The organism is Rhodococcus sp. FG69, from assembly GCF_057808915.1.
The window spans coordinates 1-56,917 of record NZ_JBMDIX010000013.1 but is presented as its reverse complement, the minus strand read 5'-3'; the positions used below and the strand labels follow the sequence as shown (position 1 = coordinate 56,917).

Annotated in this window: 56 protein-coding genes (1 of these 56 cut by a window edge); 34 read left to right on the top strand and 22 right to left on the bottom strand. The window is 64.1% G+C overall.

Annotated features, from left to right (window positions below; genetic code table 11):
- Both ACODSO_RS12495 and ACODSO_RS12490 read left to right on the top strand, forming a co-directional pair.
- Positions 1-469 carry the 3' portion of a hypothetical protein gene (locus ACODSO_RS12495; RefSeq protein ID WP_489037220.1) on the top strand. It extends 494 nt beyond the left edge of the window, so the window shows 469 of its 963 coding nt (coding positions 495-963); its start codon lies off the left edge, out of view; its stop codon occupies positions 467-469.
- A 2-nt stretch (positions 470-471) separates the two neighbouring features.
- Complete coding sequence (locus tag ACODSO_RS12490; protein ID WP_489037219.1) at positions 472-1,272, top strand: crotonase/enoyl-CoA hydratase family protein; 801 nt, start codon at positions 472-474, stop codon at positions 1,270-1,272.
- 81 nt (positions 1,273-1,353) lie between these two features.
- Here the strand turns inward: ACODSO_RS12490 and ACODSO_RS12485 are convergent, their stop codons facing one another.
- From ACODSO_RS12485 to shbA, 4 genes are all read right to left on the bottom strand, one after another.
- Positions 1,354-3,003 (bottom strand): purine-cytosine permease family protein, encoded by a 1,650-nt coding sequence (locus ACODSO_RS12485; protein ID WP_489037218.1) that lies wholly within the window; start codon positions 3,001-3,003, stop codon positions 1,354-1,356.
- A gap of 77 nt (positions 3,004-3,080) precedes the next feature.
- Positions 3,081-4,352 (bottom strand): hypothetical protein, encoded by a 1,272-nt coding sequence (locus tag ACODSO_RS12480; protein WP_489037217.1) that lies wholly within the window; start codon positions 4,350-4,352, stop codon positions 3,081-3,083.
- Complete coding sequence (locus ACODSO_RS12475) at positions 4,349-5,317, bottom strand: hypothetical protein (protein WP_489037216.1); 969 nt, start codon at positions 5,315-5,317, stop codon at positions 4,349-4,351. Before ACODSO_RS12475 ends, ACODSO_RS12480 begins: the two co-directional genes overlap by 4 nt.
- 66 nt (positions 5,318-5,383) lie before the next feature.
- Positions 5,384-5,959 (bottom strand): RNA polymerase sigma factor ShbA, encoded by a 576-nt coding sequence (shbA, locus tag ACODSO_RS12470; protein ID WP_489037215.1) that lies wholly within the window; start codon positions 5,957-5,959, stop codon positions 5,384-5,386.
- Between the two features lie 231 nt (positions 5,960-6,190).
- On the opposite strand from shbA, the gene ACODSO_RS12465 reads away from it, so the two are divergent.
- The gene (locus ACODSO_RS12465) at positions 6,191-7,129 is read left to right on the top strand and encodes an alpha/beta fold hydrolase (RefSeq protein WP_489037214.1); all 939 of its coding nucleotides are present in this window, start codon (positions 6,191-6,193) and stop codon (positions 7,127-7,129) included.
- On the opposite strand, the gene ACODSO_RS12460 is transcribed toward ACODSO_RS12465, so the two are convergent.
- The 3 genes from ACODSO_RS12460 to ACODSO_RS12450 form a co-directional block, all read right to left on the bottom strand.
- Positions 7,112-7,738 (bottom strand): FHA domain-containing protein, encoded by a 627-nt coding sequence (locus ACODSO_RS12460; RefSeq protein ID WP_489037213.1) that lies wholly within the window; start codon positions 7,736-7,738, stop codon positions 7,112-7,114. The two genes, ACODSO_RS12465 and ACODSO_RS12460, sit on opposite strands and share 18 nt — an antisense overlap.
- 46 nt (positions 7,739-7,784) lie before the next feature.
- Positions 7,785-8,453, bottom strand: coding sequence for a DUF8020 domain-containing protein (locus ACODSO_RS12455; RefSeq protein ID WP_489037212.1), 669 nt, complete (start codon positions 8,451-8,453; stop codon positions 7,785-7,787).
- 206 nt (positions 8,454-8,659) lie between these two features.
- On the bottom strand, positions 8,660-9,391 hold the full coding sequence (locus ACODSO_RS12450; RefSeq protein ID WP_489037211.1) for an enoyl-CoA hydratase: 732 nt from the start codon (positions 9,389-9,391) through the stop codon (positions 8,660-8,662).
- A 17-nt stretch (positions 9,392-9,408) separates the two neighbouring features.
- On the opposite strand from ACODSO_RS12450, the gene ACODSO_RS12445 reads away from it, so the two are divergent.
- The 5 genes from ACODSO_RS12445 (at position 9,409) to ACODSO_RS12425 (ending at position 14,322) form a co-directional block, all read left to right on the top strand.
- Positions 9,409-10,527, top strand: a complete 1,119-nt coding sequence (locus ACODSO_RS12445) for an NAD(P)-binding domain-containing protein (protein ID WP_489037210.1) — start codon at positions 9,409-9,411, stop codon at positions 10,525-10,527.
- Positions 10,528-10,736: 209 nt separating this feature from the next.
- Positions 10,737-11,567 carry a mycofactocin-coupled SDR family oxidoreductase gene (locus tag ACODSO_RS12440; RefSeq protein WP_068377617.1) on the top strand — a complete coding sequence of 277 codons (831 nt, stop codon included), beginning with the start codon at positions 10,737-10,739 and terminating at the stop codon, positions 11,565-11,567.
- On the top strand, positions 11,564-12,400 hold the full coding sequence (locus ACODSO_RS12435) for a mycofactocin-coupled SDR family oxidoreductase (protein ID WP_489037209.1): 837 nt from the start codon (positions 11,564-11,566) through the stop codon (positions 12,398-12,400). The genes ACODSO_RS12440 and ACODSO_RS12435 overlap by 4 nt, the downstream gene beginning before the upstream one ends.
- Complete coding sequence (locus ACODSO_RS12430; RefSeq protein ID WP_489037208.1) at positions 12,397-13,332, top strand: AAA family ATPase; 936 nt, start codon at positions 12,397-12,399, stop codon at positions 13,330-13,332. The genes ACODSO_RS12435 and ACODSO_RS12430 overlap by 4 nt, the downstream gene beginning before the upstream one ends.
- A gap of 69 nt (positions 13,333-13,401) precedes the next feature.
- Positions 13,402-14,322, top strand: a complete 921-nt coding sequence (locus ACODSO_RS12425; protein WP_489037207.1) for a vWA domain-containing protein — start codon at positions 13,402-13,404, stop codon at positions 14,320-14,322.
- Here ACODSO_RS12425 and ACODSO_RS12420 read toward each other — a convergent pair.
- Positions 14,277-14,963 carry a hemerythrin domain-containing protein gene (locus tag ACODSO_RS12420; protein ID WP_489037206.1) on the bottom strand — a complete coding sequence of 229 codons (687 nt, stop codon included), beginning with the start codon at positions 14,961-14,963 and terminating at the stop codon, positions 14,277-14,279. The two genes, ACODSO_RS12425 and ACODSO_RS12420, sit on opposite strands and share 46 nt — an antisense overlap.
- 67 nt (positions 14,964-15,030) lie before the next feature.
- Here ACODSO_RS12420 and ACODSO_RS12415 point away from each other — a divergent pair, with 67 nt between their 5' ends.
- Complete coding sequence (locus tag ACODSO_RS12415; RefSeq protein WP_489037205.1) at positions 15,031-18,291, top strand: ATP-binding protein; 3,261 nt, start codon at positions 15,031-15,033, stop codon at positions 18,289-18,291.
- 42 nt (positions 18,292-18,333) lie between these two features.
- Positions 18,334-20,424: an MMPL family transporter gene (locus ACODSO_RS12410; RefSeq protein ID WP_489037204.1), complete on the top strand. Its 2,091-nt coding sequence runs from the start codon at positions 18,334-18,336 to the stop codon at positions 20,422-20,424.
- On the opposite strand, the gene ACODSO_RS12405 is transcribed toward ACODSO_RS12410, so the two are convergent.
- Together ACODSO_RS12405 and ACODSO_RS12400 are read right to left on the bottom strand one after the other, a co-directional pair.
- Positions 20,354-21,175, bottom strand: coding sequence for a uroporphyrinogen-III synthase (locus ACODSO_RS12405; RefSeq protein ID WP_489037203.1), 822 nt, complete (start codon positions 21,173-21,175; stop codon positions 20,354-20,356). The two genes, ACODSO_RS12410 and ACODSO_RS12405, sit on opposite strands and share 71 nt — an antisense overlap.
- Positions 21,176-21,319: 144 nt before the next feature.
- Positions 21,320-22,168 carry an aldo/keto reductase gene (locus ACODSO_RS12400; protein WP_489037202.1) on the bottom strand — a complete coding sequence of 283 codons (849 nt, stop codon included), beginning with the start codon at positions 22,166-22,168 and terminating at the stop codon, positions 21,320-21,322.
- Between the two features lie 59 nt (positions 22,169-22,227).
- Between ACODSO_RS12400 and ACODSO_RS12395 the strand changes: the two genes are divergently transcribed.
- The 6 genes from ACODSO_RS12395 (at position 22,228) to ACODSO_RS12370 (ending at position 28,432) form a co-directional block, all read left to right on the top strand.
- A complete protein-coding gene (locus ACODSO_RS12395; RefSeq protein ID WP_489037201.1) occupies positions 22,228-23,862 on the top strand; it encodes an ABC-F family ATP-binding cassette domain-containing protein in 1,635 nt (544 codons plus the stop codon).
- A gap of 159 nt (positions 23,863-24,021) precedes the next feature.
- The gene (locus tag ACODSO_RS12390; RefSeq protein ID WP_068377637.1) at positions 24,022-24,288 is read left to right on the top strand and encodes a helix-turn-helix transcriptional regulator; all 267 of its coding nucleotides are present in this window, start codon (positions 24,022-24,024) and stop codon (positions 24,286-24,288) included.
- Positions 24,285-24,836: a hypothetical protein gene (locus ACODSO_RS12385; protein ID WP_489037200.1), complete on the top strand. Its 552-nt coding sequence runs from the start codon at positions 24,285-24,287 to the stop codon at positions 24,834-24,836. The genes ACODSO_RS12390 and ACODSO_RS12385 overlap by 4 nt, the downstream gene beginning before the upstream one ends.
- Complete coding sequence (locus ACODSO_RS12380; RefSeq protein ID WP_489037199.1) at positions 24,833-25,723, top strand: ABC transporter ATP-binding protein; 891 nt, start codon at positions 24,833-24,835, stop codon at positions 25,721-25,723. Before ACODSO_RS12385 ends, ACODSO_RS12380 begins: the two co-directional genes overlap by 4 nt.
- Complete coding sequence (locus ACODSO_RS12375) at positions 25,720-26,916, top strand: ABC transporter permease (protein ID WP_489037198.1); 1,197 nt, start codon at positions 25,720-25,722, stop codon at positions 26,914-26,916. Before ACODSO_RS12380 ends, ACODSO_RS12375 begins: the two co-directional genes overlap by 4 nt.
- Positions 26,917-26,926: 10 nt before the next feature.
- Positions 26,927-28,432 (top strand): carboxyl transferase domain-containing protein, encoded by a 1,506-nt coding sequence (locus ACODSO_RS12370; RefSeq protein ID WP_489037197.1) that lies wholly within the window; start codon positions 26,927-26,929, stop codon positions 28,430-28,432.
- Here the strand turns inward: ACODSO_RS12370 and ACODSO_RS12365 are convergent.
- Entirely contained in the window at positions 28,409-28,774 is a 366-nt protein-coding gene (locus tag ACODSO_RS12365; protein WP_489037196.1) for a hypothetical protein, read from the bottom strand. The genes ACODSO_RS12370 and ACODSO_RS12365 overlap by 24 nt on opposite strands.
- A 135-nt stretch (positions 28,775-28,909) precedes the next feature.
- Between ACODSO_RS12365 and ACODSO_RS12360 the strand changes: the two genes are divergently transcribed.
- The 4 genes from ACODSO_RS12360 to ACODSO_RS12345 all read left to right on the top strand — a co-directional run bounded on the left by ACODSO_RS12360 (position 28,910) and on the right by ACODSO_RS12345 (position 32,419).
- Positions 28,910-29,689, top strand: coding sequence for an ABC transporter ATP-binding protein (locus ACODSO_RS12360; RefSeq protein WP_068377654.1), 780 nt, complete (start codon positions 28,910-28,912; stop codon positions 29,687-29,689).
- A complete protein-coding gene (locus ACODSO_RS12355; RefSeq protein WP_489037195.1) occupies positions 29,686-30,507 on the top strand; it encodes an ABC transporter permease in 822 nt (273 codons plus the stop codon). Before ACODSO_RS12360 ends, ACODSO_RS12355 begins: the two co-directional genes overlap by 4 nt.
- The gene (locus tag ACODSO_RS12350) at positions 30,504-31,283 is read left to right on the top strand and encodes an ABC transporter permease (protein ID WP_489037194.1); all 780 of its coding nucleotides are present in this window, start codon (positions 30,504-30,506) and stop codon (positions 31,281-31,283) included. Before ACODSO_RS12355 ends, ACODSO_RS12350 begins: the two co-directional genes overlap by 4 nt.
- A gap of 65 nt (positions 31,284-31,348) precedes the next feature.
- Positions 31,349-32,419, top strand: a complete 1,071-nt coding sequence (locus ACODSO_RS12345; RefSeq protein WP_489037193.1) for an ABC transporter substrate-binding protein — start codon at positions 31,349-31,351, stop codon at positions 32,417-32,419.
- Positions 32,420-32,484: 65 nt separating this feature from the next.
- On the opposite strand, the gene ACODSO_RS12340 is transcribed toward ACODSO_RS12345, so the two are convergent.
- The gene (locus ACODSO_RS12340; protein ID WP_489037192.1) at positions 32,485-33,348 is read right to left on the bottom strand and encodes a DUF559 domain-containing protein; all 864 of its coding nucleotides are present in this window, start codon (positions 33,346-33,348) and stop codon (positions 32,485-32,487) included.
- 194 nt (positions 33,349-33,542) lie between these two features.
- Here ACODSO_RS12340 and ACODSO_RS12335 point away from each other — a divergent pair, with 194 nt between their 5' ends.
- Positions 33,543-35,399 (top strand): AMP-binding protein, encoded by a 1,857-nt coding sequence (locus ACODSO_RS12335; protein ID WP_489037191.1) that lies wholly within the window; start codon positions 33,543-33,545, stop codon positions 35,397-35,399.
- Between the two features lie 87 nt (positions 35,400-35,486).
- Positions 35,487-36,389 carry a DMT family transporter gene (locus ACODSO_RS12330; protein ID WP_489037190.1) on the top strand — a complete coding sequence of 301 codons (903 nt, stop codon included), beginning with the start codon at positions 35,487-35,489 and terminating at the stop codon, positions 36,387-36,389.
- On the opposite strand, the gene ACODSO_RS12325 is transcribed toward ACODSO_RS12330, so the two are convergent.
- Entirely contained in the window at positions 36,386-37,717 is a 1,332-nt protein-coding gene (locus ACODSO_RS12325; protein ID WP_489037189.1) for a cryptochrome/photolyase family protein, read from the bottom strand. The genes ACODSO_RS12330 and ACODSO_RS12325 overlap by 4 nt on opposite strands.
- Positions 37,718-37,828: 111 nt before the next feature.
- Here ACODSO_RS12325 and ACODSO_RS12320 point away from each other — a divergent pair, with 111 nt between their 5' ends.
- From ACODSO_RS12320 to ACODSO_RS12305, 4 genes are all read left to right on the top strand, one after another.
- Entirely contained in the window at positions 37,829-38,041 is a 213-nt protein-coding gene (locus ACODSO_RS12320; protein WP_068377670.1) for a hypothetical protein, read from the top strand.
- 12 nt (positions 38,042-38,053) lie between these two features.
- The gene (locus ACODSO_RS12315; protein WP_068377672.1) at positions 38,054-38,755 is read left to right on the top strand and encodes a response regulator transcription factor; all 702 of its coding nucleotides are present in this window, start codon (positions 38,054-38,056) and stop codon (positions 38,753-38,755) included.
- The gene (locus tag ACODSO_RS12310; RefSeq protein ID WP_489037188.1) at positions 38,752-40,062 is read left to right on the top strand and encodes a sensor histidine kinase; all 1,311 of its coding nucleotides are present in this window, start codon (positions 38,752-38,754) and stop codon (positions 40,060-40,062) included. The genes ACODSO_RS12315 and ACODSO_RS12310 overlap by 4 nt, the downstream gene beginning before the upstream one ends.
- A gap of 85 nt (positions 40,063-40,147) precedes the next feature.
- Positions 40,148-41,167 (top strand): isopenicillin N synthase family dioxygenase, encoded by a 1,020-nt coding sequence (locus tag ACODSO_RS12305; protein ID WP_489037187.1) that lies wholly within the window; start codon positions 40,148-40,150, stop codon positions 41,165-41,167.
- On the opposite strand, the gene ACODSO_RS12300 is transcribed toward ACODSO_RS12305, so the two are convergent.
- Together ACODSO_RS12300 and ACODSO_RS12295 are read right to left on the bottom strand one after the other, a co-directional pair.
- The gene (locus tag ACODSO_RS12300) at positions 41,164-41,523 is read right to left on the bottom strand and encodes an FKBP-type peptidyl-prolyl cis-trans isomerase (protein WP_068377677.1); all 360 of its coding nucleotides are present in this window, start codon (positions 41,521-41,523) and stop codon (positions 41,164-41,166) included. The genes ACODSO_RS12305 and ACODSO_RS12300 overlap by 4 nt on opposite strands.
- Before the next feature lie 24 nt (positions 41,524-41,547).
- Complete coding sequence (locus ACODSO_RS12295; RefSeq protein WP_489037186.1) at positions 41,548-42,222, bottom strand: DUF2848 domain-containing protein; 675 nt, start codon at positions 42,220-42,222, stop codon at positions 41,548-41,550.
- A gap of 129 nt (positions 42,223-42,351) precedes the next feature.
- Here ACODSO_RS12295 and ACODSO_RS12290 point away from each other — a divergent pair, with 129 nt between their 5' ends.
- The gene (locus ACODSO_RS12290) at positions 42,352-43,686 is read left to right on the top strand and encodes an MFS transporter (protein WP_489037185.1); all 1,335 of its coding nucleotides are present in this window, start codon (positions 42,352-42,354) and stop codon (positions 43,684-43,686) included.
- On the opposite strand, the gene ACODSO_RS12285 is transcribed toward ACODSO_RS12290, so the two are convergent.
- Positions 43,658-44,299 carry a GntR family transcriptional regulator gene (locus tag ACODSO_RS12285; RefSeq protein ID WP_489037184.1) on the bottom strand — a complete coding sequence of 214 codons (642 nt, stop codon included), beginning with the start codon at positions 44,297-44,299 and terminating at the stop codon, positions 43,658-43,660. The two genes, ACODSO_RS12290 and ACODSO_RS12285, sit on opposite strands and share 29 nt — an antisense overlap.
- A gap of 47 nt (positions 44,300-44,346) precedes the next feature.
- Between ACODSO_RS12285 and ACODSO_RS12280 the strand changes: the two genes are divergently transcribed.
- Positions 44,347-45,141, top strand: coding sequence for a carbon-nitrogen hydrolase family protein (locus tag ACODSO_RS12280; RefSeq protein WP_489037183.1), 795 nt, complete (start codon positions 44,347-44,349; stop codon positions 45,139-45,141).
- A 72-nt stretch (positions 45,142-45,213) separates the two neighbouring features.
- Here the strand turns inward: ACODSO_RS12280 and ACODSO_RS12275 are convergent, their stop codons facing one another.
- The 5 genes from ACODSO_RS12275 to pdxH form a co-directional block, all read right to left on the bottom strand.
- Positions 45,214-46,512 carry a citrate synthase gene (locus ACODSO_RS12275; RefSeq protein WP_489037182.1) on the bottom strand — a complete coding sequence of 433 codons (1,299 nt, stop codon included), beginning with the start codon at positions 46,510-46,512 and terminating at the stop codon, positions 45,214-45,216.
- 70 nt (positions 46,513-46,582) lie between these two features.
- Complete coding sequence (locus ACODSO_RS12270; RefSeq protein ID WP_489037181.1) at positions 46,583-47,521, bottom strand: carbohydrate kinase family protein; 939 nt, start codon at positions 47,519-47,521, stop codon at positions 46,583-46,585.
- Positions 47,518-48,450 carry an aldose 1-epimerase family protein gene (locus ACODSO_RS12265; RefSeq protein ID WP_489037180.1) on the bottom strand — a complete coding sequence of 311 codons (933 nt, stop codon included), beginning with the start codon at positions 48,448-48,450 and terminating at the stop codon, positions 47,518-47,520. The genes ACODSO_RS12270 and ACODSO_RS12265 overlap by 4 nt, the downstream gene beginning before the upstream one ends.
- Positions 48,434-49,723, bottom strand: a complete 1,290-nt coding sequence (locus ACODSO_RS12260) for an MFS transporter (protein WP_489037179.1) — start codon at positions 49,721-49,723, stop codon at positions 48,434-48,436. Before ACODSO_RS12260 ends, ACODSO_RS12265 begins: the two co-directional genes overlap by 17 nt.
- Positions 49,720-50,337 carry a pyridoxamine 5'-phosphate oxidase gene (gene pdxH, locus ACODSO_RS12255; RefSeq protein WP_068377709.1) on the bottom strand — a complete coding sequence of 206 codons (618 nt, stop codon included), beginning with the start codon at positions 50,335-50,337 and terminating at the stop codon, positions 49,720-49,722. The genes ACODSO_RS12260 and pdxH overlap by 4 nt, the downstream gene beginning before the upstream one ends.
- Positions 50,338-50,493: 156 nt before the next feature.
- Between pdxH and ACODSO_RS12250 the strand changes: the two genes are divergently transcribed.
- The 6 genes from ACODSO_RS12250 (at position 50,494) to ACODSO_RS12225 (ending at position 56,634) form a co-directional block, all read left to right on the top strand.
- Positions 50,494-51,612, top strand: coding sequence for a citrate synthase 2 (locus tag ACODSO_RS12250; protein WP_068377700.1), 1,119 nt, complete (start codon positions 50,494-50,496; stop codon positions 51,610-51,612).
- Between the two features lie 259 nt (positions 51,613-51,871).
- Positions 51,872-52,822 carry a type IV toxin-antitoxin system AbiEi family antitoxin gene (locus ACODSO_RS12245; protein WP_489037178.1) on the top strand — a complete coding sequence of 317 codons (951 nt, stop codon included), beginning with the start codon at positions 51,872-51,874 and terminating at the stop codon, positions 52,820-52,822.
- Positions 52,823-53,045: 223 nt separating this feature from the next.
- Positions 53,046-54,167: a phosphoserine transaminase gene (gene serC, locus ACODSO_RS12240; RefSeq protein ID WP_068377704.1), complete on the top strand. Its 1,122-nt coding sequence runs from the start codon at positions 53,046-53,048 to the stop codon at positions 54,165-54,167.
- Positions 54,168-54,251: 84 nt separating this feature from the next.
- Complete coding sequence (locus ACODSO_RS12235; protein ID WP_068377707.1) at positions 54,252-54,920, top strand: rhomboid-like protein; 669 nt, start codon at positions 54,252-54,254, stop codon at positions 54,918-54,920.
- Positions 54,921-55,018: 98 nt separating this feature from the next.
- Complete coding sequence (sepH, locus tag ACODSO_RS12230; RefSeq protein WP_489037177.1) at positions 55,019-55,861, top strand: septation protein SepH; 843 nt, start codon at positions 55,019-55,021, stop codon at positions 55,859-55,861.
- Positions 55,862-55,899: 38 nt separating this feature from the next.
- Entirely contained in the window at positions 55,900-56,634 is a 735-nt protein-coding gene (locus tag ACODSO_RS12225) for a DUF6928 family protein (RefSeq protein ID WP_068377724.1), read from the top strand.
- Here ACODSO_RS12225 and ACODSO_RS12220 read toward each other — a convergent pair.
- The coding region (locus ACODSO_RS12220; RefSeq protein WP_489037176.1) for a DUF2537 domain-containing protein at positions 56,591-56,917 on the bottom strand (327 nt) is incomplete at its 5' end. The two genes, ACODSO_RS12225 and ACODSO_RS12220, sit on opposite strands and share 44 nt — an antisense overlap.

Sequence of the window (56,917 nt, the reverse complement as noted above, 5' to 3'; positions counted from 1 at the left end):
GTACGGCGTGGGTGCCGGCGTCGTCATCGTCGCCATTGCGGCGGAGTGGTTCGGGATATTGCAGGGCGACACCCTCGCACTGGTCGCAGCGGTGACCATGGCCGTGCTGGCTGTCAGCGCTCCGATCGTGGGGTTGACCTCGGTCGTCGGACCGGCAGGCATCGGCGTCGTCGCCGTGGTGATGATGTTCCTCGGCAACCAGATTTCGGGCGCGGCCGCGCCGTGGCAATTCCTCCCGTCACCATGGGGCGTCGTCGGCCAGTTCTTCCCGCCGGGAGCCGGGGCGACTCTCATGCGCAATCTCTCCTACTTCCCCGACGCTGCGACGGCCCAGGCCTGGTGGGTTCTGGCGTCGTGGATTGCGGCCGGTGTCGTCTTCATGGTGGTGGGACACCGAAAGATCACGGCCTCGGCACACTCGACGGTGCCCGCGTCGTCGATGCCCGAAGCGGCGCGTGTTGCACTGTAGTCATGACCGAACCGCTGTTGATCGAACGCCGCGACAATGTCCTGGTGTGGACGCTGAACAACCCCGACGCTCGGAATCCGATCTCGGAGATCGAGACGATCGATGCCCTCGAAGACGCGGTGCTGGCCGCGAACCGTGATCCCAGCGTGCGCGTCGCGATTCTGACGGGAGCCGGTTCGGCGTTCTCTTCCGGCGGCAACGTCAAACACATGCGCGACAAGGAAGGGATGTTCGGCGGGAGCCCGGCCGAGCTTCGGCAGGGCTACCGGCACGGGATCCAACGTATACCGAAAGCGCTGTACCACTGCGAGATCCCGACGATTGCAGCCGTCAACGGTGCTGCGATCGGTGCGGGTTGCGACCTGGCGTTGATGTGCGATTTGCGCATCGCGTCGACGACGGCCAAGTTCGCCGAAAGTTTCGTCAAGGTCGGAATCATCCCCGGCGACGGCGGCGCATGGCTCCTGCCCCGTGCAATCGGGATGGCGCGGGCGAGCGAGATGGCCTTCACCGGTGAGCCAATCGACGCGACGACGGCGTTGGAGTGGGGGCTGGTATCCCGAGTGGTCGAGCCCGACGAACTACTCGCCGCCGCACACACTTTGGCCGATCGCGTAGCTGCCAACCCGCCGCAGGTTCTGCGGATGACCAAGAAGCTGCTCAGAGAAGGGCAGCATCAGAGCCTGGACAGTCTTCTGGAACTCTCCGCGGCATTTCAGGCCATTGCGCATACGACGTCGGATCACTCCGAGGCTGTGAACGCGATGCTCGAACGCAGGGATCCGAGGTTCGAGGGTAGGTAGCTCCAGTAGCGCGGTTGAGTGCACCCCAACGCACTTAACCGTGCCACTGGCGGCGGAGCCGCCCGACACCAGGCGGAGCGGCTACTTCTGCTCCGGCAGAATGTGCTCGCCCGTCTTGTCGGTACTCAGGGACAGCGAGGAGATATACAAGATCTCCCCTTCCGGACCCGTCTTCGCCGATCGGATCATGTCCGGCCGCTCGAACTCCATACCCGAGACGTGGCAGAGAAGCGTTGCATCCGAGGGGTTTCCATGCTCGTCGAACATCGGAAGGTCGATCCCGTCGTCCGTGCGACGCAGGTAGTACTTCCCTTTGGTCGCGACGGCCAGGATCGGCGGCATGACGATCGCGATGACGAGTGCGACGATCGGCGAGTACGGCTCGAGAGCACCGCCAAGTCCGCCGAAAAATGTCAGGATCGCCAGCCCGGCAGCGAGAAGCATCGACACGAAGCCGACTGGATTGAAGTTGTAGAGCATGCCGCGTCGGAACTCGGGCACTTTCGGCGACAGCTTCAGGATGTACTTGTTGAACACGATGTCCGATGCAACGACCGCGATCCACGCGATTCCGCAGTTCGCGTAGAACCCGAGGATGTCGTTGAGGAAGCTGAACATGTTCGCTTCCATCAAAATCAACGCGATCGCGAGGTTGAACAGCACGAACACCATGCGGCCCGGATAGGTCTTGGTGACGCGGGTGTACGCGTTGGTCCACGCGAGTGAACCGGAGTACGCGTTGGTCACGTTGATCTTGATCTGACTGATCACGACCAGGATCACCGCGAGTGTCATGGCAAGCCAACCGGGCATCATGTTCTCGTAGATCTCCAGGAACTGATGAACCGGCTCGTTCGCGATGGAGGCACCGTCGGCGACGTTCGCGATCAGGTAGACCGCCAGGAACAGCCCCACGACCTGCTTCAATGCACCGAAAATCACCCAGCCGGGGCCTGCGAGCAGTACCGCGGTCCACCAGCGCCGCTTGTTCTCCGGTGTCTTGGGCGGCATGAACCGTAGGTAGTCGATCTGCTCGGCGATCTGCGCGATGAGCGAGAGACACACGCCTGCAGCCAGCATGACCGAGCCGAAGTTCACACCTTTACCCTCGGCACCGTCGGCGCCGCCGTAGGCCATGAACGTGCCCACCGAATCCGGATGCGCTGCAACCAGATAGATGAACGGGAACACCATCAGCACGAGCCAGAGCGGGGTCGTCCAGACCTGCAGCTTCGCGAGCGCCTTCATCCCGTAGATCACCAGAGGGATGACCATCAGGGTGGACACTGCGTAGCCGATCGGCAACGGTATCTTCAGCCCGAGCTGTAGGCCCTGCGCCATGATCGAACCTTCGAGCGCGAAGAAGATGAACGTGAACGTTGCGAATATGACGTTGGTGACGACGGAACCGTAGTAACCGAATCCGCTTCCACGAGTGATCAAGTCGAGATCGATGTTGTATCGGGCCGCATAGTAGGCCAGCGGCAACCCGGTCAGGAAGATGACGACCGCGAACACCAGAATGCCCCACAGCGCATTTCCGGTGCCGTACGCGATTCCGATGTTGGCGCCGATCGCGAAGTCGGCGAGGTAGGCGATTCCGCCGAGCGCGGACGTGGCGACGACGCCGGTGCCCCACTTGCGGTAGCTACGCGGCGCAAAGCGCAGCGTGTAGTCCTCTAGCGTTTCCTTCAGCGCCGTATCGGTCGGCGCGGGCTGCACAGCGGTCATGGAACGACGGTAGAAGCGGCACATGTCGCCGACGTCACGCAAAGTACAGGCGCTGTTACATGAACGGACAAAACCGGCTAATCGGACGCATCGATCGTGCGCGGACCTCCCCCACAGGCGTCGACCAGCAGTTGCAGAAACCAGCCTAGGACCGGCGCGCGCATCGTCCATCCCACCAGCGCCCACCCCAGCGACACGTGTTCGAGCGCGGCTGCGACCGCGCGGGTGCCGGTCAGCGTGACCGCTCCCTCGTACCGCACCCGAGTGAGCTCGTCGGGATGTGTTTCGGCCGCCGCGACGACGAGCCCGGTCGGTGCCCTGCGTTCGAACCACTGCCCGACCCTCGAACACGGGTCGCACGTGACCGACACATAGAGAGTTGCCGGCGCCAGGTTCACGGGCGTCCATCGCGGACTCCATTCTCGGACGGACGCGCGGTAGTCGAGCCACGCCGGACCGAATCTGTCGTCGAGCTCGGTGAGCTCGTGCCACGCGGCAAGACCAGCACCGAAGGCAACACCGACAACGGCAGCCACGACAATCGAGGGCTCCCGAAACAGCGCCGCAGCGATCACCAGGAGCGCGACCGCGGACATTTGCATCGGGTTGGCCACGTACGCGTACGGCCCGATGACCACCATTCGTTTCGGCGGATCCCACGGGAACGGAGTACCACCGCCCACCGTCGCGAATTCGGTGACGGCACGAAGCGCGAAGATCGATATCAGGACACCGATTTGAATCAAGAGCCAATCGAACACGCCGCCCACCTCCCGGAGCCGGAAGAGCCACCCGGTTCCCCCGAGCTCGAACGCGACAGTGGGAATCACGAAGCCGATCAGCATGCCGAAAAGGACGACCTGCAGGCTCGCCCGCACTCGAAGTGCGCGCTCGCGCGCCGTCAGAACTCCGAGCACGACGCCAGGCGCCAATGCGACCGAAACGGCAAGCAACTCGCCCCACCACCACGTCGACTCCAGCGTGACGAGCGGCCGTAGGCTGCCCATTGCGAATACGTCGGCGACAACCAGAACACACACGGTGACTTCGGGTCGCACCCATTCCATCGACAAGACCGGCACCGCACCCCACAGCGCGGCCCATCCCAGAATCACATCGACGGGCACGCCCGCCCACATGGCGCCCTCGGTGCCGAAGCTCCACCATTGTTGCTGAACGGCAAGAGCATTCACCAACATCAGCGCCACCACGTTCCACAGCATCGACAGGAAGGCGGCGCCTCTGACCCGTCGTGTCGCAGTCAGCCACAACGTCCCGGCAAGCAGCATCGGCACCAGGCTCGCGAAGGAACGAAGCGCTGCGACGGACAGACCCGTCTCGACACTCACGATTTCAGGTCGAGCGAATCGATCAGATATTCTGCTGCCCGCTCGGTGACGGCTTTCTCGATCGGACCGAAGTACCAGGCGGGGGCCAGTTCTCGGGTGTAGGTCAAGTCGAGTTCGATGGAGGTGCGCAAGCCGTCGACTGTGCGCCAACTGATGTCGGCGACATTCCAGGTCAACCACGACGAGATGGGAGTGGTGTCGTCGACGATACGAAGCCTGGCCGAGTTCGGCGTTCGGTCCACGACTTCGAAGATCAATTCGGTGGCGTGCTCGCCCCAATGGTGGTCGGCGACGAACAGTGGTCGATGGTGCGCGCCGGTGAACGACACGGTGCGGCGTTCACCCACCTCCAAAGCTCCACCGCTGTCGGACTGCGGTTGCGGAAATCCCCACGACAACACTCCCGGCAGTGACGTGCCGTCGAAATCCAACGGCCGTTCCCAGGCAGCTTCGACCTCGGCAGAACCGACATCGAGCACCCTGGCTGCAGACACCGTCGTAGGGCCCGAGAACGTCGTGGCAGGCACGACGCCTTCCATCGAGGCGAGAACCATCAGCGCCGGCACTGCAACGATCTGCAGACCGGTCTTGTCGTCACGCCCCGGGACGATCTTTTCCACGGCAAGCGCCACGAGAGCACCGACCAGATAGAAGATGGGTGCCGCAATGATGACGCAGATGAAACCCTCACCCAACAGCATCATCGACATCAACAGAAGAACCGTGATCACCTTCATCACGATGCCGACGGCGCTGCGTCCAGGGGCGGACAGCACCACGATGACGGCAACGATTGCGGGAATCCCGACGTAGAACGCTGCCGACTGTGCGGCACCGGATTCCTGTAGCGCCTGCCGCAGGAAAGCCGCCACTGCGAATGCGAGTACGACGCCTACAACGATGGACTGGGCGTAGGTCGGCCTCCGCTTCACCCGACCGGAATCGAGCTCGTCGCTGTGTTCCATTCGCTCAGCGAAGCATACCGATCAGTTCGACCCGATTTCGGGTCTCGGGGCAAATGGTCGACGGACTCACGCCGTCAGCAACGAGAAGTTCGACAGTTCTGCACGCAGCTGAGTCATGGCGCGGTGCTGCGCCACTCGAACTGCGCCCGCGGTCATGCCCAGGGCTCGTCCGGTCTGGGGAGCCGTCATCCCCCATATCACCCGCATCAGCACGATCTCTCGATGCCTCGGCGGCAAGGTGTCCATCAAAGCACTTGCGTGGCTTCGCAATTCACCCTCGACGGCGTGTGATTCAGGCGACTCCTCGGTGAACGGTTCCTCGATCACCAATTCGAGCGAATACGCACGACGTGATGCGGCTTTCCGTCCAGCATCGGCGATCTTGTGCGCCGCGATGCCGTATACGAACGCCATGAAGGGCTTGCCGACGTCGCGGTACTTCGGAATCGCCGAGACAAGAGCCAGACAGACATCCTGAACGACGTCGTCTGCCATCACCTCCGAGTTGCTCACCCGGGTCGCGCAGTAACGCTTCAGCTTGGGCCTGACCAACCCGATCACGTCGGAGAGAGCTGCCATGTCCCCGCCCACCGCGAGTGGAACTCGCGCCTCGAGCATGTCCACGATGTCGTCGTTCGTCATCGCCTCAGTCCTCCCTGCTCACCCTGCGTTTCTTGTGTGATTCGATCCTGTTTCACCGGCGGCTTGGTGAGTACCCACCCCAGGGTGAGGAAAGCCACCCCACGGGGCGGGCATCTTGCACTCTTCGGGAGGGTCCCGATGCGAAACCGCGCAAGCAGAATGAACATCACGTAACGCGGCGCCCGGCGCCGACGAACACTCTTACACACCTGCAGCGCATCGGAGACGAGCATGAGCGAGCGAACACGCAGTAGAAGCCGCGGTCGATCCACAGTGGTCACCGAAGACGGCACCGCTCTCGCCGTGTACGAAACAGGCGCGCAGGATGCCTCCATGACCGTCGTCTTCGTGCACGGCCACTGCCTGGCCAAGGAGTCGTGGTTCGACGTGGCCGCGGCGCTGGAGAAGACGTGGGGCGAGGACATTCGCATGGTGTTCTACGACCACCGCGGCCACGGTTCGTCCTCGGCTGCCGATACCGACTCGTACACGATCGAGCAGCTCGGACTCGACCTCGGAGCGATCGTCAGGACGATGGTTCCCACTGGCAGATACATCGTGGTCGGACATTCCATGGGCGGAATGACGATCATGTCCTACGTCCGCCAGCACCTCGCCGAGCTCGGTGATCGCCTGGTCGGCGTCGGGCTGGTGGCGACGGCAGCACACGGAATCGCCGAGGAGGGAATCGGCGCGTGCCTGGCGCATCCGGCTGTCTCACTCTTCCGAACCGTCGTGAGGCGGGCGCCACGAGTCATGGGCGCATCGAAGCGCCTGAGCAGGGGAATTTGCGCACCGATCATGCGTGCAGCCGGCTGTGGATCACGTCGAGTGAGTCCCCGGGTCGTCGCATTGGCGTCGGCGATGCTCAACGAGACGTCGGTCGTGACGATGGCGGGATTCCTGGGCTCGCTGCACGATTTCGACGAATCGAAGTCGCTGTCGGCTCTCGCCGTGGTTCCGACGATGGTGCTGTGCGGGTCGGACGACCTGATGACACCGCTGCGTCACTCACAGGCGATCGCCGACAATCTCCCCGCCGCTCGCCTCGTCACAGTCGACAATGCCGGGCACATGGTGATCCTCGAGCGTGCGACGGAGGTCGCCGACGCTATCGCTGTCCTCCTCGCCCAGACGTCGGTGACAGCACCACTAAAGGTCGCGCTGTGAGATCACTCCACTCTGGATGGCGCGCTCGGCCAGCCTGACCCGCTTGACGTTCTGCGGCAGATCCTCCACCCCGAATTTCGCGAACAACACCCGCAGGTGCGTCTTGACGGCATCAACGCTGAGGAATATCTCCGTCGCGATCTGCTGATTCGACGCCGGATTCGCGAAGGTCGCGTTGTGTTTGTACGGGCGACACAGCGCAACGAGAACGGCCCGCTGTGTCTCGGTGAGCGATCGAGTGTCCGGCATCTCCGACGCGATCCGTGTGGCCTCGTCGCCGATGCCGGAGAAGTCATGGAACGTGAGCAGGGATGTGCCGATGCGAATGGTGTCTCCGTGCCGCAGCCGTCGTCTACCGGTGAGCCTGTCCCCACCCACGTAGGTGCCGTTGCGCGAGAGGCCGTCGTCGACGATGGTCCAGTGCCCTCCCATCCACTCGACCGCCGCGTGCAGCCGGGACACCTCGCTGTCGTCGGCGAACGAGATGTCCGCCTGCGACGATCGGCCCAGGGTCAGCCGAGCGCGCTCGGGTAAGAGCAGCACTTCGCGGCGCACTCCTCCGTCGCCCTCGTACTGCAGACGCGCGCTATCCCGGTCACCAAGAACCACCGCTACATCCTGCTCCGGCACGGAGGCCGGAGCAAGACGAACAGCGCTACTTCTTGACGGGCGGAGCGTTCAGCAGCGTGATGAACGGTCCCGCATTGCTGGCGATGGCACTGAGGCCGCCGATGGCGGTACCTGCGAGCGATGCGGTGGAACCGAGAAGCAAGGCACCGCCGATGCATCCTGCGACCGGTCCTGCACCGAACAGCAGCGCTGCCGGCGCGGAGACGACGCCGACGGCAATGGCCCCGAGAAGGCATCCACCGACGAGACCTGTTGCCGCACCGAGAAATCCACCGACCGAGGCGGACAGTCCGATGTTGTCCTTGGTTCCCGCGACCGCAGCCGGGAGGTCGACCTGCTGCAGTCCGGGAATCTGAGTCGAGGCCGGCGTCGCAGCTGCCGGTGACACGTCGGCGGTCAGAACAGCGTGATTGCCGTCGATGTCCGCTGCGACCGGGTGCGCGAGTCCATCGAAGGCGATGGACAGCGGAACCGAGTCCACCAATGCGCCGCCGGCGTCGCGGACGACCAGGTGATTGTTCTCGTTGCTGAGCGTTCCTGCGGACGTATCGACGATGACCTGGTCACCGGCGGCACTGACGTTCCACCCCACCGGCGCGGGGGCGGGAGCAGGGTCCGCGTACGAGGTCCCCATTGCAGTCGTCATGGCCGCGATCACCAATGCCGACGTTGCTGCGAATTTTCCGATCTTCATGTTCCCCGTCTTCCAGGTGTGTACGTGCGCGCACCCATCTGGGTGCGGCGCACAGCTAACGGGCCGGCGGGGACCGAAACCTGGCCGACCGGGGCACGTAACACGACTACAGGGTTAACAGTGGAACAGCTCTACTCCAAAGGGACAGAACGGAATTGACGATTCCCAAGGGTCGCTAATCGGTAACCGTCACCTTGCTATGGCAATCAACGCCCGAGGAACTTTGGCTTGCGTTTCTCTTTACGTGCGCGGCGCGCTTCCTTCATGTCCTCACTCGTCCACGCAGCACCGAACGCGGCCCACTGATCCGGCGTCGGTTCGTCGTGCGTGCCGTCGTCGTTGAACACGAGCTTGAGATGTCTCAACGCCAGGGGTGCGAGTTCGGTGATCGCTGACGCCCATTCCTGTGCGACGGCAAGATCACCGCGCTTGTTGGCGAGACCACTGACGAATGCGGCATCGGCGTCGACACGCTCGCCACCCATCAGAATGGTCCGGGCGACGCCCCCACCCGCGAGAGATGCCAGCCTCTTGATGGTCCAGTTGTTGACCGCGATACCGAGACGAGTCGACGGAATCTCGAAGAAGGCACCGTCGGCGACGACCCGCAGATCGCATGCGATGGCGAGTTGCGTCCCGCCACCTACCGCCGGGCCGTTGACAGCGGCAACGACGGGCACGGGCGCACCGTCGACCGCTCTGAGGAGCCTCTCCAGCGCCTCGGGGAACTCCTCGGGGAAACTGTCACCCTCCAGGTCGGCTCCTGCGCAGAAGCTCGAACCTTGACCGGTGATCACGATGACGCGCGCGTCGGATTCGACGGCTGTCTCCACTGCCTCGCGCAGCGCGACGCAGTGGGCGGTGTCGAGTGCATTGCGCCGCTCGGGACGCCTGAGTTCGAGGGTGACGACGTCGCCGTCACGAGTCTGTCCGATCATGGACACAGACGTTACTCATGGGTAGATGTGACCGATGCCCGCGGGCTGATGTACTGACCACCGTGATCGAAACAGATGTGGCCGTCATCGGTGCCGGACAAGCAGGACTGTCCGCCGGCTACCACCTCCGCCGAGCGGGTCTGGCAGCTGGATCCGGGTTCGTCATGCTCGATCGCTCCCCCGCAGCAGGTGGCGCCTGGCAGTACCGCTGGCCGTCATTGACACTGAGCACGGTCAACGGCGTCAACGACTTACCCGGTATGGAATTCGCGGACACATTGACGGGTGAGAATCCCGACGAAGTCACCGCGGCCGAGGCAGTTCCGCGGTACTACCAGGCCTACGAGGAAAAGTTCGACCTTCAGGTTCGACGGCCGGTGACCGTCACCGTCGTCTGCGATCGCGAACCGCGGTTTCGCGTCGAAGCCGGAGAACTCGTGGTGTCCGCCCGTGGCCTGATCAACGCAACCGGCACGTGGGAGAAGCCGTTCATCCCGTCGTATCCGGGCGCCGAGGCGTTCGGTGGTCGTCAGCTGCACACCAAGGACTACCGGACCGCCGACGAGTTCGCGGGCAAACACGTGGTCGTCGTCGGCGGGGGAATCTCGGCCGTGCAGTTGCTCGACGAAATCTCTCTCGTCACCTCGACGACGTGGGTGACACGTCGCAAACCCGAGTTCCGGGACGGCAACTTCGGCCCGGACGCCGGGCGCGCGGCTGTCGCGATGGTCGAAGAACGCGTGCGAGCCGGTCTTCCACCCGGATCGGTTGTCTCGGTGACGGGCCTGCTGCTGACCGAGCGACTGAAGGCCGCGCGTGATCGCGGTGTACTGGAACGACTCCCGATGTTCTCGGAGATCATTCCCGGCGGACTCCGCTGGGCGGACGGTACATCTCTGAAGGCAGATGTCATTCTGTGGGCCACCGGATTTCGCAGCGCGCTCGACCACCTCGCACCGCTGCGCCTTCGCGGCCACGGCGGCGGCATCGCCATGGACGGACGGCTCGCGACGCGCGTCGCCGCCGACCACCGAGTGCACCTCCTCGGCTACGGCCCGTCGGCCAGCACCATCGGCGCCAACCGCGCAGGACGCGCAGCGGTCGCGGAGCTGTTGACGACTCTCGACATCGAGTAACGGGGCCTCGCTACTCGAAAGCAGCTAGACGAGACCGCGAGTACCACGTAGAAATTTCCGGCGAATCGCCCACTTCTGCACTGAGTGTCAGATACGTTTCTTGTCATGTCCTCCACCTTGGACATCCTGCCGCGAGACGCATCGGCGACCGATGCGAAGCGTTTTGCGCTCGTACCGATTTCACTCGAATCGACCAAGGAAGTTCGATCATGGGAAAGCTCGACGGGAAAGTTGCATTCATCACCGGCGCCGCGCGCGGTCAGGGCCGCAGCCACGCGCTGAAGTTGGCACAGGAAGGCGCCGACATCATCGCGATCGACCTCTGCGCCCAGGTCGCCAGCGTGGGATATCCATTGGCTACCGCCGAGGATCTAGCCGAGACGGTCAAGCAGGTCGAAGCTCTCGACCGCCGCATCGTCGCGTCCACGGCCGATGTGCGAGACACCGCACAACTGAAGAAAGCAGTCGACGACGGTGTCGCCGAACTCGGCCGCCTCGACATCGTCCTGGCCAATGCCGGGATCGCGAGTTTCGCACCCATCGAAGACCTCACCGACGAGGCCTGGGACGACATGATCGACATCAACCTGACCGGTGTCTTCAAGACCGTTCGCGCTGCAGTGCCACACATCAAGTCCGGTGGCCGCGGTGGTGCGATAGTGCTGACCAGCTCGACCGCAGGAATCAAAGGCCTCGCCAACCTCGCGCACTACGTCGCCGCGAAACACGGTGTCGTCGGCCTGGTGAAGACACTCGCAAACGAGTTGGCACCGTTCGAGATTCGCGTCAACTCCGTGCACCCGACATCGGTCGACACCGACATGATCCACAACGCGCAGACCTATGCGACATTCATGCCGGACAATCCCGATCCGAAACGGGAAGATGCAGCCGAGGCGTTCAAGACCCTGAACGCGTTGCCGATCGAATGGGTCGAACCCGTCGACATCTCCAACGCGATCGCCTTCCTGGTCTCCGACGACGCCCGCTATATCACCGGCGTCCAGCTTCCCGTCGATGCGGGATCGGTGATCAAGTGACCGGCACACTCGACGGCAAGGTCGCGTTCATCACCGGTGCCGCGCGCAGCCAGGGACGCAGCCATGCACTTCGGCTCGCCAAGGAGGGCGCCGACATCATCGCAATCGACCTGTGCGGTCCCGTCGACACCATCGAAATGTATCCCGGTGCAACGGAATCCGACCTTGCAGAGACGGTGAAGCAGGTCGAGGACCTCGATCGCCGGATCGTCGCCACCAAGGCCGATGTCCGGGATTCTGCCGCCGTGAAGAAGGCCGTCGACGACGGAGTTGCCGAACTCGGTCGTCTCGACATCGTGCTCGGCAACGCCGGTGTATTCGACATCGCACCTGCTCTCGAGATCACCGACGAGGCCTGGCAGACCATGCTCGACGTCAACCTCACCGGCGTGTGGAACACGTGCCGAGCGGCGCTGCCCCACCTCATCGCCGGTGGACGGGGTGGTTCGATCGTGTTGACGAGTTCGACAGCGGGACTGAAGGGCACGCCGAACACCGTGCACTACACCGCAACCAAACACGGTGTCGTCGGCATCATGCGCACGCTGGCGAACGAGTTCGGCCAGCACAGCATTCGGGTCAACACTGTCCATCCCACCGGGGTTGACACGGTGATGATCCAGAACCCCAAGACGTGGGGATTGTTCCTTCCAGACGACCCGAACCCGAGCCGGGAGAAGGCCGAGGCGATCTTCGCCACGACCAATACTCTGCCGATTCCATGGGTCGAACCGATCGACATCTCCAACGCCATCGCGTTTCTGGTCTCCGACGAGGCCCGATACATCACCGGTGCGACACTTCCCGTCGACGCGGGATACACGATCAAATGACGGTCACTATGTCGATCGCCGAGGTGCGTCGCCGTATCGCGACGCACCTCGTCGGTCGTAGTCATGAACTAGACCTGCTCCTGGCGGCGGTCGCGGCCGGGCGGGACCTGCTGATCGAGGGCCCGCCCGGCACCAGCAAGAGCACCCTGCTCGGCGCGATCACAGCGGAATGGGGCATTCCCCTGTTGTTCGTCGAGGGCAATGCCGACCTCACCCCGGCGCGAATCGTCGGACACCACAATCCAGCTCGGGTACTGCGCGAGGACTACAGCGAGGACAACTTCGTTCCCGGCCCACTCGTCGAGGCGATGCGCACCGGCGGATTTCTCTACGTCGAGGAGTTCAACCGCGCACCCGAGGACACGCTGAACACCCTGCTGACTGCGATGGCCGAGCGGAGAATAGCCATTCCGCGCGTCGGAACCGTGCACGCATTGCCCACTTTCCGGGTCGTCGCGTCGATGAACCCCTACGACAATGTCGGCACAACACGACTGTCGACGAGCGTCCACGACCGTCTGTGCCGTCTCGCGATCGGCTATCAGGACGCCGAGTCCGAACGCGGAATCGTGGCACTGCGAACAGAATCCGACTCGATCAGGCTCATCGCCGATTCCGTCGCAATCACGCGCGCAACCCGTGAGCACGAGGACATCACTCAGGGCAGCAGTGTGCGAGGAGCGATCGACCTGACTCTCGTCGCGCAGCAGCTGGCGGACTTGCGTGAAGTTCCGATCCCCGAGGTGCCCGACATCGATCCACCGCGGAATCTCCCCGAGCCGTACCAGCAGGTGATGCTCGACGCGATCTACGTCGCATTGTCGGGGCGCATCCATGTCGACGAGACTGCCGACGCGACGCCGGAGGGCATTCTGTACACCATCTGGCAGGACCATTTTCTGCTGAAGCCGGCGGCCGCCGCACCGGGTTGAAGAGCAGTCGTCGCCGATTCTCCCGTACGCAAGCCCGGCTCGGGTTCCCCGGCCCGCACCCTGAAGCCGTTGCGCCGCAAGCCCAAACAACTCACCGAGTCGCCGTCTGTGTTCCGCCCGGGTGCAGGCGGTGTTGTCCTGATCGCCGACGGGCGAAGCAAAGCCGGCAGTGCATCGACGGACAACAACCCGTCGGCCCCGGGGTTCACCGACGAATCCGCGGAGGTCATCTCACTGCGCGAGGCTACCGAAGAGGAGTCGACGGCCGACGCGAAGACCCGCGCTCTGGCCCGAAAGATCGCCGCGAGGCTGGCGGTCCGACGCCCCCGCCGTGATCCTCGTGCACGACGAGGAGTCGGAGAGCTGACCTCGCTGCGGTATCGAGACGGTTCCGACGAACTCGACATGGACCGCACCATCGACGTTCTCGCTGCCGACCCGTTCCCCGAGGACGACGACATCATCGTGCGGGAGCGACTGCACACGGCACGGTCCATCGTTCTCGTCGTGGACATCTCGGGATCGATGAAGGGCGAGCGTGTTCGGACGGCCGCCGGGACGGTTGGTGCGCTGGCGGGCGAACTGAGCCACGACGATCTGGCCGTTGTCGCGTTCTGGTCCGACGCGGCAGTGCTGAGCCGCTTCGGTGATCCGATGACGCCGCTGGGGATCCTCGACACAGTGCTGAGCATTCCCGCTCGCGGTCTGACGAACGTACAGTTCGCCCTCGAGACCGCAGCGGGAATGCTGCGCATGGTGTCGTCGCCGGACAAGCGGGTTCTGCTGTTGTCGGACTGTGTGCACAACGCAGGTCCCGACCCTCGGTACGTCGCGGCCTCTATTCCTCGACTCGACATTCTGCTGGACACATCCGGCGAGAACGACGCCGATCTGGGCCGCGATCTCGCGCGTCTCGGCCACGGCCGTATCCGCGCGGTACGCACCTATCGTGACGTCGGACCTGCGCTGACGGCATTCTTCGACGGGTGACCGTGCACCCTCTGGTAGTCGGCTTCGAACTTCCTCCTGCCCAGCACCTTCCACGCGATGCGCGCCGGGAGTGGACTCTGCGCCAGGAAGTAGGCGCGCTGCCTGTCGGTGGCGCTCAGCAGAATGTAGCCGAGGAAGACCAGCATGCGATCCTTCGGGATCGACGCGTGCCCGATCTCGCCGACATGGGCCCACTCCGCCACCGTCAGATGCTTCTCGGCCAGAGGCAAGGCCACCGCTTCCTCGTCGTCGAGATGAGCGTTCAGCGCTGCCGACAGCGCCGTCAAGGTTACTGCCAGTTGCTCACCACGGTGCTCCCGCGCAGAGGTGCGAAACGCCGAGGCCTGGGCCAGGGCACGATCGATCAGCTCACCGATCCGCTCGTGCTGCTCCTCCATCGTCAGGATCGCCGAGGTGTCGCCCACCCTGTTCAGCAACAGTGGCCACAGGGCTTCGTCCTCGGCGACGTGGTGATGGTGGAGCGCGGTCGTCAGTTCGATGAGAAAGTCGACCAGAACGCCTGCTCGATCGGTATCGCCGTCGGGCACGGCGGTGATCAGCGACGGCATTGCCGCGAATCGGTCTCGGAAGCACTGGTGGATGATGACCATGTTGTCGGTGTCGGGCTGTGTAGTAGTCATGGTAGGTACCATCGCGCGGCGCACTAGTAGTTCACTTGGAGCCCACTAGCTGCTCTACGCTGTTCGCGTGCAGGTGACGGTGCTCGGCGAGACGAGTGCGGAGGGATCGACCGGGCAGATCAACCTCGGAGGCCCCCGGCAACGAGCCGTGCTCGCAATCCTGCTCATCGCGCGCGGAGACATCGTGTCCGTCGACAAGCTCACCGACGACCTGTGGAACGGAGAACCTCCTCCACGAGCGATCGGCGCGCTGCAGGCGTACATCTCCAACCTTCGTCGCGTCCTGGAACCCGATCGCGCCCCGCGGACCGCGTCCTCGATCCTGGTCAGCAAGGCACCGGGGTACGCGATCCGATTGCCGACCGAAGCCGTCGACGCCTGGCATTTCGAGAAATCGATCCGCGACGCCGATGGCAGAGAACCCGAGATCCGTCGACGCATTTTCGCCGATGCGCTCGCTCTGTGGCGCGGCGACGCGTACGCCGAGGTCGCCGGTGAGCCATGGGCGGAGGGAGAGATCGCACGCTTGAACGAACTGCGAACCATCGCCAGAGAACGTCTCGTCGCAGCAACGCTGGAATGCGGCGACGCTTCCGATGCTGCGCTCGACGCGGCGACCCTGACGCGCGACCATCCCTTACGCGAAGAGAGTTGGCGCTTGCTCGCGCTGGCGCTGTACTCCAGCGGTAGGCAAGCCGATGCCCTCGCCGCGCTACGACAGGCCCGCACGATCCTCGGCGATGAGCTCGGCCTCGATCCTGGCCCGGCCCTGATCGAGCTGGAAGCAGCGGTCCTGGCACACCGAGTGGTGACGCCTCGCACGGGTCGGTCCGTGGGCACTACCGTCGTCGAACCGCCTGCGCCCACGTCCGATAGTGAAACGTTCTTCGGTCGCGCCGACGAGCTTCGCCGGCTCATCGACCAGGCGTCGTCGATCGTTCTGGTTGCAGGCGAAGCAGGTTCAGGCAAGAGCGCGCTCCTCGCAGCCTCGAAAACGGCGCTCGACTCCGTCGGGTGGACATGCTTGCTCGGACGCTGTCCCGAGGCCGACGGAGCCCCACCAGCGTGGGCGTGGACTGAGATACTGCGCAGCGCCGCAGCCGAATTCGACGTCGGAGCCCATGCCGAGATGCTTGCACCCCTGCTCACGGACACCGCGGTGACACAGCAGGGCAATCGATTCCGTCTTCTTCGAGCCGTCGTCGATTATCTGACCGACGTCGCCGCTACCACTCGCGTCACGGTGATACTCGACGACCTGCACCGCGCGGACCCGGAGACTCTCGCTCTGCTCGTCGCTCTCGCGCGCTCATCCTCGGCGTCCCTGCGCATTCTCGGCGCATACCGTCCCGACGAACTCGGACCCGACCATGAGGCCACGCTGGCCGCATTGGCTCCGCTGTCACCGGTGCGGCTCCGACTCACAGGGCTGTCCGACGACGAGGCCACCGAACTCGTCCAGTCGGTGTCCGGTCTGACACCGGAACGAAGCACGATGGAAATCCTCACCGAGCGGACCGCCGGAAATCCGTTCTACCTCCGCGAAAGCGCGCTGCTGCTCAGCAGCGAGGGAGCCGTGGTCGCAACGTCCGAGGTGCCCGAGGGCGTGCGCGACGTACTTCGCCGACGCTTCGCCCGACTCCCCGAACTGACGATCTCCATGATGCGACTTGCGTCGGTGTTCGGGCGCCAGGCCGACCTCGAGGTCCTGCTGACCGCCGCGGAACTCGACGCCGACACCGCCCTGGACGCACTCGAATCCGGCGTCGTCGCCGGCCTGCTCGACGACTCGGATCCGACCAGGATTCGGTTCACGCACGTCCTCGTCCGCGACACGCTGTACTCCGATCTGACCCTGATGCGTCGCCGTCGGTGGCATGCCCAGATCGCCGGAGTACTCGAACAGCAATCACCACACGACTTTTCGGCTCTCGCACTGCATTGCGGACAGCTGCACGGCGACGCGCACTCGCGCAAAGCGCTCGACTACGCGGTCGCAGCTGCCGCCGAGGCCGACGATCGTTTCGCGCACGGATCGGCCGCACTGTTGTACTCCGACGCCCTCGCTGCCTGGGACCGGCTCGAGGACGGTTCCGTCGACGAGCAGGTCGAACTGCTGGCGAGAAAGATATCCGCCCAGGTTGCCGCCGGATCGAGTATCGGAGCGGCCGAGGCCCGTCGGCAAGCGGTGTCGATAGCCGAGCGCACCGGCCGCACCGATCTACTGATTCGTACACTCACCGCGGGAGAGCTGCCGACGACCTGGCTCAAACGTGAATACGGCATGTACGACGCCGATCTCGCCTCGTTGATCGAGCGAGCCCTCACGTTCGACGACATCGACGAGGACTCCCGATGCCGACTCCTGTGCGCGCTCGTCGACGAGATTCGCGGGGAAGCGGACGAGCGCGCGATGGAGGCGGCCGAGGAGGCGTACACGTTGGCGCGCACATTGCAGAGCCCGGAAGTGCTCGGACTGGCAACGAACGCACTGTGGAATCTGGTCGGTGCCGACCTCGATCCCGAGCGTCGAATGTCGTTGTCCCTGCAGCTCATCGAGCTGGGTACCACGCACGACATGCCGGTCTTCGCGATGATCGGACATCACGGGTCGTTTCTCGTCGACGCAGTCGAACGTCGATTCGACTCCATGCGTGAACATCTCGCCGAGGAGTTCGCGCTCGCCGAGCGGTACAGCTGGCAGCAGTCGCTCGCCACATGCCACCTGTCGCGCGGAATGTTGGCCCACGCTGCCGGCGACATCGATGCGGCACATCGCCACTTCGACGCGGGCGGTACCGCGTTGCGTTCGAGCGTCGCCGTCAACGCCGATGTCATCCATGCCCTTGCGTACGTCACGACGGCTGTCTCGACGGGGACCCTTGGGGCGTTCGAGCACGGTCTGCGCACGTTGTACTTGCAGTACCCGGCAGTCGCGGCGGATCTACTGGCGCTGGCCTTGGCCGACCTCGGCAGAGCCGGCGAGGCGCTCGAGGTTCGCCGGGCAGCAGGACCGATCCGGCACGACTTCTTCGAGTCTCTGTTCCTTGCCCTCCGAGGTATGGCCGTCCTCGAAACCGGCGAACTCGACGAGGCTGCTGCCGTCGCGCACTCGCTGTCCAGATTCACCGGCCAGCTCGCCGGCATGGCAACCGGAACCTACGTCGTCGGGCCCGTCGACACCGTTCTCGCCCGGCTCGCGGCCGCGCTCGGCGACACCGATCGTGCCGCCGACTACCAGGCTACGGCGCTGGAACTGGCCCGAGCGTGGGGTAATCCGCAGTGGATACTCGCGGCTACTAGAAAGCCACAAGAACGCTCCAAGTGACTGCGTCCACGCTGTGTTCACCACAGACGAAGGAGCATTCACATGAGGATCTTGCTCGGCAGACTCGGCGCAATTTGCGCCGATCACCCCTGGCGGACGCTGGGAGTATGGGTCGCGTTGTTCGCCGCGACGATCGGCACAGCGGTGGCATTCGGCGGTCAGATGCAGGACAACTACCACGTCGAGGGGCTCGACTCGATCGCCGGAAGCGAGCTGCTTGCCGACAGGTTTCCCGACCTCGCCGGGACCGATGCTCGGGTCGTGGTGCACGACGACGTGGCACTCGATCCGGGGGTTCTCACGAGCCTGCAGAGCAGACTGCAGGCGTTGGACGGTGTCGGCACGGTCTCGCCGGCGCGCATCTCCTCCGACGGCGAGACCGCGCTGATCTCGGTGCAGTACCGCATTCCGGTCACCGACTTTCAGGGCACCGACGGCATCGACGCACTGCGCTCTGCCACTGTTCCACTCGAGCGCGAGGGCATCCAGGTCGAACTGGGAGGACAGGTAGCGGAAAACATCAGCTCGCCCAGTGGTGCCGCTGAAGCCGTCGGAATCGTCGTAGCGCTGGTGATCTTGCTGCTGGCTTTCGGGTCCGTGGTCGCTGCGGGACTTCCCATTGCTGTGGCGATCATCGGCGTCGGCATCGGCTCCGGCATCGTGGCCGTCCTGGCGTCGTTCACTCAGATCAGCCCGATGGCTCCGACGATCGCCACGATGGTGGGCATCGGGGTCGGGATCGACTACGCGTTGCTTCTCGTCACCCGCTTCGCCGACGGCCTGCGATCCGGCATGACAACCAAACAGTCGGCTGTGCACGCCAATTCGACGGCAGGAGTGTCCGTAGTCTACGCGGGTACGACGGTCTTGCTGTGCCTGCTCGGACTCAGGTTGGCAGGTTTGCCGGTGTACGCGTCGATGGGTTACGCGACGCTCGCCGTCGTCGGCACGGTGATGCTGACGTCTGTCACCGTCGTTCCTGCGCTGTGCGCGTTGGCAGGGACGCGGTTGTTGCCGAGGACGCCGCGGCGCCGGGTCGGCCCGGCCCGTACGGAGAAGTGGGCTCGGATGGTATGCCGCAGGCCCGTGGTCTGGGCGCTGGCTGCATTGTTGCTTCTCGCCGCCCTGGCAGCGCCGGTTCTCGACATGCGTATGTGGCCGCAGAATGCAGGTACACAGCCGACGTCGAACACCACGCGGCTCGCGTACGACCTGATCGAGGGTGAATTCGGGCCGGGAGCGAACGGTCCCTTCATGGTGGCGGTCGATCTCTCCCAGGTCTCGACGAGCCGATTGGGCGCTCTGACAGAAGAACTCGCCCGGGATCCTGGAATCGCCCTCGTCGGTACACCGATCACCAATCCTGCCGGCGACACAGCGGTGGTGGTGTTCGAGCCCACGACCGGACCGAGTGACGAAGCGACAGTTGCGCTCCTGACGCATCTGCGACAAAACGTCTTACCGGAGGGCGCGATCGCTACCGGTGTGACCCCGATCTTCGCCGACATCACCGACCGAGTCGCCGAACGCATCTGGCTCGTCATCGCGTTCGTCGTCGCACTGTCGGTCGTGCTGTTGACGGTGGTGTTCCGATCGATCGTGGTGGCAATCAAGGCCGCGGCGATGAACCTGATGTCCGTCGCCGCAGCCTACGGCGTCATGGTCGCGGTGTTCCAATGGGGATGGGGCGCAGAACTACTCGGACTTCCCCATGCGGTTCCGGTGTCCAGCTGGGTACCGATCCTGATGTTCACCATTCTGTTCGGACTGTCCATGGACTACGAGGTGTTCCTGCTCTCGCGGATTCGCGAGCTGTGGCTGCAATCCGGCGACGCGCACTCCTCGGTGGTCGACGGCGTGGCGTCGACGGGCCGCGTGATCACCAGCGCCGCCGCGATCATGGTCGCCGTGTTCCTCGGATTCGCACTCGACGCCGACGTCACCATCAAGATGATGGGTGTCGGTCTTGCCACCGCGGTGTTCGTCGACGCGACGGTCGTCCGGATGGTGTTGGTCCCGTCGACGATGACGCTTCTGGGACAGTGGAATTGGTGGAATCCGTTCAGTCGCTCAGCTGGTCGACCACATACGTCGCCAGTGACCCCAGCCGAGCCCGTTTCGGCATCGAAGTAGGAACACCGAGAGCATCGAGTGGTGCCGATGTGACCGGCCCGACGCAGATTGCAGCGACGGGACCGCGCAGCGCAGTGAGGAATTCGTCGAGCAGACCGTTGTCCTTCGCCGTCGACAGCAGCGAGGCGACGGCGGGAGCGCTGGTGAATGTGACGGCGTCGACCTCGTGGTTCAAGATTTTGGCCAGCATGTCCACGAGTGGCCGTTGATCGACCGGCCGAATCCAGCGGTACACAGAGAGCGCTCGGACTTCGGCGCCGAGTCTGCGGAGAGACTCGGCGAGGTCGATGGTCGGCTCCCACTCGGTGATGGTGCCGTGCAACTGGACGGCCACGTCGACGCCGACGATACCTTCGGTCTCGAGATGATCCGCCACTTCCTGGGACTCCTCGGTGGTCGGCGACCACACCTCGCGGAGGCCGGCACCTCGGATCGCACCACGAGCTTTGGGGCCTCGCGCGATGATGCGCGAGGCCCGGAGTGCGTTCAAGAGTTCTGCGCGTAGATCCCAGGTGTCCGCGGCGTCGAGCCACCCCCGGAATCCAATGCCGGTACTGATGACGACCAGTTCCGGTGGCTCGGCAATGATGCGGTCGGTCTGCGCACGGAGTTCGGAATCGTCGACAAGGGGAAGCACGTGGATGGCTGCGACGTGAACCGTGTCGGCGCCGCGCCGCTCGAGCAGGGCCGCGAATTCGTCCGCTCGCCGCTCGGCGGTGAGCGCAATCGTCTTACCTGTGAGCGGTCCCATGCCCGAAAGCTTAGGCGGCTCCGCCGCCGGACCCTAGGCGGCTCCGCCGCAGGACCCTAGGCGGCTCCGCCGCAGTGGCACGAATAAGTGCACTGGCATGTACTTATCCGTGCCACTGGGGCGGAGCCCCAACGCTTAGCCGACCTAACTGCTGAACTTGTCCGGATCCGGGCCGGTACGGCCGTCCGGGGTGTCGAGCGCGTTGATCTGCTGGATCTCGTCGTTCGACAGTTCGAAACCGAACACGTCGAAATTGCTCGCGATCCGCTCCGGCGTGACCGATTTGGGGATCACGACGTTGCCGAGCTGGATGTGCCAGCGCAGGATGACCTGCGCGGGAGTGACTCCGTGTGCTTCGGCGATCGGAGCGAACGCCGGGTCGTCCAGAACCGTGCCGGAGCCGAGGGGGCTCCACGCCTCGGTCGCAATGCCCTGCGAGGTGTGGAACGCACGCAGTTCTTCCTGGATGAGGCGCGGATGCAGTTCGATCTGGTTGACGGCCGGGGTCTCGCCGACAGCGTCGATCAGCTTCTCCAGCGTCGGAACCGTGAAGTTCGATACGCCGATGGATCCAACGCGGCCGTCCGCCTTCAGCTTCTGGAATGCCTTGAAGGTGTCGATGTACTTGTCGCGGTCCAGCTGCTGCCAGTGAATGAGGTAGAGGTCGAGGTACTCGAGGCCGAGGCGTTCCATGCTGGCGTCGAACGCCTTCAGAGTCGAGTCGTAGCCCTGGTCGTCGTTCCACAGCTTGGTGGTGATGAACAGCTCGTCACGGGCGACGCCCGATTCCGCAATGGCCTTGCCGGTGCCCGCTTCGTTCTCGTAGACCTTCGCGGTATCGATGCTGCGGTAGCCGACCTTCAGCGCTTCCGCTACTGCGGCCTGCGCACCGTCGTCGGGAACCTGCCACACGCCGAAACCGAGCTGAGGGATCGCATGACCGTCGTTGAGCACGATGGTCGGGACAGTACTGGTCTCCGGTGAAAACGTCATATGAATGCCAACCGATGGCCGTCCGAGTCTGTTCCCGGCCGGTCTTGGATACTTCAGAGGTGACTGCGACGCTCCGAATCGACGACCTTGCTGCATTCCACGGCGATCGCACCCTGTTCTCCGGGCTCGACCTCACCGTCACCGAGGGCGACGTCATCGGCCTGGTGGGCGCCAACGGCGCAGGTAAATCCACATTGTTGACCCTGCTCGCAGGCGTCGGAACTGCCGATGCAGAGGGCACTGTCCACCTGAGTCCGCCCGACGCCACCGTCGGCTATCTCGCCCAGGAACCCGACCGGATCGACGGGGAAACCGTCGAGGAATTCGTCGGCCGACGAACCGGCGTCACAGCCTCCGAGCAGGCGATGAACGAGGCTGCCGAAGCGCTCGGCGCCGAAGACGGTGAGGATCGTTACACCCCTGCCCTGGAACGCTGGCTCGCGCTCGGCGGCGCCGATCTGAGCGAACGGACCGCGAAGGTGCTCACCGACCTCGGACTCGACGTCGATGGCGCCACACACATGACGGCACTGTCCGGTGGTCAGGCCGCACGCGCAGGACTCGCCGCCATTCTCCTCGCCCGGTACGACATTCTGCTGCTCGACGAACCCACCAACGATCTCGATCTCGCCGGTCTCGAGCAATTGGAGCGATTCGTTGTAGAGACGAGGGCCGCAATCGTCGTCGTCAGTCATGATCGTGAATTCCTCGCGCGAACCGTCACCGGCATCGTCGAGCTCGATCGCGCGCAGCACCGTATCGATGTGTACGACGGCAGTTACGAGTCGTACCTCGCCGAGCGCGAGATTGCCCGAACGCATGCGCGCGAGAAGTACGACGAGTTCGCCGATACCAAGTCATCCCTCGAATCCCGCGCCCAGATGCAGCGGAACTGGATGGAGTCCGGCGTGCGCAACGCACGTCGCAAAGCGACGGACAACGACAAGATCGGCCGCAAGACTCGCGCCGAGTCCACCGAGAAGCAAGCCGCCAAAGCCCGTCAGACACAACGTCGTATCGAACGTCTGGAGGTAGTCGAGGAGCCCCGCAAAGAGTGGGAGCTGCGCATGGAGATTGCTGCGGCACCGCGAAGCGGCACCGTCGTGTCGGTACTCAGCGGTGCAGTCGTCCGGCGTCAGGGTTTCACATTCGGTCCGGTGACGAACCAGATCGAATGGGGCGACAGGGTGTTGATCACGGGTGCGAACGGTTCAGGAAAGACCACCCTCCTCTCGGTGCTCTTGGGGAAACTCGCTCCCGACGAGGGGACCGCATCACTGGGGTCCGGAGTTGCCGTCGGTGAAATCGACCAGGCCCGTGAGCTTTTCACCGGAACGGAGACGGTCTCGGACGCCCTGAGCGCCGCCGTCCCCGAGTGGCCCGACGCCGATGTCCGCACGCTGCTCGCGAAGTTCGGCGTGCGGGGCGACGATGCGCTGCGGCCTGCTTCCTCGCTGTCTCCCGGTGAGCGGACCCGCGCAGCACTGGCACTACTGCAAGCCCGCGGGGTGAACCTGTTGGTTCTCGACGAGCCGACGAACCATCTCGATCTCCCTGCGATCGAACAGCTCGAACGCGCGATGGAGAACTTCGAGGGAACCCTGCTACTGGTCACCCACGACCGGCGCATGCTCGACACTGTCCGGGCAACCCGCCGTTGGATCATGCAGGACGGTCGCCTCACCGAGGAGTAGCGGGCGCTCCGCGCCAGTGGCATCGAAGCGCTCCGCGCCAGTGGCATCGAAGCGCTCCGCGCCAGTGGCATGGATGAGTGCACCCCTATGCACTCTTTCGTGCCACTGGGACGTAGCCACCGATTGACAGATCGTTGGGTTTATACAACACTTTGTTACATGAGCCCCGTAAAGCGTGGGAACACGCTCCCGATCTACAACCGGGTGGGAGTTCTGCGAGCCGAACGAAAGATGAGCCGAGCACAACTGGCAGAGCTCATCGAAGTGAACCCACAGACGGTGGGCGCCCTCGAACGGGGCGATCACTACCCGAGCCTCGACCTGGCGATGAGAATCTGCGACGTCTTCGACCTGCCCGTCGAGGCGGTGTTCTCCCGCACCGAACTCGGGCCACTGTCTGCCGAACTCTTCCGAAGGGCACCATGAACCTCCCTGATTCGACCATCCTTACCCGCTACCAGAGCTATCGCACCCGGCGATTCCTGGAGAACGACAGCAAGACTCGCCACTGGCTTCCGAAGTGGCGAACGCAGAAGCGCCGCCGTGCGCTGTCCGTCGCGGTGATCGCAACCCTCCTGATTCTTCTGACACTCTCCATTTCGTCGCTGTTCTGGAAGTGGGCACCGCTCCTGTGGGTACCCATGACAATCGTCTTCATCGTTGTGTGGACGATGCTGCAGACGGTGTCGGGCAGGCACAGCGATGCACCCGTAGGCGCACTCGACGAATGGGAAGTACAGCAGCGCAACGAAGCTCGCTCGATCGGTCTGACGATCACACAGGGCCTGGTCATGGTCGCGGTGTTCATCCTGATCGTCCTCGCGAGCGGTTACGACAACGAGCGCCTCGCGTATGCCGGTGGGACGTGGACCCTGATTGCACTGATGGCGGGTATCTGTTCCCCGGCAATCATTCTCGCCTGGATCACCCCTGACCCCGACCCTGAAGACACTCTGACCGAAAGGGCACCATGAGCACCCTCACGATCGATGGCATCTCGAAGAAGTACGGCGACAAGATCGCTCTCGAATCGGTGAAGTTCGATGTCCGCCCCGGCGAGCTGTTCGGATTCGTCGGCAGCAACGGCGCCGGCAAGACCACCACCATGCGCATCGTCCTCGGTGTTCTGTCCGCGGACTCCGGCCAGGTCCTGCTCGGCGGCAAGCCCGTGGACCTCGACGTTCGCCGCACCATCGGGTACATGCCGGAGGAACGCGGACTGTATCCCAAGATGAAGGTCGGGCCACAGCTCGCCTATATCGCCGAACTGCACGGACTTTCATCGACGCAGGCAAAGTCCGCTGTCTCGACCTGGACCGAGCGCCTCGGTATCGCCGAGCGACTGAACGACACCGTCGACGCACTGAGCCTCGGCAACCAGCAGCGGGTTCAATTGGCCGCAGCACTTGTGCATGATCCCGCTGTTCTCGTTCTCGACGAACCGTTCTCGGGCCTGGATCCGGTCGCGGTGGACGTCATGAGCGAGGTACTACGAGAGAAGGCGTCCTCCGGCGTACCGGTCATCTTCTCCAGTCACCAGCTGGACCTCGTTCAGCGCCTGTGCGATCGCGTCGGCATCATCGCAGCAGGTTCGATGAAGGCAGTGGGAACTGTCGACGAGCTTCGCGGCAGCGGAGACTCACAACTCGAAGTACACGCACCGGCTGCGGCTGCCGGGTGGGCCGACGGCATTCCCGGCGTCCGCGAAATCAGTCACCGCACCGACCGCACGATTCTGAGCATCGCACCGGGAACCGACGACCAGGCCATCCTTCGAGCTGCCCTGGCTACCGGACCGGTACACGAATTCTCCCTCCACAAGCCGTCACTGAGCGATCTGTTCCGAGAGGCCGTCGCATGAGCCAGCAAATGTCGTCCAGCCGCGCGATCGGTTTGATCGCCAAGCGCGAGTTCACAGTTCAGGTGATGAAGAAGAGCTTCATCATCAGCAACGTCATCATCCTCGCCGTCATCGTCGGTGGAATCATTGCGTTCTCCATATTCTCGGGTGCCGACGGCGAGGAGCGAGACGTCGTCGGAGTCGTCGGCGACCAATCCATCGCGTCCGTCCTGAGCGCGACCGGGGACGCCGTCGGCAATCCCGTCGAGGTGCGCGAGATCGGCGACGCGAACACCGCGCGCTCGGACGTCGAATCAGGTGACGTCGCAGTCGCTCTCGTCCCTGCGGGCTCGGGTTCCTACACGGCCATCACCGAATCCGAGCTCACCGGTGCACTGCGAGCCGTCGTCGAAGGAAGCGTCCAAGCCCAGGCAACCGACGCCGCCCTCGCTCAGCAGGGCGTCGACCGGGCAACCCTCGCATCGGACACGGCCAATGCGGTCGTGACCGTCGACGCGATCGACCCACCGGATCCCGAGGCGGGGCAACGCGTTGCACTGTCGTTGGCGGCAGTGTTCATCCTGTATGCCCAGATCATCGGCTTCGGAATGTACGTCGCGATGGGCGTCGTCGAGGAGAAGTCCTCGCGCGTCGTCGAACTGCTGCTCTCCACGGTGCGCCCCCTGCAATTGCTGTGGGGCAAGATCCTCGGTATCGGCGCAGTCGGCATTCTGCAACTCGCGGCGTACGGCGCAGCGGGTGTGGGCACCGGCCTCGCCACCGGTTTGTTGACCGTCACCGGAACGGCGATCAGCGTGTTCGCGGGCACACTCGGCTGGTTCGTGCTGGGCTTCGCCTTCTTTGCAGTCCTCTACGCCGCCGGCGGATCGATGGTCTCGCGACAGGAGGACGTCAACTCGACGACGATGCCGCTACTGATCCTGATCATGGCGATGTTCTTTGCGGCGTTCTACTCGGTGGGTGATCCCGAGAGCACACTCAGCAACGTGCTGAGCTGGATTCCGCCGTTCTCAGCCGTCATGATGCCGCTGCGGATAGCGGCCGGAGTCGCACCGCTCTATCAGATCGTGGGCACCGCGCTCATCATGGCAGCAACCACCGCAGCGCTCGCCGTCGTCGCAGCGAAGATCTACCAGCGGTCGATCCTGCGTATCGGCAAGACCGTCACGTGGAAAGAGGCGTTCGCTCGCTAAGCTACCTCCCATGACCACGCGAACGTCCGCCGCCGAGATACTCGATGCAGTTCTCGACGGCGGATCGTTCGCGTCGTGGGATCGCACCCCCCTCGACGTGTCCCCCAACCCCGAATACGCCGCGGACCTGGTACATGCGCGAGAGAAGAGTGGCGTCGACGAATCGGTGCTGACCGGGCAAGGCCTGGTCGACGGCAGACCGGTCGCGATCATCGCCTGCGAGTTCGCTTTTCTGGCGGGTTCGATCGGCGTCGCGGCCGCCGAACGCATCGTCACCGCCATCGAAAGGGCCACTGCCGAGGAACTTCCGCTCATCGCATCGCCCACGTCGGGCGGCACCAGGATGCAGGAAGGCACGCTCGCATTCGTCCAGATGGTCAAGATCGCCGGCGCCGTGACCCTTCACAAGCAGGCTGGATTGCCGTATCTGGTCTACCTCCGCAATCCGACGACCGGTGGGGTGTTCGCGTCGTGGGGATCGCTCGCCCACGTCACGTTCGCCGAACCGGGTGCGCTGATCGGGTTCCTCGGCCCCCGCGTCTACCAGGCGCTGTACGACAAACCGTTTCCGGACGGTGTGCAGACGGCAGAAAATCTATACCACCACGGCGTCATCGACGGCGTGGTCCCGGTCGGAAGCCTTCGTCACCTCATGGTGCGCGCACTACGGGTGGTCAGCGGCGATACCGAGACTCCGAGAAATCTCGAGCCTGCACCCGCCGTCACCGACATTCCGGACCGCTCTGCGTGGCATTCCGTGGAAGCCTCCCGACGCGCCGATCGGCCCGGCGTTCGTCAACTCCTCGAACATGCTGCCACCGAACAAGTTCCACTGAGTGGCACCGGCCAGGGCGAATCGGACACCACTATCCTGCTGTCACTGTGCAGATTTCGCGGGATCTCCTGCGTGGTGTTCGGCAACGACCGCAGCAGCCACAGCGTCACCGCGACGATGGGCCCGGGTGCTCTTCGCGAGGCACGCCGCGGAATGAAGCTGGCCGAGGAGCTCGGCATTCCACTGGTGCTTGTCATCGACACGTTCGGCGCTGCCCTGAGCAAGGAAGCCGAGGAGGGCGGCCTCGCACCCGAGATCGCCCGCTGCATCAGCGATCTCGTCACCGTCGACACTCCCACTGTCTCGGTCCTTCTCGGCCAGGGAACAGGCGGTGGCGCGCTCGCACTGCTACCGGCAGACCGAACTCTGTGTGCCCAGAATGCCTGGCTTGCCCCGCTGCCACCCGAGGGAGCGAGCGCCATCGTCCACCGCGATACCGCCCACGCCCCTCAGATGGCCGAGGCTCAGGGCATTCGATCGATAGACCTGTTGCGCGATGGGATCGTCGACGCGATCGTTCCCGAGTATCCCGATGCGGCCGAGGAACCAGTCGAGTTCTCGAAGCGGGTGGCCGGAGCCATTGCCCGCGAACTCGCTGGCGCCCAAAGTAATCCAAGAGGCGATCGCATCGCGAGGCGGATGGGCCGCTACCGGCATCTAGGTCTTCGGGATCACGGCTAGAACGTCGCCGGCACGCACGTCGGACGGCAATTCGATCTTCGTGTCACCGAGTGCGAAGAATTCCCGCGCCGCGACGGAGTGCCTACTGGCGATCTCGGCGTCCGCCGGGCATGCGCATTCACCGTCGATACGTACGACACCCGCGATCACCGATCGCACCCGAGTGACGAGGACACCGTCGAGCAGGCTCGGGGTGCCGTAGCAGTCGGCATGGTCCTCCACGGCCACGCCGTCGAGCATGATGCGGCCCAGGTGATACCCGGTCGACGACGGCCATACGGCAGGATCGAATCGAGGTCGGCACGCGGCCTTCAGTGAAGGCAGTAGTTCGAAGATGGTCACATCGAGAAGTGTCGTCAACGACGAACCGGCGCCGCCACACTCTTGACGACATCCTTACGCCGATAAGCAGGACAGGAACGCCGCGGTGACACAGCCGCAATACGAACGCAACTCTTCGCTCCTACTGTCCGTGGAATGATCGGCACCAGCACTGGCCTGAACATCTCCGGCCTCGGTAAGACCTTCAGCCTCGGCCGAAAATCGGTCGAGGCACTCACCGACGTCACCTTGGAGACGCCCGAGGGATCGTTTCTCTCCCTACTCGGCCCGTCGGGTTGCGGGAAGTCGACGGTTCTGCGCATCCTGGCCGGGCTCGACACCCCGACCACCGGGACCGCACTCGTCAACGGCCAGTCCCCCGCCGAACTGCGCACCCGCCACGAACTGGGCATCGCATTCCAGGACTCGGCGCTGCTTCCGTGGCGCAGCGTCGTCTCGAACATCACGCTGCCGTTGCAGGTCGCCGGGCTCCCGTCGGATCCCGAGCTCATCGCCGACCTCGTCAAGCTCGTCGGACTCGAAGGATTCGAGAAGGCCAAGCCCGCGCAGCTGTCGGGCGGTATGCGTCAGCGTGTGTCGATCGCGCGGTCGCTCGTGGTCAAGCCGAGCGTTCTTCTCCTCGACGAACCCTTCGGCGCACTCGACGACATGACCCGCCAGCGGCTCAACCTCGAACTCCTGCGCATCTGGACCGAAAAACCGGCCACGACACTGATGGTCACCCACGGTATCGCCGAGGCGGTGTTCCTGTCCGACGTCGTGGCCGTCATGACCCCGCGTCCGGGCCGTGTCCTCGAGGTCGTATCCATCGACCTGCCGCGACCGAGAACCCCGGAGATGATGCGTACTCCAGAGTTCCACAAGCTGCACGACTATCTGTCCGGCCTGCTGTTCGGCAGGGCAGGCGTCGCATGACGCTCGCAGATATCGAGAAGGTCACCCAAGCTCAGACCGAATCATCCACGCGCCGAGCCTCTCTCGGCCGGCCGAAGTGGCTCGGGGGCGCGATCGGCATCATCGGACTCGTGCTCGCGTGGTGGCTACTCGCCGCGCTCGGCGTCGCCGGCGGCACGATCCCGAGCCCGTGGACCGTGCTGGCAACGATGTTCGACGACGGATGGGCGCTGTACGGCCCGAACTTCTCGATCACCGCCGCCGGTGCCCTGCAGGGTTTCGTCTGGGGGAATCTGCTGGCGATCGCGCTCGCGGTCCTGGTCGTTCTGGTTCCGCCCGTCGAATCGCTGGCGACTCAGCTCGCAATCCTCAGCTACTGCACACCCCTGCTTGCATTGGGCCCGATCATTCTCGTCGTATTCGGCGGACGCACACCCACGATCTTCCTGGCCGCGATGTACTGCTTTTTCACGACCATGGTCGGCACCCTCACCGGCCTCCGCTCGGCCGACGTGGCGAGCCTCGATCTCGTGGCCGCATACGGCGGCGGGCGGTGGCAGAAGTTCCGGCGTGTGCAGTCGATCGCAGCGTTGCCGTCCATGTTCGCCGCACTGAAAATCGCTGCACCGTCCGCCGTCCTCGGCGCGATTCTGGGTGAGTACCTCGGCGGCGTCGACAGCGGAATCGGCGTCGCGCTCACCGCGGCGCAGACGTCGTACAACGTTCCCCGAACGTGGGGCATGGCTTTGGCCGCAGCACTTCTCGCCGGGCTCGGATACGCCATCGTCGCGATCATCGCCCGATTCGTTACCCCGTGGACCTCCGGGAAGACAGCATGACGCTCGCTCGCGGAATGTTCAGCTTCCTTGCCCCGATCGGCATCGCCTTCGCTCTCCTGCTGGTCATCTGGGTCGTCTTCCTCGAAGCGTTCCCTCAGGTGGGACCGCGCGTCGGCCAAACTCCGGCTGCGGTGTGGACGTACCTGTTCGGCGGCGAGAAGTCCGCCGCGAATCGCGAAACCATCTTCTCGAACCTCGAAATAACCTTGCGCGACGCCGGAGTCGGCTTCCTCGTCGGCATGGGCGCCGCGTTGATCGTCGCGTCGATCTTCGTGGTCTCGAGAGCCGTCGAGCAGACGTTCATGCCGGTTGCGATGCTACTTCGGTCCGTGCCGTTGGTGGCGCTGACTCCGATCATCGTGCTGATCTTCGGGCGTGGGATCGTCGGCGTGACGGTCATGGTCGCCATCGTCGTGTTCTTCCCTGCCCTCGTCATGATCATGGTCGGGCTCCGTGAAGCGCCAACGGGTGCACAGGATTTGATTGCGGCGTACGGCGGAAACCGGTGGATGGCACTGCGCATGGTCGCAGTTCCGTCGGCCTTGCCTGCGGTGTTCGCCGCAGCACGCATCTCCGTTCCCGGTGCGCTGATCGGCGCCCTCATCGGCGAATGGCTGGGCAGCGGGCAGGGTCTCGGCTCGTCGATGATCAAGGCAATCCCCCGATACCAGTACAACGAACTCTGGGCGTCGATCGTCGTCATCACCGTGGTGTCGATCGTGCTCTACGCGATCGTCGGCGTGCTGGAGAACTTTGCGCTGCAACGGATGAAATGAGTTGTTTACAGTAGGGCGCTTGCGAGCAATTCGATCGAAACGGAGGACACCTACAGTTCCGATTCATGAACCTTTCCTCACAGTTCGACCGACGGTCGCTGCTTCGCTACGGCGGCATGGCTTCTCTGGCCATCGGCGGCGCAACCGTCCTCGCAGCATGCAGCAGCGATTCGTCGTCGAGCGGTGGATCGACGGACGATGGCTCGCAGTACGGAACCGTCGCGATGCAGCTGTCGTGGATCAAGAACATCGAGTTCGCCGGTGAGTACTTCGCGACCGAGAAGGGGTACTACGCCGACGCCGGTTTCGGCAGCGTCGACCTCATCGCTGGTGGCGCGGCCGGCACCGGCGTCGAAGCAGGATTGGACACCGGAAAGGTGTGGATCGGAACGTCTGCCCCGCAGCTGACGGCTCCTGCAGTACTCGGCGGGCTGGAGGCCAAGATCGTTGCAGCCACGTTCCAGAAGAACCCGTTCTGCATCGTCTCGTCCGCTGCGTCACCGATCAATTCGCCGCAGGACATGGTCGGCAAGCGCATCGGGGTACAGGATTCGAACCAGCTGGTGTTCGCGGCATTGTTGGCGGCCAACGGGCTCGAGGAGAGCCAGATGACGATCGTCCCGGCTCAGTTCGACCCGAGCCCGCTGGCCAACGGCGAGGTCGACGGCTGGGTCAGCTACGTGACGAACGAGCCGATCACGCTCGCTGCCAAAGGTTTCGAGAACGCGAATTTCCTGTTCGCGGATTACAACCTCCCTCTCGTCGCGGAGACGCTGACCGTCCTGCAGTCGACCATCGACAACGAACGCGACAAGCTCAAGGCGTTCCTGAAGGCCGAGATTCAGGGCTGGCGCGACGCCGTTGCCGATCCACGCGAGTCTGCACGTCTGGCGGTCGAGGTGTTCGGCAAGGACCAGAACCTCGAACTCGAGGAGCAGGTCCTCGAAGCGACGGCGCAGAACGATCTGGTTGTGTCCGCCGACACCGAGGCGAACGGCCTGTTCACGATGACGCAGGCACTCATCGACGAGAACATCGCCGCCCTCGCAACAGCGGGTATCGAGATCACCGCGGACGAGCTGTTCGACATGTCCGTGCTCGCGGAGGTCTACGAGGAGAATCCGGACCTGAAGTAGCGCAGGGTTGCACACTATCGTCACCAATCGGTGATTTCCCGTCGATTCGCGACGATAGTGTGCAGTCAGATCCGAGGAAGCGTCCGCGACGACGAATCGATCGACTTCCGACGCCGACGCACGACGGTGATGATCTCCTCGACCACCCGATCGAGGTCGGCATGGACCGTTGCCGCAGAGTACCGCAGCACCAACCATCCTTCGAGGACGAGCTGGTTCTGGCGTCGGCGATCGCTATCGAACGTCGCCGGATCGCTATGGAACATGCGACCGTCGATCTCCACGATGACACGCGCACGAAAGTCGACCAGGTCGCCATAGAACTGGCCGACTCTCGCGTTGAGTTCCAGGTAGAAGTTGCGGGCAGTCAGCGCTCTCGCCACGATCCGCTCAGGTTCGGAACGAGTCCCCGGGCAGCAGCGTCGTAGTTGTTCCCGGAGTGCTTTCATCCCGTTCATCCCGCTCGCCACCTCAGAGACGCCAGCAACCCTGCGCCAGGGGATCTGGTTGTCGATGGACGCGTCGAAGAACCGCTCCAACTCCGGTTTCGGCAAGATCGCAGCGACGTCGACGAAAGCTTGCTCGATGGTCACGACACGAAGTCCGCGGAAGGTCGTGATCGTCGGCAGCGTGCGTCGATAGAGCCGAATCCACTGCGGACAACGAGCCGACCCCGACGGATCGATTGTTGCGTCCACCCGATCCGGCTCGTGCTCCACGAGTCCCCATAGCCACGCCGCCGTCAGGTGACTGATCACCGCATCCGACTTCCAGAGGGTGACAGCCGTGCACAGGTCTACGAAGTCGGGTTTGTCGGTCGCATAGACCTGAGGAAGCACCCTGGTCAGCGTCCCGGACTTCGCCCGACGAGCGATCGCACCGCGGCTCATTCCCGACTCCACCAGCTGCGCGGCTGTTCGTACCCCCATGCGAACACCGTTGCCGATGGAGACCTCGGGCGGTAGGGGGCAATGCGGAAATGTGGATAACTCGAGTTATCCACAGGCTGAAGCAGACCTAGTTGCACACTATCGTCGCGGATCGGCGATTTCCCGTCGATTCACGACGATAGTGTGCAGTCGGATCCGGCCGAAACGGCCCGCCCGCGCACTAAGCTGCACACATGAGCGGCGAGTATCGAAATGCATTCGACAGCAGCATCTCCGATCGGGAAGGTTTCTGGCTGGAGGCTGCCGGTGGTATCGACTGGACGACGCCCCCGACCACGGCGTTCACCAACGGACGCTGGTTCGAAGATGGCGAGCTCAATACGTGCGTCAATGCGCTCGACCGGCACGTCGATGCCGGACACGGCGACCGGACCGCGCTGATCTACGACTCCGCGATGCTCGGCACCGTGCGCTCGTTCACGTACTCCGAACTTCTCGACGAGGTAGCTCTGTTCGCCGGTGTGCTGCTCGAGAACGGCGTCACCGTCGGCGATCGCGTCGTCCTGTACCTGCCGATGATTCCCGAGGCCGTCGTCGCGATGCTGGCGTGTGCGCGGATCGGTGCCGTGCATTCGGTGGTGTTCGGCGGGTTCGCGGCCAAGGAACTCGCTGCGCGGATCGACGACGCCGAGCCGGCACTGCTGATCACCGCCAGCGGCGGCTTCGAACCGGGCAAGGTGATCGAGTATCTGCCGATTGTCCAGAAGGCCCTGGCCCTCACCACGGCACCGAAACCGGCAGTGATCGTCAAAGCACGCGAGGGCATCGCGAACGCACACAGCTGGCTCGATTGGGACGAGCAACTCGTCGACACCGTTGCAGCCGAGCCGGTTTCGGTGCGGGCAACGGATCCGCTCTACATTCTCTACACCTCGGGCACCACCGGCAAACCCAAGGGAGTGGTACGCGACAACGGCGGCCATGCCGTCGCTCTGATGTGGTCGATGCGCAACATCTACGACGTCGGCGAGGGCCAGGTGATGTGGACGGCGTCGGACGTCGGCTGGGTCGTCGGGCACTCCTACATCGTCTACGGCCCCTTGCTCGCGGGTGCGACGTCCGTTCTCTACGAGGGCAAACCCGTCGGCACTCCCGACGCCGGGGCGTTCTGGCGGGTGATCCAGGACCACGGTGTCCGTGCGCTGTTCACTGCACCGACCGCGCTTCGAGCAATCCGCAAGGTCGACCCACGCGCGAGCGAACTCGAGAAGTACGACATCTCCTCTCTCGCCACTGTCTTCGTGGCAGGTGAGCGACTCGACCCGGACACCTACGAGTGGGTCAGCCGCACCCTGGACCGCCCGGTCGTCGACCACTGGTGGCAGACCGAAACCGGCTGGGCGATCTGCGCCAATCTTCGTGGTTTGGAACCACTTCCGATCAAGTCGGGATCGCCTACGGTGGCAGTGCCGGGCTTCCAAGTCGGGATTCTCGACGCGAGGGGCGCCGAAGTCGATGCCGGGACCGAGGGCAACATCGTCGTCAAGCTCCCGCTTCCGCCCGGCACACTCGTCGGGTTGTGGAACGACGAGGACCGCTTCAGGCGCTCGTATCTCGAGACGTTCCCCGGCTACTACCTGACCGGCGACTCCGGTTACGTCGATGCCGACGGATACGTCTATGTCCTCGGCCGCAGCGACGATGTCATCAACGTTGCCGGCCACCGACTTTCGACGGGATCGATGGAGGCCGTCGTGGCGAGCCATCCGGCCGTCGCCGAATGCGCGGTGATCGGAATCCACGACGACCTCAAGGGGCAGCGCCCGAGCGGTTACGTAGTTCTCAAGGCCGGGGAGAGCATCGAGGAAGAGCAATTGCGCACCGAGCTCGTCGCGATGGTGCGCGATCAGATCGGCGCGCTCGCGACGTTCAGGGACGTCACGATCGTCGGGGCTCTGCCCAAGACGCGGTCCGGAAAGATTCTACGGAAGACGATGCGGCAGATAGTCGCCGGCGAGGAGTACGGAGTGCCGTCGACGATCGAGGATCCGGCAGTGCTCGACGCGTTGGAGAAGTTGCTGGGCAGGTGACCCTGCTGGCCCGCACGGCAGAAACCCGAGCAACAATGTCCGAAATCCGCGCGACCAAGACCTGGGCGTGGCCGTAGCGTGAGCGACATGACTGCGCTCGACACCACGAAGAAGACCGACTGGCTCGCACTCGGAGCTGTAACCATCACAGTGCTGGCCTGGGCGTCGGCGTTCGTCGCGATCCGGGGCGTCGGGACGTCGTTCGGCGCCGGACCCCTTGCGCTCGGGCGATTGCTCATCGGGACAGTCGCACTCGGTGCGATTCTCATGCTGAGGCGCACGTGGGTCAGGCCAGGACGAACGCAGTGGATACAGATCATCAGCGTCGGCGTGTTCTGGTTCGCGATCTACAACGTGTCGCTGAACGCCGCAGAACAGCGGGTCGACGCAGGTACGACCTCGATGCTCATTCAGATCGGACCGATCCTCGTCGCCCTGTTCGCGGGCCTTCTGCTGGGCGAGGGATTCCCGCGGTGGCTCGTGATCGGGGCGGCGATCGCATTCTCGGGTGCGGTCCTGGTCGGCGTCGTCACGGCGGTCACGACCACGGACACCACCAAGACCGACGCGGACTTCCTCGGCATCGCACTGTGTCTCGTTTCTGCCGCCACGTACGCGATCGGCGTGCTCAGCCAAAAGCCGGTTCTCAGAAGCGTTCCCGGATTGCAGGTCACGTGGATGGCGTGCGCGATCGGCACTCTGTGCACGTTGCCGTTCGCGCCCGCACTGATCGAGGACCTCGGCACGGCATCAGCCGGGGCGACCGGCGGATTGATCTACCTCGGCCTCGTTCCGACCGCCCTCGCGTTCAGCACGTGGGCGTACGCGCTGACGCGGATGGACGCTGGGCGGCTCGGCATCACGACGTATGCCGTTCCGCCGCTGACGATCCTGATGGCCTGGCTCCTACTCGGGGAAGTCCCGCACTTTCTCGCCGTCGTCGGCGGCATGATCTGCCTCGTCGGTGTCGGCTTGTCGCGTCGGCGTTAGAGGGACTTGAACCGCGCGATGGCAACTTCGCGTTCGTGTTTGTGGTCGACGATCGGTTCGGGGTACTCCTTGGGTCGCCCGAATTTGAGTGTGTGTACGGCCTTTCCCTCTTCACCACGCAGCTCCGGCACCCACCGCCGCACGTAATCGCCTGTCGGATCGAACTTCTCGCCCTGCGTGATCGGGTTGAACACCCGGAAGTACGGCGACGCGTCGGTGCCCGTTCCTGCCGTCCACTGCCACCCATGCTGGTTGCTCGCGAGGTCGCCGTCGACGAGGCGATCCATGAAGTACCGGGCCCCCCACCACCACGGAACGTGAAGATCCTTGACGAGGAACGACGCCACGATCATGCGGACCCGATTGTGCATCCAGTTCTCGGATTTCAGTTGGCGCATCCCGGCATCGACGATGGGAAAGCCCGTTCGCCCGTCCTTCCATGCATCGAACATTTCCTGGGCGTGCTTGCCGGTGTCGAGTTCGATCGCGTCGAACTTCTTGTCGTAGTTCTCGCGGGCACTGTCCGGCCGCTGGAAGAGTATGTCCGCGTAAAAGTCTCGCCATGCGATCTGCCGCCGGTACGACGCGGATCCTTCGGTGCGCAGCTTTCCGAGGTCCGCCAGCATGGTACGAGGGTGAATGGTTCCGTACTTCAGATGCACCGACATTCGCGACGTCGAATCCAGGTCCGGTCGGTTGCGCTCGTCGTCGTAGGACGACACCCGCTCGAGAAACTCAGCCCATGCGTCCGACGCCGCCTTCTCCCCTGCGGGCGCGTCCGACGCATCCTTCTCGGTAGGGATCTTCACGCGCGCAGGCAGGCCATTCACCTCGCTCGGGTCGAGCCAGTCCACGGTCTCGGACGACGTGTCTGCCGGCCCCCGCCACCCATGCTCCATCCACTGCCGGAAGTACGGGGTGAACACTCGGTACGGCTCACCGTCGCTCTTGGTCACCCTCCCCGGCGCAATAGCGTACGGCGACCCCGTCGACACCAACGTCACGTGTTTGCCGACGCGTTCGTCACGACTGCGCCCGTAGGGCCCGTAGTCGGAGCTGATGTGTACCTCGTCGGCATCGATGGCCTTGCACACCTTCGGCACCACCGACTCGGGATCACCCTTGACCACCAGCAACCGACCGTTCAACTGTTCGTCCAGCGCCTCCAGGCTGCGAAACAGAAAATCTCGACGCGGCCCGCCCGACGCCTTCAGCAATACGTCGTCGAGAACGAACAAACCCAGTACCGGCCCACCCGAGTCCGCTGCGGTAGTCAGCGTCGGGAGATCGTTCGTTCGAAGGTCGCGTCGAAACCACACCACAGTCATGGAACAAGTCATACCCGCACATTGTCGGCACAATCCACCCGCGTCGAGTTCTCACAGTTCTCCCATACTTGCCTCACCGAGCGCCCAATATTGTCTTCTACCTTGGGAAACATGAGAAACACAGCAACCCCGATCTTCCCGGGAGCTGCGTCGTTGGTGAACAGCACCTGCAGCTTCGAATCGTTCTACGCCAAGCTCTACGCAAACGCTCCGGCGGTTGCGTGGACTCTCGACGCCGATCGCGAACGCCGCGAGGCGCTCGAAGAGTTCTTCGCCAAATCGCCCGAGGAACGCCAGATGACGGTGGACAGCTGGGCGGCTTGAGAACATAGAGGCGTGCCTGAATCTGCCACGGTCCTCGTCGTCGACGACGATGCGGACGTGCTCGCCTCGCTGCAACGCGGACTTCGCCTATCCGGATTCACCGTCATCACCGCGGTGGACGGCGGACAGGCACTCACGGTCGTCGCGCAGCGCACACCTGACGTCGTTGTCCTCGACATCAACATGCCGGTGCTCGACGGCGCCAGCGTCGTGAAAGCCCTGCGTGCAATGGGAAACGACGTCCCGATCTGCGTGCTCAGCGCGCGAAGCTCGGTCGACGATCGAATCTCAGGTCTCGAGTCGGGTGCCGACGACTACCTGACCAAACCATTCGTGCTGGCCGAGCTGGTGGCGCGCATCCGCGCGATGCTGCGCCGGAGGTCGACGGCTCCTGCAGTGCCCGACACCGGATCGGCCGTCACAATCGGCGCCCTCCGCGTGGACATCCCCGGATACCGCGCCCACGTGAACGACCGCGAGCTCGATCTCACCAAACGCGAATTCGAACTGCTCGCCGTCCTGGCCCGTAACTCGGGCGTCGTCCTCACCCGTGAACGACTCCTCGAGCTGGTGTGGGGCTACGACTTCGTCGCCGACACCAACGTCGTCGACGTGTTCGTCGGCTATCTACGACGGAAGATCGAGGTCGACGGCCAGCCGCGCATCCTGCACACCGTCCGCGGCGTCGGCTTCGTCCTGAGGGCATCGTCTTGAGGTTCTCACTCCGTGCACGCGTCGCCGCCGCGACAGCCTTGGGCGCAACCATCGTCGTCGCCACCGTCGGCATCGTCGCCTCCGTCGCCATTTCGCGGAACAACGTCAGCAACCTGGACGAACGCCTCACGACGGCATCCCAGGTCCTCAGTCCCAACTCGGCGAGCCTCGAGCTCTTCCTCGATCAACTCGGCAGTTCCGGAGCCTTCGCGGTGACGATTCGGACCGGTGACCTGGTGATCGCATCGACGCCGACGCAATTGCCCGAGCTCGACGAGGGTTCCGCGACCGTCGACGTCGACGGCGATCGATTCCGGGTTTACACCTCCGAGGCCGTATCCGCGACGGACATCGTCATCTCCATCGGCGTCCCGGCGATCGAGGCCCAACGGGTCACCGACGATCAGCAACGCTGGGTGATCGTCGGCGGACTGGCGGCAGTTGCGGCATCGACGGGACTGGGGTGGCTCTTCGGTGGTCGGGCCGTGAAGCCTCTGGTGACGTTGACGCAACAGGTCAGCGCCCAGCCTCCTCGCGCTCCCGCGACGAGAACCGGCGTCAAGGAAGCAGACGAACTGGCCGTCGCCATCGCCGACATGCTCGACCGCCTGGGCGACGCGCAAGCCCGTACCAACGAGGCGCTCGGGACCGCTCGCGATTTCGCCGCGGTGTCGGCACACGAGCTGCGCACTCCGCTGACGGCGATGCGCACCGACATAGAAGTCCTCCGGACACTCGATCTCGAGCCCCCGCAACGATTCGAGATTCTCGAGGACCTACAACGCACCCAGGGCAGGGTGGAAGCGACCCTGTCCGCGCTGGAACGGCTCGCGTCCGGAGAACTGTCGAGCGAGAACGACCGCGTGCCGGTCGATGTAGTGGAAATATGCGACGTCGCAGCGCAGGACGCCATGCGCCAGAATCCTGATCTCGACGTGCGCGTCGACTCGGAGCCGTCGCTGGTGATGCAGGCGCTCCCTGCAGGCCTTCGGCTGGCGCTGGACAACGCGATCATCAACGCCGTCCGGCACGGCAATGCCCGTCGAGTCTCGATTGCCGTCGCCCGAGATGATGCGCTGGTGCGAATCACCGTCGACGACGACGGAACGGGGATTCCCCCGGCCGAACGGGAGTCGGTGTTCGAGCGGTTCTACCGCGGGGCGTCGGCGACGAAGGGTGGGTCCGGTCTCGGGCTCGCGCTCGTCGAGCAGCAGGCCGAGTTGCACGGTGGCCGCGCCTTCTTCACCGACAGTCCGCTGGGTGGGGCGCGCCTTGTGATCGAGCTCGCTGCCCCCGTGAACGAGTAATCACGGCCGCGGACCGTGACTACACACAGGGGTTATTTACACCGAAGAAACCCACAGAACCGGCCGATGTTGCAAAGATCGTACGATGTCGCTCACCCAGTTCCACGTACCGACGATCGATATCTCGCCGTACGTCGGGCACGGCACCGAAGAGAGCAGGCGGGAAGTCGCGTCCGATTTGGATTACGCGTGCAGCGCAGTCGGATTCATGTCGATCACGGGACATGGAATCCCCGATTCCGTGCTCGCCGGCCTCCGACGCGCACTCGACGGCTTCTTTGCACTCGACGCCGCAGACAAGGCGTCGTACATCATGCCGCCGGATGTCAATCGTGGTTACACGGCACCGAGAAGTGAGTCGCTCAGCCTGAGCCTGGGGGTGGAGTCGGCGACGCGTATGAACGACTTCTTCGAGGCATTCAACGTCGGTACCGGCGACGGTGTCGCCAACGTATGGCCGACCGTCGACGGTTTCGAGGACGCCGCCACGACCTATTTCGCGCATGCCGCGCGGGTGGCACGAACACTCACCCGGATCTTCGCCGACGCCCTCGGCCTTGCGCCCGACTTCTTCGAACCGATCACGAGCAACTCGCTCGACACCCTCCGAATGAACAACTACGCACTTCCAGCCGGTGAAATCGACCTCGATGGCGAGTTGGACGGAATGGGCGAGCACACCGACTACGGCCTCGTCACCGTGCTGTGGGCCGACCAGGTGGCTGGGCTACAGGTGGTCGGCAGTGACCTGCGATGGCACGACGTGTCGCCCGCGGACGATGCACTGCTGATCAATCTCGGGGATCTGACGGCCAGGCTCACCAACGACCGGTGGTTGTCCACCCTGCATCGGGTGCGGCCACCGATCGTGGACGGAAACATCGTTCGACGTCGTTCGGTGGCGTTCTTCCACGACGGGAATCTGGACGCGACGATCGCGCCCCTGAACTCGTGCATCGAACCGGGCGAGGCACTTCACTACGAACCCGTCACCGTTGCCGAGCACATCGCGGCAAAACTCGCGGGTTCACGAGGCGGAAAAAGCAATACGACGGCAACGCGGGAGGCAGCCCGCGCACGGGCTGCCATCCCAGCACTGCGCTAGCTGACGTCGAGCAGGTCGATCACGAACACGAGCGTCTTGCCCGACAGCCGGTGGCCCTGGCCTGCAGGCCCGTATGCCAGCTCCGGCGGAATGGTGAGCTGACGACGTCCGCCGACCTTCATGCCGGGGATCCCGTCCTGCCAGCCCTGAATCAGGCCCCGCAGCGGGAACTTGATCGACTCGCCGCGGTTCCACGAGGAGTCGAATTCTTCTCCCGACTCGAACTCGACGCCGACGTAATGAACCTCGACATTGCCCCCGGGAACAGCTTCGGTGCCATCTCCCTCCACCAAATCCACGATGACTAGATCGACGGGCGGCGGGCCTGCCTGGAACTCGATAATTGGCTTCGTCACGCACTCCACCCTACGTCGCGGCTGTCAGCCGATCGGGGCAGGCATCAGAATCGTCCGATATTCGCAGGTCAGCACGTTGCCGGTAGACGGATCGCCCATCTCGACCTTCCAGGAATCGGCGAACTGGTCGACGCCGGGGTGCATCGAGATCGTGCCCGAAATCAGGATGGTTCCCCGCTCGAACAATCCACGCTCGCGGAGGACGTCGAGCCAGTACTTCGGCGAGAGCAGATCCGCGAGCGAACCCGTCTGAATCGGCGTCTCTCCGACCCAGGCTTTCAGGGTGATCTCGTCGATGCGATCGGCGACGTCGGACAGCCGCCACGCGTTCGTCCCAAGCACATCGGGAGAAGCGTTCTTGCTCCAGGCGACGCTGTGAACCTCCAGCTCACGGTCGGTGTGGTCGCATGCGACGGTGAGCAGGACGTCGTTCTCGGTGTCACCGAGAATCACCAGCGCCCATTCGGCCTCTCCGGACGTGCGCGCGTGCTGGACGTGCACCTCATCGGTCTGCTGCGCAAGATACGGCGAAATCGGGTACATCGCCGGGGTGACGGTCGGTGCTGGAACACCGAGTTCAGCCAACTCGGCGATGTGGTGGGCCACTTCGTCCTGGTTGCGACCCGCGTAGCCGGCGTTGAGCAGTGTGCGAGGCTCGACTGTTTCGGTCGAACCGTCAGGGAGCGTGAACGTCAGCATCAAGGAGGCCCTCTCGTTAATTGATTGTTTCCAATACGCCGAAACACTTGCGCATACGTCTTGTATACAGCAAGTATGGACAACGTACAACGGATCGAGTGACCCAAGGCACAGACGAAGGAGCTGCACATGACTGCGCAGACAGTCGACAAGAAAGGCCTGGCGAAGGCATTCGCCGCGAGCCTCACCGGCACAGCACTGGAGTGGTACGACTTTGCCGTCTACTCCGCTGCCGCTGCGCTCATCTTCCCGATCGTCTTCTTCCCCGACAGCGATCCGCTGACAGGGACCTTGCTGGCGTTCTCGACCTACGCAGTCGGGTACATCGCCCGTCCGGTCGGCGGATTCGTCTTCGGGCGGCTCGGCGATGTGATCGGACGCAAGCAGCTACTCGTCATCACCTTGCTGTTGATCGGCGTCACCACCTTCGCCATCGGACTGATCCCCGGATACGACACGATCGGTATCGTCGCGCCGATACTTCTCGTCACGATGCGATTCGCACAGGGCGTCGCAGTCGGCGGCGAATGGGGCGGCGCAGTCCTACTGTCGAGCGAATACGGCAACCCCAGCCAACGCGGGTTCTGGTCCTCCGCCGCACAGATCGGACCGCCTGCAGGCAACCTTCTCGCCAACGGCGCACTCGCAGGGTTGACGCTCGCGCTGACCGAAGAACAGTTCGAATCATGGGGTTGGCGCGTGGCCTTCCTCTTCTCCGCGGTGCTCGTCGGATTCGGTCTCTGGATTCGACTGAAGCTGGAAGACACACCGGTGTTCAAGGCGCTGCAGGAGAGCGGCGACCGATCCGAAGCACCGATCAGCGAAGTGTTCAAGACCCAACGACGTCCGCTGGTTGCAGCAATCATGTCGCGCATCGCACCCGACGTCATCTACGCGCTGTTCACCGTCTTCTCGATCACCTACGGAACACAGAAGCTCGGGTTCGAACGCAGCGAGGTTCTGATCGCGATTCTCGTCGGCTCGACGTTCCAGCTAGGACTGATCCCACTGGCGGGAGCACTGTCCGACCGGATCAATCGTCGGCTCGTCTACGGCGTCGCCGCGGTCGGCGGCGTCACGTGGAGCGCCATCTTCTTCCTGATCATCGGCGGAAGCTCGCTGCCGCTACTGATTCTCGGCATCGTCGTCGGCTTGGCATTTCACTCGTTCATGTACGGGCCGCAGGCAGCGTTCGTGACCGAGCAGTTCACCGTCCGACTCCGCTCGACCGGCAGTTCGCTCGCCTACACGCTCGCAGGTGTGGTCGGCGGCGCGATGGCTCCGCTGATCTTCGTCTTCCTGTTGGACAAGACCGACAGCTGGGTACTCATCGTCGTCTACGTCGCAATCGTCGGCGTGCTGACGCTGATCGGACTTGCGTTGGGCCGCAACCCCGACCGCGCCGAAGAAGAGGAATATCAGGTCATGACGAGAACTACGCCCGCAGCAGAATCTGCAGTGTGACTTCGAGATGATCGTCGATCGCACGATGCACGAGGCCCTCGTCGCCCGCCTCCAGGGCGGCGACGATGGCCTCGTGCTCGGTGCACACGTTGCGTTGACGGTCCGCTGCAGCGAAGAGAGCAGTCAACCCCACCCTCAGTTGGCGAGCTCGGAGTCCGGCGTAGGTACGCGACAGCAGCTCGCTCCCCGCCGCATCGACGAGGATCTGATGGAACAGACCGTCCAGATCGATGAATTCCTTTGCTCCCTCGGCAGTTCTCGTATCGGCCAAACTTTCCTGTCGATCGAGCGCCTCGCGCATCTGCGAGACCGGCGGCGCACCTGCCTTCAACGACGCACTCGCGGCATGCCGCTCGAGCACACCTCGCAACTCCATCAGCTCGCCGATCTGACGGCCCGACATCGCCGGTACGTGCGCGCCCCGTTTGGGTACCATTTCGACGAGCCCCTCGGCCTGCAGCATCAGCAGAGCCTCGCGAACCGGCGTGCGAGACACCCCGATTCGGGTGGCGAGTTCTTGCTCGTTGAGAAACGTGCCGGTGGCAGCGGGCGACGTGAGCACTTGATCGCGAACGAACGAGTACGCCTTGTCCCGACCCGATAGCGATTGCATACGCTATGTATACCTCCCATAGCGATACGAAACCAGGAGATCAGCCGATGAGCACCACTATTCGAATCAGCCTCGCGCAGGTCACCAGCGGCACCGAACCGTCCGACAACCTGAAGATCATCGATAGGCACGCACAGGCCGCACACGAAGCCGGATCGTCGATCGTCGTGTTCCCGGAAGCGATGATGCGCTGCTTCGGTGGACCAATTCGGAAGAGTGCAGAACCACTCGACGGCCCGTGGGCGGATGCCGTCCGCGAAATCGCCAAGAAGATCGGCATCACCATCGTCGCCGGCATGTTCACCCCAGCCGACGAAGGCCGCGTCGCCAACACGCTGCTGATAACCGGGCCGGGAGTCGAAGCCTCGTACGACAAGATCCACCTCTTCGACGCCTTCGGATTCGCCGAATCCGACACTGTCGCACCGGGGTCGGAGCCCCTCACCGTCCAGATCGACGGAGTCACAATCGGATTCGCCACGTGCTACGACATTCGCTTCCCCGCCCTGTTCCAGAAGCTCGGCGACCTCGGAGCCGAGATCGTCGTCGTCCCCGCGTCCTGGGGCAGCGGACCGGGCAAGGTCGAGCAGTGGTCACTGTTGGCCAGGGCGCGCGCTCTGGATTCCACCGCCTACGTCGCGGCGTGTGACCAGGCGGAACCAGCGGAAGCCGAAGGTACCGCGCCACTGGGCGTCGGGCATTCGGTTGTCAGCTCCCCCACCGGCGAGGTCCTCGGCGAGCTCGACGCAACGCCCGGGCTACTGACCGTGGACATCGACACCGGGCTCGTCGACGCTGTTCGCAAGAAGCTCCCGGTGCTCGAGAACCGTCGGCAGTTCTGATTCGGCAGCGGCCAGGAACATGACAAGAGCCGCCGTCCCCGATCGGGGACGGCGGCTCTGGTCGTCTGGTTCTCAGCGCGAGCTGACGTCCTTGTAGTCGCGCTCGGTGTAACCGGTGTAGATCTGGCGCGGACGGCCGATCTTGGTGGACGGATCCTCGTGCATCTCGCGCCAGTGCGCGATCCAGCCCGGGAGGCGCCCCATTGCGAACAACACCGTGAACATGCGCGGCGGGAAGCCCATCGCGCGGTAGATCAAGCCGGTGTAGAAATCGACGTTCGGGTACAGCTTGCGCTCGACGAAGTAATCGTCGGTGAGCGCGGTCTCCTCGAGCTTGAGCGCGATGTCGAGCAGCTCGTCACCGTTGCCCAGCTTGCCGAGGATGGTGTGCGCGGTTTCCTTGACCAGCGTGGCGCGCGGATCGAAGTTCTTGTAGACGCGGTGCCCGAAGCCCATGAGCTTCACGCCGTCTTCCTTGTTCTTCACGCGACGCAGGAAGTCGGTGGCATCGCCGTCTTCGGCCTTGATCTTGTCGAGCATCTCGAGCACAGCCTGGTTGGCACCGCCGTGAAGCGGTCCCCACAGCGCGTTGATGCCGCCGGAGATCGAGGTGAAGAGGTTCGCGTCCGAGGATCCGACGAGACGAACCGTCGACGTCGAGCAGTTCTGCTCATGGTCCGCATGCAGGATGAGCAGCATGTCGAGCGCCTTGACGATCTCGGGATCGACCTCGTAGGGCTCGGCCGGGAAGCCGAACGTCATACGCAGGAAGTTCTCGACGAGGCTCTTCGAGTTGTCCGGGTACAGGAACGGCTGACCGACCGACTTCTTGTACGCGTACGCCGCGATGGTCGGCAGCTTCGCCAGCAACCGGATGGTGGACAACTCGACCTGCGCCGGATCGTTCGGGTCGAGCGAATCCTGGTAGTACGCCGACAGCGCGTTGACCGCGCTCGACAGCACCGGCATCGGGTGCGCGTTCCGCGGGAACCCGTCGAAGAACCGCTTGAGATCCTCGTGCAGCAGGGTGTGTCGACGGATCTTGTCGGTGAACGTCTCCAACTGGTCCTCGGTAGGCAGCTCACCGTAGATCAGCAGGTAGCTGACCTCGATGAACGAAGACTTACCGGCAAGCTGTTCGATCGGGTATCCGCGGTAACGAAGGATTCCCTGGTCGCCGTCGATGTAGGTAATCGCCGACTTCGTCGAGGCGGTGTTGACGAACCCGCCGTCGAGAGTCGTGTAGCCGGTCGTAGCCAGCAGCTTTCCCAGCTCGATGCCGTCATTGCCTTCGGTCGCCTTGGCAATGGACATGATGTGTTCGCCACCGGGATAGGTGAGGGTGGCTTTGGCGTCATTCTCAGCGGGCACGAATGGTCCCTCTCGAACTCTTGTAACGGACACGTACGTAAAGCGGACACTTCTATCGTCGATAGAGAAACTAGTCTCTCGGCGCCTCGGACGCCCACGGAGGGTCGGCACCCGGGCGAGAAACGGTGACGGCTGCTGCTCGCGCGGCGAACCCCAGTGCTCGTTCCCAGTCTCGCTTGCCCATGTCACTCAGGGCACTCGATGTGACAATATTCTCTTTCTCCAAAAAGGCGAGCAGGGCGCCGTGGACCGTGTCACCAGCACCGATGGTGTCGACAACGTCGACCTGCACGCCTTCCACCCCTATCTCACCGGACGCCGTGAACACCGAAATTCCGTCGCCACCACGCGTCATGACCACTGCGGTGACTCCCGCCGCACGCCAGTCGTCGACCGTCGAACCTTCCGAACCCAATCCCAGCCAGTGAGAATCATCCTCGGACACTTTCAGAATGTCGACAGCAGGCAACCACGACAGGAACCGTCGCCTGAAGCCGTCGGCCGTGATGTCGCCACTCGTACTGTCGATGGCCGCGGGGCGGATGTTCGGATCCAGCATCGTCAACTTCCCGGCCGCGTGCGCACGGTGGAGCAACGCCGCGTACATCGATGCGCCCGGCTCGTACAGCAACGACAGCGTTCCGAACGACAGCGTCGTGATCTCGTCCGGCAGATCACCTGGATCCTGCACCAGACGGTCCGCCGTACCGTCCGCGTAGAACGAGTACTGGGCGCTGCCGTCGTCGGCAAGATTTGTCAGGGCAAGCGTTGTCGGCTCGGCTCCACGCTGGACCAGCGACACGTCGACGCTCGCGTCACGCAGACTCTGCAGAATCTGCTCGCCGAACGGATCGGTCGACACCCGCGACAGGAACGAGACCTTCTCGCCGAGACGGCCGAGCGCGATCGCGACGTTGAACGGGCCACCGCCGAGCTTCGGCGACAGCAACGGGCCTTCGTGGACCGGAACCAGGTCGACCAGCGCCTCTCCGCACACCAGAATCGTCATGCTGCTCGGTACTCCATTCCCCAAGTGCCCGTCCAGGATTCGCCGGGCTTCAGGACGAGGAGATCGATCTCGGAATTGAACGCATCCGGCGGGCACGTCATCGGTTCTATTGCCAGCGCTCGCCCGCGATCGGGATACGCCTGGTCCTTCGCCGGGTCCGCCGTGAACACCTGCACCCAATCGAATTCCCGGTCGGTCCACAGAACTGTCGCGGCGCCGTCAGGGCTCCGAAGGTAGTGTCTCGCTCTGCCGTCGGGGTCGGGTAGTTCGGCGCTGAAGGGCGTGTCCAGCCAGACGCCCTTCAGCGATTTCGCCGCGGTGAAGTCGTAATCCGACCCAGCCGTCGGCACCGATGGGCCGTTGGGCAGGTTCCGCACCGGGTCGAGCTGCAGACGCGTACCCGCCGAGAGCTCGAGCGTGCAGTCGTCCAGAGGGACGTCGCCGACGCGCACGAAGGTGTGAAAGCCCATCCCGTAGGGCGCGTCGGTATCACCGTCGTTCTTCGCCGTCGCCGTGACGAGCAGACCGTCCTCGGTGAGTTCGTGCGCGACGGTCACCGTCAACGCATACGGCCACCCTTCGTGCTGACCGACCTCGACGGATTGCTCGACGCGCGACGGCGAGCGGTCCATCAACGTCCAGTCGACGCGACGGACGAATCCGTGGCTTGCGTTGTTGCGGGAAGGCTCGGTGATCTCGAGCCGATGCTCGGTGCCTTCGAACGTGAATGTGCCGTCGGCGACGCGGTTGGGCCACGGCGCAAGGACCAGTCCGGCGGACAGCGGCGGCTTCTCGCCCACCTTCCAGGTCTCGGTCAACGGCACGCCGTCGAATTCGAGCATCCGGAGCCCCGCGCCCGTCGAGGCGATCTCCGCTCGGTACCTACCACTGGTGAGCAGATAGCTCTGTACGTCAGCCATGGGTGCCATTCTCCACCACCTTCCCCACTCGATAGCGAATGAACGCAGGAAGAGCCAGCGCGGCGATCGAGACGCCGATGACGACGAGCACTCCACCACCCGCAGCAGCCGCCGCCGTCCCGACCGACGCCGCCGCGCCATGCAGAACGTCTCCCACTCGGGGGCCGCCCGCCACCACGACGATGAACACTCCTTGCAGGCGTCCACGCATCTCGTCGGTGGCAACTTGTTGAAGCATCGTGGATCGGAACGCGGCCGAAATCATGTCGGCGCCACCACCGAGGGCAAGGAACGCCAAGGCGAACCACAGCGCGATCGCCGTCGCACCATCCGCTGCGAGACCGACCGCGACACCGAACCCGATCATCGCCACGCCCCACACCACGATGCAGATCACCACCGCGAGACCTTGACGCCGCACCCGGGGCAGCCAACCGGAGAAGACTCCGCCGATCACCGCACCGGCCGACATCGCTGCGAACAGCATGCCGAGGACCGGTCCGCCCGACGCCGGATCCCCGAAGCTCTCGTGCGCGATCTGCGGGAACAACGCGCGCGGCATGCCGAACACCATCGCGATGATGTCGACGACGAACGACGCCAGCAGCACCTTCTGCGTCGCGAGGTACGCGAAACCCTCGAACACCGACCGTAATCCGGCTCGTTGCCCGGTCTTCGCCGGGGGAATCGAAGGCAAACTGAACACGGCCCACAGCGTCGCGAACAGCGCGAAGGTGTCGATCAGGTACAGCGCCTCGAGCCCGATCAAGTAGATCAGGATGCCCGCGCTCAGGGGACCCGCGATCGCCCCGAAGTTCATCACGGTCATGTTGAGCGAGTTGGCGGCCGGAAGCTGCTCGGCCGGAAGAATACGGGGAAGGATCGCACTTCTGGTCGGCTGGTTCACCGCGAAGAACGCCTGCTGAACTGCCAACAGCACGAGAATGATCCAGACGTTGTTCAGGTCGAGAAACGCTTGCAACCAGAACAGCGCCGACGTTCCGATGAGCCCGCACGTGGTGATCATCAGCAGTGTTCGGCGATCCATCACGTCCGCGAGCGCACCACCCCACAGCCCGAAGACGATGAGCGGGACCAGCGCGAAGACACCCGTCAACCCGACGTAGGCCGAGCTGAGGGTGATCTGAAAAACCTGTTGCGGGACAGCCACTATGCTCAGTTGAGCGCCGATGACCGTGACGATGTTGGCAAGCCACAACCGGCGGAATGCCGGGGTCTTCAGAGGAGTCGTGTCGGCGAGAATGCCGCGAAGCGCGCTCACGGCTGCAGGCGCTCGACTTTCGACGTCGCGACTGTGAAGCGGATTCTGTTGTGCAGACGTGACTTTCGGCCCTGCCAGAACTCGACGGTATCCGGGCGGACCCGGAATCCTCCCCAGTGCGGCGGAACAGGTACGTCCCTGCCCTCGAACTTCGCCGTCACTGCGTCGAGCGCGTCGTTCAACGCCGCACGCGAGGAGATTGGCCTCGACTGCTGCGACGCCCACGCACCCAACTGCGAACCACGAGGACGAGACGCGAAGTACTCGGCCGTCATCTCCGCCGACACCTTCTCGGCGGCGCCACGGATCGTCAGCTGACGCTCGATGCCGATCCACGGAAACGTCAGCGATGCATAAGCGGTGCGCTGCAGCTGCGTGCCCTTGTCCGAGTCGTAGTTGGTGTAGAACACGACACCGTCGGCGTCGAGACCCTTACACAGAACCGTCCGGGTCGACGGGCGGCCGTCTGCGTCCACGGTGGCCAGCACCAGCGCGTTCGGCTCCGGAATCGAGGCATCGATCGCATCGGCGAGCCATTCCTGGGCCAACGGCAGCCAGCCGTTCTGCAGCCGCTCGACGTCGAGATCGACGTCTTCCTTGTAGTCGACTCGCATGTCGGCGAGGGGTGGTTTGTCGTTCCGCACGAACCCAGACGCTACTCCCGGGTACGACCCGCTAAAGTTCACCCACAGGCAAGCCCGGAGATGGAATCGACCCTTGTTGTTTCACTCGGTTGTTCCACGGGCCCGATCAGGAAGAGTCCACGCGAAATGGCTGTTCAGCAGATACCGGAAGATTTCGTCAGTGGGCTCGAAGGCGTCGTGGCGTTCACCACCGACATCGCCGAACCGGACAAGGACGGCGGCGCACTGCGCTACCGCGGCGTCGACATCGAGGACCTCGTCTCCAAGAACGTCACCTTCGGCAACGTGTGGGCGCTGCTCGTCGACGGCCGCTTCGGCCCGGGCCTGCCGCCGGCCGAGCCGTTCCCCCTGCCCATCCACACCGGTGACGTCCGCGTCGACGTTCAAGCCGGTCTGGCGATGCTCGCCCCGATCTGGGGCTACCAGCCGCTCCTCGACATCGACGACGCCACCGCCCGCGACCAGCTCGCCCGCGCATCCGTCATGGCGCTGTCCTACGTCGCGCAGTCGGCCCGTGGGATCTACCAGCCCGCCGTGCCGCAGAAGAAGATCGACCAGTGCGAGACAGTCACCGCACGCTTCATGACGCGATGGAAGGGCGACCCCGACCCCGCGCACACCGCAGCCATCGACGCCTACTGGGTCTCCGCCGCCGAGCACGGCCTCAACGCATCGACGTTCACCGCACGCGTCATCGCGTCCACCGGTGCCGACGTCGCTGCCGCACTCTCCGGAGCCATCGGCGCGATGTCGGGTCCACTGCACGGCGGAGCACCGGCTCGTGTGCTGCCGATGATCGAAGAAGTCGAAAAGACCGACGATGCCCGAGGCCTCGTCAAGGGCATCCTCGACCGCAAAGAAAAGCTCATGGGCTTCGGCCATCGCGTCTACCGCGCCGAAGATCCCCGCGCGAGGGTGCTGCGCGCGACAGCCAAGCGCCTGAATGCACCACGCTACGAGGTTGCCGCCGCGTTGGAGCAAGCAGCACTGGCCGAACTACGTGAGCGTCGTCCCGACCGCGCCATCGAGACCAACGTCGAATTCTGGGCAGCAGTGATCCTCGACTTCGCCGAAGTTCCGGCGCACATGATGCCCGCTATGTTCACCTGCGGCCGTACCGCCGGATGGTGCGCGCACATCCTCGAGCAGAAGCGCCTGGGCAAGCTCGTGCGCCCGGCCGCCATCTACACCGGACCGGCGCCTCGCACGCCCCAGTCCGTCGACGGGTGGGGCCAGATCGTCTGAGGCTTGCTCGGTAGTTGGTTGCCCGAGTTCTCGGTCGGCCTTGGTCGGTTTCGGTCGGCCCACGGTGAGCGAACGGCTCATTCGGTCACTTCCGGCCGCGAACGCGCACCTTCCAGCCCACGCGCGCGTTGCAACCTGCGCGCCCGCTGGAACCTGCGCGGAGCAGGGGCGGAGCGACGCAATGTACACGATTTTCGACTATCCACAGGCTGGCTATCCACATCTACCGCTCTGATCGGGCAGCGGTCAGCATTGCCCCATGCACATCGGTGTCGATCCCCTGCTGCTGCGACGCGAACTGATCCGCAGCGGATCGACAGACAGCGATATTCGGAGCGCGAAGGCGGACGGATCGATCACCACTCTCCGCCGGGGCGCTTTTGCGGCAACGGCTGCACTCGATGCGATGCGCGCCGAGGATCTACATCTACTTGCGATCCGAGCGAACCTGTCCGCGGCCAAGAGCCAGCTAGTGGTGAGCCACCAATCGGCCGCGGTCCTACATGGGTTCGCAATGTGGGCTCCGGACCTGACCCGGGTTCATGTCACAGCGGATCGAACTTCAGGCGGTCGGACGACGAAGTTCCGCCATGTCCACGCAACTCCCCTCGCTGCAGCTGACGTGGTCACTATCGACGGCATTCCGGTCACATCCCCGGACCGAACCATTGCAGACTTGCTGAGGATTCTCCCGTTCGAGGCGGGAGTATGCGTCGGCGACGCGGCACTCCGGGCTGGTTCGGCGACCATGGCCGGCATCAGCGCGGCGCTCGAACGATCGGGTGGACGAGGATTGGTCACTGCCCGACGCACGCTGGGCTTCTGTGATTCTCGGAGCGAGAGCGTCGGCGAGTCCCGCACGCGTGTGTTGCTCCACCGACTCGGCTTCCCTGCGCCCGAGCTGCAAGTGAATCTGTACGACGAAGCGGGCCGTTTTCTGGGCCGTACGGACTTTCTGTTCGTACTCGGCGTCATCCTCGAATTCGACGGCAAGGTGAAGTACACGAAGCACCTCCAGACTGGGCAAACGGCAGCGGATGTTGTAGTAGCCGAGAAGCTTCGCGAAGACGAGATGCGGGCGTTGGGTTGGGTGTTCGCGCGGTGCACGTGGTCCGACCTCGACAATCCAGAGCGATTCGCCGCCAAGCTGAGGCGCGCATTCGAGCTGGCGGCATCACTCCCGACGCCCCGCACCATTGCTCGGCCCTGAACATTTGCTCGCCCCTCAACATTGCTCGCCCCTGAACGCGCACCTTCCAGCCCACGCCCGCGTTGCAACCTGCGCGGCCGCTGGAACCTGCGCGGAACACATCGGAAAACCACCCAAGCCCAACCAGCCCAGGCAACGCCTTACAAACCTGCGCGCAACCGCCCGACGTGCAGCGACTACCCTGTAGCTGCCATAATCCCTCGACGCTAGGATGCGCTGCTCAATGGCCGATTTGCCGATCATTCCCGCCGATCTTCTGCCCGCCGACGGACGTTTCGGCTGCGGACCATCCAAGGTTCGCCCCGAGCAGCTGCAGTCCCTGGTCGACGTCGGTGCATCCGTGTTCGGTACGAGCCACCGTCAGAAGCCGGTCAAGGACGTCGTTGCACGCGTGCGCGGAGGACTCAAAGATCTGTTCGACCTTCCCGAGGGCTACCAGGTCGTGCTCGGCAACGGCGGCACCACCGCATTCTGGGACGCCGCCGCATTCGGCTTGATCCGCGAAAAGTCCCTGCACCTGACCAACGGCGAGTTCAGCTCGAAGTTCGCCTCGGTTGCCAAGAACAACCCCTTCATCGGCGACCCGATCGTCGTGAAGGCAGATCCGGGCAGCGCCCCCGAGCCGACGTCCGATCCGTCCGTCGACCTCATCGGTTGGGCACACAACGAGACGTCGACGGGTGTCGCCATTCCGGTGAGCCGTCCGGCCGGATCCGAGAATGCGCTCATCGCCATCGATGCGACCTCGGGTGCCGGTGGCCTTCCGGTGAACGTCGCCGACTCGGACGTCTACTACTTCGCACCGCAGAAGTGCTTCGCCGCCGACGGTGGCCTGTGGGTTGCGCTGATGAGCCCGGCTGCGCTCGAACGCGTCAGCGAGATCCAGGCGTCGAACCGCTGGGTCCCGGACTTCTTGTCGCTTCCGATTGCCATCGACAACAGCAGCAAGGACCAGACCTACAACACACCTGCGGTGGCGACGCTTCTGCTGTTCGCGGACCAGATCGAGTGGTTGAACTCGCAGGGTGGCCTGGATTGGGCTACCGCGCGTACGGCTGATTCGTCGTCGCGCCTGTACGACTGGGCCGAGAAAAGCGAATTCGCGACGCCGTTCGTCGAGAACCCGGCGCACCGCAGCCAGGTCGTCGGCACCATCGACTTCGACGAGAAGATCGACGCCGCACAGGTTGCGAAGATCCTTCGCGCCAACGGCGTCGTCGACACCGAGCCGTACCGCAAGCTCGGTCGCAACCAGCTGCGCGTCGGCATGTTCCCCGCGATCGAGCCGGACGATGTCACCGCTCTCACCAAGAGCATCGACTGGGTCGTCTCCACACTGAACTAGCAGCAGGCTCACAGCTCGGGCGCCCTCGGCGAGGCCTAGACTGGCGACTGATTCGCAAGTCGAACTACCTCGAAAGGGCGCCCGATGCGTGTTCTCGTCGCTCTGTCGAGGCTGCGTGTCACCATCGCCTACGTCGCCATCTCCGTCGTGGTCGCTCTCCTCATGGACCAACTTGGACCACACACCCAGTGGCGTGTTCTGCACGAGGCAAGCACCAACCTTCGCAATCTGAGTGACGGCCATATCGCCACCCTCGTCACTAGCGCATTCCTCACCGACGGCGACCTGAACTGGGGCTGGCTCGCGGCCGTTGCCGCGCTCTTCGCGGCCGCAGAATGGATCTCGGGATCGAAGCGATTCCTTCTGACCGCCGCCGTTGGCCACGTCGGCGCCACGGCCGCTGTTGCCGCCGGCTTGTCCGTCGGGATACACGCCGATCTGCTGGCCGATTCCCTCGCGATGACTGTCGACGTCGGGATCAGCTATGCGGCAGCAGCAGTCGTCGGATCCATGATCACCTACCTACCCGCCCGCTGGATGGTCATATGGGCAACCGGGTGGATCGTCGCCGTCGTCGCTGCTGCGATCTCGGATCCGTCCTTCACAGCGTTCGGCCATGCCGGCGCATTGTTCATCGGTTTCGCGTTGGGCGCGATGTTCGCGCACAGCGATGGAAAACGGTTGCTTTCCAATCGATCTCACTCCGACGCTGCCGAACGTGTGCAACCGGAGCACTCGATGACTAGTCTTTGACACTGGGACGAAACAAGCGTGTCGGACACCAGCTGAACATCACGAGTGGATTACAGTCGAGGGACAATATCGCGAGTCGGCGCGATGAGGAGGTCAAGGTGCGAGATCTACGCGTGGTCGGTCTCGAACCGGACGGGCAGTACGTAGTCTGCGCAGATCCCAAAACCGGCGACAAATTCCGGCTTCCGGCCGACGACAAGCTCCGCGCGGCCTCCCGCGGCGACATCGCTCGACTAGGACAGATTGAGATCGAAATGGACAGTTTGCTTCGCCCCAAGGAGATCCAGGCTCGGATCCGAGCCGGCGCCACCGTCGAGCAGGTTGCCAACGACTCCGGGATGGCGCTGAGCCGCGTCGAGGTGTTCGCGCATCCGGTGTTGCTGGAACGATCGCAGGCCGCGTCGATGGCCCAGGCCGGTCACCCGATGCGTCACGACGGTCCGGCAGTGCAGACTCTCGCAGAAATCGTCGCCCTCGCCTTCCGAGCGCGTGGCCACCATCTCGACGAGGCCACGTGGGACGCGTGGCGCGACGAGGACAACAAGTGGGTCGCCCAGCTGAAATGGCAGGCCGGACGCACCACCAACAAAGCTCACTGGCAGTTCCTTCCCGACGGTCACGGTGGAACCATCACTGCGCTGGACGATGCCGCAGCAGAATTGGTCGATCCGGACTTCGGACGTCAGCTCCGCGGCCTCGCACCGGTTCGCGCGCTCGAGGTAGCCCCCGAAGAATCTCAGCAGTCGTTCGACGACTACTACGGCACGACGGCGGACAGCGAAATCGATGCCGACATCGAAATCGAAGAAGACGCCCCATCTGCTGTGCACGAACGCAAGCACGACTCCGCACCCGCACCCAAAAAGGACAAGAAGGGCAAACCCGCGATGCCGTCGTGGGAAGATGTTCTGCTGGGTGTCCGCAGCAGCGGGCACAACTGAACATGGTCGGCTGACACCGATCGAGAAGGGTGCCTGGAGTGGGGGCCAAAGCATCGACCATCTGGTACATCGACGCACCCGATCCGATCTCGCTGTTGCGGGAAACGACGTCGTCGGACTGGGAAGCCGCTACAGCCCTGGTGGGGAGACTGTTCCCCGACAACATCGCTGTACCGAAAGGCGAAGGACCGATCACACGGTCGGCGGGTGTCTCGCCTGACGAGGTGTTCATCGGGTGCTATCCCGGAGCCACCGTCATCTGCGGTAACAACCTGTCCATCGCGAAACCGTCGCTCATTCCCGAATTCTGGACCCGGCCGCTGGCGTCGGAGCGCACCTATCTCGTGGCGACCGATCCGACGACGGCATGGGGCGCGTTCGCCTACTGGGAACGTGGCACGCTCCGCAGGTCGTTCAGCGCGACACCTATCTACATCTACGAGGACGTCGGACTTCCACTCGTCTGGGAGCGTCCGTTCTGGGCCGGCGAACGTCCACTGATCTACCCACCTGATGTCATGCCGGACCCACAGTCTCTGCCTTTTCACCCGCAGGAATTCGCCGAGACCGCCAACGCAGAGTGGCTGGGGTTCCGCTACACGGGCGTGCCGCGTGGCGACGAGTTCGACGCGGGATCGTTGCCGGTGTGTGGGTTCACCATGTACGAACCGGGTCAGCAACCTCAGCCCAGGGCGATGGAACCTCAGTCGGCTCCCGAGGAAAAGAAATTCATGCGCTGGCTACGACGGAAATCCCCAGAACCACAAAGCTGATCACAGCTCCGACGCACGCCCCGTACACCGGCCATCTCCATACCGGCGTCGCACGCCACCTCAGCACCGTCGGCGCTGCTCCACCGACGACGATCAGGTTGATCCCGATCGCAAGAAGAACGTTGATGTCCGCCAGTTCACGGCCGAACGCGGTGAGCGCTGCGCCGACGAGAACTGCACAAAACGCCGCGACGGGGATTCCGGTGAAGAAGACCTCGCAGTCGGGGGCAGGAGTGGAGCCTGCGGGAACGACCCGGTTCACAGGAGTGGAGCCTGCGGGAAC

Coding starts and splice junctions, on each gene's coding strand:
- ACODSO_RS12295 (WP_489037186.1), bottom strand. CDS start 42,222: ATGCTGACGTTCACGCTCCCTGACGGTTCGACCGAAACAGTCGAGCCT.
- ACODSO_RS12235 (WP_068377707.1), top strand. CDS start 54,252: ATGCGTGTTCTCGTCGCTCTGTCGAGGCTGCGTGTCACCATCGCCTAC.
- shbA (WP_489037215.1), bottom strand. CDS start 5,959: ATGACGAACGACGACATCGTGGACATGCTCGAGGCGCGAGTTCCACTC.
- ACODSO_RS12445 (WP_489037210.1), top strand. CDS start 9,409: ATGGGTAGATGTGACCGATGCCCGCGGGCTGATGTACTGACCACCGTG.
- ACODSO_RS12390 (WP_068377637.1), top strand. CDS start 24,022: ATGAGCCCCGTAAAGCGTGGGAACACGCTCCCGATCTACAACCGGGTG.
- ACODSO_RS12290 (WP_489037185.1), top strand. CDS start 42,352: ATGACTGCGCAGACAGTCGACAAGAAAGGCCTGGCGAAGGCATTCGCC.
- ACODSO_RS12405 (WP_489037203.1), bottom strand. CDS start 21,175: ATGGGACCGCTCACAGGTAAGACGATTGCGCTCACCGCCGAGCGGCGA.
- ACODSO_RS12350 (WP_489037194.1), top strand. CDS start 30,504: ATGACGCTCGCTCGCGGAATGTTCAGCTTCCTTGCCCCGATCGGCATC.
- ACODSO_RS12400 (WP_489037202.1), bottom strand. CDS start 22,168: ATGACGTTTTCACCGGAGACCAGTACTGTCCCGACCATCGTGCTCAAC.
- ACODSO_RS12320 (WP_068377670.1), top strand. CDS start 37,829: ATGAGAAACACAGCAACCCCGATCTTCCCGGGAGCTGCGTCGTTGGTG.
- ACODSO_RS12375 (WP_489037198.1), top strand. CDS start 25,720: ATGAGCCAGCAAATGTCGTCCAGCCGCGCGATCGGTTTGATCGCCAAG.
- ACODSO_RS12420 (WP_489037206.1), bottom strand. CDS start 14,963: ATGACTACTACACAGCCCGACACCGACAACATGGTCATCATCCACCAG.
- ACODSO_RS12265 (WP_489037180.1), bottom strand. CDS start 48,450: ATGGCACCCATGGCTGACGTACAGAGCTATCTGCTCACCAGTGGTAGG.
- ACODSO_RS12285 (WP_489037184.1), bottom strand. CDS start 44,299: ATGCAATCGCTATCGGGTCGGGACAAGGCGTACTCGTTCGTTCGCGAT.
- ACODSO_RS12250 (WP_068377700.1), top strand. CDS start 50,494: ATGGCTGTTCAGCAGATACCGGAAGATTTCGTCAGTGGGCTCGAAGGC.
- ACODSO_RS12270 (WP_489037181.1), bottom strand. CDS start 47,521: ATGACGATTCTGGTGTGCGGAGAGGCGCTGGTCGACCTGGTTCCGGTC.
- ACODSO_RS12485 (WP_489037218.1), bottom strand. CDS start 3,003: ATGACCGCTGTGCAGCCCGCGCCGACCGATACGGCGCTGAAGGAAACG.
- ACODSO_RS12305 (WP_489037187.1), top strand. CDS start 40,148: ATGTCGCTCACCCAGTTCCACGTACCGACGATCGATATCTCGCCGTAC.
- ACODSO_RS12245 (WP_489037178.1), top strand. CDS start 51,872: ATGCACATCGGTGTCGATCCCCTGCTGCTGCGACGCGAACTGATCCGC.
- ACODSO_RS12455 (WP_489037212.1), bottom strand. CDS start 8,453: ATGAAGATCGGAAAATTCGCAGCAACGTCGGCATTGGTGATCGCGGCC.
- ACODSO_RS12410 (WP_489037204.1), top strand. CDS start 18,334: ATGAGGATCTTGCTCGGCAGACTCGGCGCAATTTGCGCCGATCACCCC.
- ACODSO_RS12330 (WP_489037190.1), top strand. CDS start 35,487: ATGACTGCGCTCGACACCACGAAGAAGACCGACTGGCTCGCACTCGGA.
- pdxH (WP_068377709.1), bottom strand. CDS start 50,337: ATGCGAGTCGACTACAAGGAAGACGTCGATCTCGACGTCGAGCGGCTG.
- ACODSO_RS12465 (WP_489037214.1), top strand. CDS start 6,191: ATGAGCGAGCGAACACGCAGTAGAAGCCGCGGTCGATCCACAGTGGTC.
- ACODSO_RS12360 (WP_068377654.1), top strand. CDS start 28,910: ATGATCGGCACCAGCACTGGCCTGAACATCTCCGGCCTCGGTAAGACC.
- ACODSO_RS12430 (WP_489037208.1), top strand. CDS start 12,397: ATGACGGTCACTATGTCGATCGCCGAGGTGCGTCGCCGTATCGCGACG.
- ACODSO_RS12335 (WP_489037191.1), top strand. CDS start 33,543: ATGAGCGGCGAGTATCGAAATGCATTCGACAGCAGCATCTCCGATCGG.
- ACODSO_RS12380 (WP_489037199.1), top strand. CDS start 24,833: ATGAGCACCCTCACGATCGATGGCATCTCGAAGAAGTACGGCGACAAG.
- ACODSO_RS12280 (WP_489037183.1), top strand. CDS start 44,347: ATGAGCACCACTATTCGAATCAGCCTCGCGCAGGTCACCAGCGGCACC.
- ACODSO_RS12370 (WP_489037197.1), top strand. CDS start 26,927: ATGACCACGCGAACGTCCGCCGCCGAGATACTCGATGCAGTTCTCGAC.
- ACODSO_RS12340 (WP_489037192.1), bottom strand. CDS start 33,348: ATGGGGGTACGAACAGCCGCGCAGCTGGTGGAGTCGGGAATGAGCCGC.
- ACODSO_RS12490 (WP_489037219.1), top strand. CDS start 472: ATGACCGAACCGCTGTTGATCGAACGCCGCGACAATGTCCTGGTGTGG.
- ACODSO_RS12355 (WP_489037195.1), top strand. CDS start 29,686: ATGACGCTCGCAGATATCGAGAAGGTCACCCAAGCTCAGACCGAATCA.
- serC (WP_068377704.1), top strand. CDS start 53,046: ATGGCCGATTTGCCGATCATTCCCGCCGATCTTCTGCCCGCCGACGGA.
- ACODSO_RS12345 (WP_489037193.1), top strand. CDS start 31,349: ATGAACCTTTCCTCACAGTTCGACCGACGGTCGCTGCTTCGCTACGGC.
- ACODSO_RS12325 (WP_489037189.1), bottom strand. CDS start 37,717: ATGACTGTGGTGTGGTTTCGACGCGACCTTCGAACGAACGATCTCCCG.
- ACODSO_RS12385 (WP_489037200.1), top strand. CDS start 24,285: ATGAACCTCCCTGATTCGACCATCCTTACCCGCTACCAGAGCTATCGC.
- ACODSO_RS12440 (WP_068377617.1), top strand. CDS start 10,737: ATGGGAAAGCTCGACGGGAAAGTTGCATTCATCACCGGCGCCGCGCGC.
- ACODSO_RS12450 (WP_489037211.1), bottom strand. CDS start 9,391: ATGATCGGACAGACTCGTGACGGCGACGTCGTCACCCTCGAACTCAGG.
- ACODSO_RS12475 (WP_489037216.1), bottom strand. CDS start 5,317: ATGGAACACAGCGACGAGCTCGATTCCGGTCGGGTGAAGCGGAGGCCG.